Genomic DNA, 57246 nt, shown 5'->3' on the forward strand with positions numbered 1-57246 from the left:
ATTAAATTCCGAAACCCCTATCTGCGTATGCAGGTAGGGGTTTTGTCTTTCTGGCTGTTGCACAACACAGTCAGGCTCCCCGAGCATGATAAGGTTTCCCTCTGCCCGCACAGCCTCAAGGATGCCCAATGCCGCACGCAAACCCACTCATACCAGGTTTCATGGTGGTTCACGGCAATCGCCTGGATGAACTGCGCAGTCTGGTGGTGAGCTGGATGCGGCGTTACCCGCTGGCACCGCTGGAAAACGAAATCGCCCTGGTGCAGAGCAACGGCATCGCCCAGTGGCTGAAGCTGGCCCTAGCCGAAGATCCTGAAGACGACGATCAAGGTGGCTGTGGCATCGCCGCCGCAGTCGAGGTGCAACTACCCGGCAGTTTCATGTGGCAGCTGTACCGCAAGGTGCTGGGCCGCGAAGAAATCCCCGAGGTGTCGCTGCTCGACAAGGCGCCGCTGACCTGGCGTTTGATGCGCCTGCTGCCTGAAGTCATCGACAAACCGCACTTCGAGCCCTTGCAGCGCTTTCTCACCGACGACAGCGACCTGCGCAAGCGCTACCAGTTGGCCGAACGCCTTGCCGACCTGTTCGACCAGTATCAGGTGTATCGGGCCGACTGGCTCAAGGACTGGGCCGCCGGCCGCCATGTACTCAATACCGCCCGTGGCGAATCAAAGCCGCTGCCGGCCGCCAACTGCTGGCAGGCAGAGCTATGGCGCGCCCTGTTGCTGGATGTCGGTGAAGAGGGCATGGCCCAGAGCCGCGCCGGAGTCCATCAGCGCTTTATCGAGCGGATCAATAGCCTGCAGGAGGCGCCACCTGGCTTGCCATCCCGGGTTATCGTCTTCGGCATTTCGTCGCTGCCTGCCCAGGCGCTCGAAGCGCTCGCAGGGCTGGCTCGTTTCAGCCAGGTGCTGCTCTGCGTGCACAACCCCTGCCGTCACCACTGGGCCGACATCGTTGCCGACAAGGACCTGCTGCGCCATCAATACAAGCGCCAGCAACGCAAGCAGGGCATGCCCAGCCTGATCGATGCCGAAACCCTGCATCAACACGCACATCCGTTGCTCGCCGCCTGGGGCAAGCAAGGCCGCGACTATATCAACCTGCTCGACAGCTATGACGACCCTGGCAGCTACCGCGCAGCCTTCAGCGACGGGCGTATCGACCTGTTCAGCGACAGCGCCCCGACAACACTGCTCAACCAGTTGCAGGACGACATTCTTGAGTTGCGTCCGCTGGCCGAAACCCGTGAGCTTTGGCCTGACGTCGACCTGGCCAAAGATCGCTCGGTGCGCTTCCACATCGGCCACAGCCCGCAACGTGAAGTGGAAATCCTCCACGACCAGTTGCTCGCCCGCTTCAGTGCCGACCCGACGCTGCGCCCACGGGACATCATCGTCATGCTCCCGGACATCAACACCTATGCGCCGCACATCCGCGCGGTGTTCGGCCAACTGGACCGCAATGATCCGCGCTTCATCCCCTTCACCTTGACCGACCAGGGCCAGCGTGGCCGAGATCCGCTGCTGATTGCCCTGGAGCACTTGCTGAAGCTACCTGATAGCCGCTTCGCGGTGAGCGAGGTCCTTGACCTGCTCGATGTGCCAGCCTTGCGTTCGCGCTTCGCCATCAAGGAAAGCGACCTGCCGACCTTGCACCGCTGGATCGAAGGCGCCGGCATTCGCTGGGGCCTGAACGCCGAGCAACGCGCGGGCCTCGGCTTGCCGGCGGATCTCGAACAGAACAGCTGGCGATTTGGCTTGCGGCGCATGCTGCTGGGTTACGCCGTCGGTGTCGGCGAAGGCTGCGATGGTATCGAGCCGTTCGATGAAATCGGCGGCCTGGATGCCGCCTTGATCGGCCCGTTGGTGGCCCTGCTCGACGCCTTGGAAATCGCCCACGAGCAACTTTCCCAACCGGCAACTGCTGCCGAGTGGGGCGAGCGCCTGCATGCCTTGCTGCAAGTGTTCTTCCTCGCCGACACCGAGCATGACGACTATCTGCTGGTGCAACTGCAGACCCTGCGCGAAACCTGGTTGCAGACCTGTGAATCGGTTGGCCTGCAAGACTTGCTGCCGCTCACCGTGGTTCGCGAAGCCTGGCTGGCCGGGCTCGACCAAGGGCGCTTGTCCCAGCGTTTTCTTGCAGGTTCGGTAAATTTCTGCACCTTGATGCCCATGCGTGCGATCCCGTTCAAGGTGGTCTGCCTGCTGGGCATGAACGATGGCGACTACCCGCGTGCGCAACCGCCGCTGGACTTCGACCTGATGGGCAGCGACTACCGTCCGGGTGATCGCTCGCGCCGTGAAGACGACCGCTACCTGTTGCTCGAAGCGCTGCTTTCGGCCCGTGACCAGCTGTATATCAGCTGGGTCGGGCGCAGCATCCGCGATAACAGCGAACGCCCGGCCTCGGTGCTGATTGGCCAGTTACGCGACCATCTGGCTACGGGTTGGCGTCTGGCCGATGCCGAGATCGGTGGCAAGCTCAATGCAGGTGAGCAGTTGCTGCATGCCCTGACGGTGGAGCATCCGTTGCAGCCGTTCAGCGCCCGCTACTTCCACAAGGGCAGCAGCCTGTTCAGTTATGCACGGGAATGGCGGACGCTGCACCTCCCTGGCGAAGAGCAGATCAATGAGGACGAGCTGCCGCCATACAACAGCGATGAACCGCTGACGCTGAGCTTGTTGCAGGACTTTCTGCGCCATCCGGTGCGGCATTTCTTCAGTCAGCGGCTGAAGGTCTTTTTCGAGTCGGCGCAAGCGCCGCTGGCCGATGAGGAGCCCTTCGTCCTCGATGCCCTGCAGCGCTACAGCCTGAGCGAAAGCCTGCTGGCCGCAGCCCTGGCCGATCCGGATGACAGCGCCCGGGCGCTTACCACCCAGGCCCGCCGCCTGCAGGGTTACGGGCTGTTGCCACTGGCCGGCTTCGGCGAATGCCTGCAGGCCGAGTTGATCGAGCCATTGCCCGACCTGTTGCAGCGTTATCAACAGTTGCTGCAGCAATGGCCGATGCCTGTGGATAACGCCTTGCCGATCCGTTTCGAGTACCGCGAGCTCAAGCTCGAAGGCTGGTTGGGCCGGGTCTATCAGCGGGAGGATCAATCCCTGCTGAGCATCACTACCTTGCCCAACGGCATCAGCAGTGGCCGCACACTGAAATGGCACCGGCTGACTCCGACCTGGGTCATGCACCTGGCCGCCTGCGCGGTTGGTTTGCCATTGCACAGTGCAGTGGTCGCCACCGATGTCACCCTGTTGCTCGCCCCCCTGGAGCAGGCCCGCGCCGCTGAACTGCTGGGCGATCTGCTGCTGGCCCGCCAGGCGGGTATGAATGCGCCGCTCCCGGTAGCAGTCAAGACCGCCTTTGCCTGGTTGGCCCAGAGCGATGCCGACAAAGCCCTGGCTGCAGCCGCCAAGGCCTACGACGGCGATGGTCAGAACACCTTCGGCGAGCGCAGCGAAAGCACCGCGCTGGCCCGACAGTTCAGCGATTTCGCGGCACTCAGTGCCAGTGAAGAATTCGAAGGCTGGTGCGAGGCCCTGTACCGCCCGATATTCGAAGCGCCCTGGCAGACGCCGGGCAAAGAGGAGAGCGCTCGATGAGCCTTGGTGTTGCCCCAGCCCCCCTGGCACTAACCTTTCCCTTGCATGGCAGCCAGTTGATCGAGGCCAGTGCCGGTACCGGCAAGACCTTCACCATCTCGGCGTTGTACCTGCGCCTGGTGCTCGGCCATGGCGGTGAACAGGGCTTTGGCCGCGAGCTGTTGCCACCACAGATCCTGGTGGTGACCTTCACCGACGCCGCTACCAAGGAGCTGCGTGAACGCATCCGCACCCGCCTGGCAGAAGCCGCGCGCTACTTCCGTGGTGAGTTGAGCGAAGCCGATCCCTTGCTCCAGCAATTGCGCGATGACTATGAGCCGTCGCTGTGGGCGGCGTGCGCCAACCGCCTGGACGTGGCCGCACAGTGGATGGACGAAGCTGCGGTGTCGACCATCCACAGTTGGTGCCAACGCATGCTGCGCGAGCACGCCTTCGACAGCGGCAGCCTGTTTACCCAGACCCTGGAAACCGACCACAGTGACCTGCTTGGCCAGGTCATGCGCGATTACTGGCGACGCTTCTGCTACAGCATGCAGGGCGATGCGCTGGCCTGGGTTCGCGCCCATTGGGTCAGCCCCGAAGCCTTGCTGCCACGGGTCCGCGCGCTGTTCGGCCGGCAGCGCATCGAGAGCGATGAGGAAGAGCCTCAGGCGCTGATCGAAGCGGTGCTGCAGCAACGTACTGAACTGCTGCGCACGCTCAAGGCGCCCTGGGCGCAATGGTCCGGCGAGTTGCTGCAGATCTGCCGTGACGGCCTGGCCGCCAAGCAGGTTGACGGGCGCAAGATGCAGGCGCGCTACTTCGAGCCCTGGTGCGAAAAACTCAAGGCCTGGGCCGAGGACGACCAGGCGCTGGAGCTGGACCTGGGCACCGGCTTCAGCCGCTTTACCCGTGCCGGCATGACCGAAGCCTGGAAGGGCGAGCCGCCAGTCCACCCGGCACTCCAGGCGATGGAGGGTCTGCGCGACCAGCTTCAGGGCCTGCCCACGCCTGATGCCTGTCTGCTCGAGCACGCGGCTGCCTGGGTCGGCGCCCGCTTTGAACAGGAAAAACGCCGCCGCGCCGAGATGGGCTTCGACGACATGCTCCTGCGTCTCGACCACGCGTTGCACGGTGATGCCGGCGAGCGCCTCGCCGGGCTGATCCGTGAACAGTTCCCGGTGGCCCTGATCGACGAATTCCAGGACACCGACCCGGTGCAGTACCGGATCTTCCAGCGCATCTACCGGATTGAAGAGAACGCACGCGATACCGGCCTGTTCCTGATTGGCGACCCCAAGCAGGCAATCTATGCCTTCCGCGGCGCCGACATCTTCACCTACCTGGGGGCGCGACGGGCCACGGCCGGGCGCCTGCACAGCCTCGATACCAACTACCGTTCGAGCCAGGCCATGGTCACGGCGGTCAACCATGTGTTCATGCAGGCCGAAGTGCGCGAGCAGGGCCGTGGCGCCTTCCTGTTCCGCGACGGCAGCAACAACCCGGTGCCGTTTCTCGAGGTCAAGGCCAAGGGCCGCAGCGAGCAGCTGCAGGTCGATGGCTCGCCGGTACCCGCCCTCAACCTCTGGCAACTGAGCAGTGAAGAGCCGGTATCCGGCGCTGTTTATCGTCAGCAACTGGCCGCCAGCTGTGCCAGCCAGATCGTTGCCTTGCTCAATGGCGGGCAGCAGGGTCGCAGTGGTTTCGTGCAGGCCGATCAGTCGCTGCGTGGCTGCCTGCCTTCGGATATCGCCATTCTGGTGCGCGATGGCCGCGAGGCGCAGTTGATTCGTGCCGAATTGGCGGCCCGCGATGTGCGCAGCGTTTACCTGTCGGACAAGGACTCGGTGTTCGCCGCCCAGGAAGCCCATGACCTGCTGGCCTGGCTCAAAGCCTGCGCCGAGCCGGATGCCGAGCGCCTGCTCAAGGCGGCGCTGGCCAGCATTACCCTCAACCTGCCGCTCAGCGCCCTGGCACAATTGAACCAGGATGAGCGGGTGTGGGAGCGCTGGGTCATGCAGTTCCGCCAGTACCGGCTGATCTGGCGCAGCCAGGGTGTACTGCCGATGCTGCGGCGCCTGCTGCATGACTTCGATCTGCCCCAGGTATTGATGGCCCGCAGTGATGGCGAACGGGTGCTGACCAACCTGCTGCACCTGGCCGAGCTGCTGCAGCAGGCGGCTACCGAGCTGGATGGCGAGCAGGCGTTGATTCGTCACCTGGGCGAGCACCTGGCCAGTTCCGGCCAGGCCGGCGAGGAGCAGATCCTGCGCCTGGAAAGCGACGAGCAACTGGTCAAGGTGGTGACCATCCACAAGTCCAAGGGCCTGGAATATCCCTTGGTGTTCCTGCCCTTCATCTGCACCAGCAAGCCGGTGGATGGCTCGCGCTTGCCACTGGCCTGGCACGACAGCGAAGGCCAGGCGCACCTGACCCTGACCCCGGATGCCGAACAGATCGCCCTGGCCGACGATGAGCGCCTGGCCGAAGACCTGCGCCTGCTCTACGTGGCCCTGACCCGCGCCCAGCATGCCTGCTGGCTCGGCGTTGCCGACCTCAAGCGCGGCGCCGGCAAGACCTCGACCCTGCATCGTTCAGCCTTGGGTTACCTGTTGGGCGGCGGCAGCGCCCTGTCAGCCTCGACCCAGCTGGGCGATTGGCTGCAGGCCTTGCAGGCCGGTTGCCCGCCCATCGCCAGCATCGAGCTGCCAGCGCCTGATGAGCAGGCCTACAGCGCCCCGCTCAACCAGGCCGAACTGCTACCCGCGCGCCAGCCCAAACGCCGGGCTGCAGAAAACTGGTGGATCGCGTCCTACAGCGCCTTACGCATCGGCGAAGAGGCCATGACCCTGGCGGCCGACAGCTCCCAGGCGCAACAACTGCTCGATGACGAGCGCCCCGACCTGCAGCAGTTGCGTGAAGTCATGCCCGGTAGCGGCGACATTCACCGCTTCCCCCGCGGGCCGAACCCCGGCACCTTCCTCCACGGCCTGCTCGAATGGGCCGGGCATGAAGGTTTTGCCCAGGTCAGCGCCGATCCCGAGCAATTGACCCGCACCGTTGGCCAGCGCTGCAACCGCCGCGACTGGACCGGCTGGATCCCGACCCTCAGCCAGTGGTTGCAGCAATTGCTCGAGCAACCCATGGCCCTGGCGCCCGACAGTTCGCCGTTGTCCTTGAGCCAGCTACGCCAGTACCAGATCGAAATGGAATTCTGGTTTGCCAGCCACAAGGTCGATGTAGGTCGGCTCGATCAACTGGTGTGCGAATACACCCACCAGGGCGTTGCACGCCTGGCTGCGCAACCGGCGCTGCTCAATGGCATGTTCAAGGGTTTTATCGACCTGGCCTTCGAACACGACGGCCGCTATTACGTGGCGGACTACAAATCCAACTGGCTGGGTCCTGATGACCAGGCCTACAGCGAACTGGCCATGGAAGGGGCGATCCTCGGCCACCGCTACGACCTGCAATACGTGCTCTACCTGCTGGCCCTGCACCGCCAGTTGCGCGCGCGGCTGCCCGGTTATGACTACGACCAGCATGTCGGCGGGGCGCTGTTTGTCTTCTTGCGCGGTGTCGATTCGCCATCCCGCGGCCTGTATTTCGTCAAGCCCCCGCGCGAGCTGATCGAGCAGCTCGACGCCCTGTTCCGCGGTGTCAGCACCCCGCAACAACACGACCTGTTTCTCGGAGACGCACCATGAGCCGTAGCCTCGACGACCTGCTCCCTACGCCACTGGATGCCCGCCATCTGGCCGCGCTGGAGCCGCTGAGCAAAAGCGCAGACCTGCTTGCCTTGCTCGATCGCTGGGTCGAGCGTGGCTGGTTGCGTGCCCTGGACCGGGCCTTTGTGAGTTTTCTCGGTGAGCGCGACCCGGGCGGCGAACCCTTGGTGCTGCTGGCGGCGGCACTGGCCAGTCATCAGTTGGGCCACGGCCATGTCTGCCTGGATCTGGGTGAAACCCTGGCCGAGCCGGATTTCGCCCTGTCGCTGCCACCGGAAGGCGATGCCCTGGCCGGGCCGCTGCTGTTGCCGTCGCAGCTGCTTGAGCGCCTGGAGCTCGACACCTGGCTGCAGCAACTGAACCGCAGTCGGCTGGTGGCCCACGGCAGCAGTGGTGAAGACAGCGCGCGCCCGTTGGTGCTCAATGGCCGGCGCCTGTATCTGCGCCGTTACTGGGCCTACGAGCGGCGTATCGACAACGCTTTGCGCGAGCGCCTGCAGCAGGTCGAGCCGACCCCGGCGGATCTTTCGGCGCGGTTGGCGCAACTGTTCGACGGCGGCGCTCCCAGCGGTCAGGTGGATTGGCAAAAGCTGGCCTGCGCCCTGGCCACCCGCAGTGCCTTTAGCATCATTACCGGCGGCCCGGGTACCGGCAAAACCACCACGGTGGTGCGTTTGCTGGCCTTGCTGCAAGCGCCCGCCGTCGAGGCTGGCCGGCCACTGCGCATCCGCCTGGCGGCACCCACCGGCAAGGCCGCAGCGCGCCTGACCGAGTCCATCGGCCAGCAGGTCGAGCGCCTGGCGGTGGCCGCCGAGGTCCGTGAGAACATTCCCACCGACGTCTCCACCGTCCATCGCCTGCTCGGCAGTCGCCCGGGCTCGCGGCATTTCCGTCACCATGCCGGTAACCCGCTGCCGCTGGATGTGCTGGTCGTCGACGAAGCCTCGATGATCGACCTGGAAATGATGGCCAACCTGCTTGGCGCCCTGCCGCCCCATGCGCGTCTGGTGCTGCTGGGCGACAAGGACCAGCTCGCTTCGGTGGAGGCCGGCGCGGTACTCGGCGACCTGTGCCGCGATGCCGAAGCCGGGCGCTACAGCCCCGAGACGCAGGCCTGGCTGGAGCAGGTCAGTGGTGAGGCCCTGGCCGGCAGTGAGCTGCTGCCGGGCAGTGCCGGGCAGTATCCCCTGGCGCAGCAAGTGGTGATGCTGCGCTATTCGCGGCGCTTCGGCGAAGGCAGCGGCATCGGCCAGCTGGCGCGCCTGGTCAACCGCCAGGACGCCGAGCAGGCGCGGGCCTTGCTCAACCAGAAACTCAACGATGTGTTCGCCCTGAGCCTGCGCGGCGAACAGGACCGCAACTTCGATCGCTTGTTGCTCGACGGCCTGGGCCGCGGCAGCGACGGGCCACAGGGCTATCGCAGCTACCTGCAGGCCCTCCGTCAGCAGCGCCCGCCGCTCGGCACGCCGGTGGATGACCCGCGCTGGGAAAGCTGGGCCATGCAGGTGCTGCGGGGCTTCGAGACCTTCCAGCTGCTGTGCGCCGTACGCAAGGGCCCCTGGGGTGTCGAGGGTCTGAATCAACGGGTCAGCCGGGTGCTCGGTGCCGCCGGGCTGATCGACAGCGAACAGCCCTGGTACGAAGGCCGCCCGGTGCTGATGACCCGCAACGATTACGGCCTGGGCCTGATGAACGGCGATATCGGCATCGCCCTGCGCCTGCCGGATGAGCAGCATGAAGGGCAGCAGGTGCTGCGCGTGGCCTTCGCCCGCAACGACGGGCACGGCGGCGTGCGTTTCGTCCTGCCGAGCCGGCTCAACGAGGTCGAAACCGTGTTCGCCATGACCGTGCACAAGTCCCAGGGCTCGGAGTTCACCCATACTGCGCTGGTGCTGCCGGATGCCTTGAACCCGGTGTTGACCAAGGAATTGATCTACACCGGTATCACCCGGGCCAAGACCTGCTTTAGTTTGATCGAGCCGCGTCAGGGTGTGTTTGAGGACGCGGTGCGGCGCAAGGTCAAACGCATCTCGGGGCTGATGCTGGAGCAGGTATAACCACGGCGATTCGGCCTTTTACCGGATCGCCGGCAGGCTGCTCCCTCGCTGGAAAATCGGGCTCTGTGCTATCGTTGCGGCATCATCCTGCGTGGTTTTAAGAGATTTCCTTCATGAATGTGGCCGCCCCGATATCGGGACGTGTGACAAACCTGACGCGTTCGCTGCTGGGCGCGTTGCTGTTGCTGTTCGGCGCACAAGCCTGCGCCGAGGCACAGGCCACTTCGAACCTGGCCGAGCAGCGGGCCAAGGCAGTGACCCAGGTCGTGCTGGGTATCCTCAGTTATGCACGCTGGCCGGTTGAGCCGGCGCAACTTCGCCTGTGCCTGATCGGCCCGACCGAATACGCCGACGACCTGGTCAAGGGGACTACCCAGGCCACAGGCCGGCCGGTGCAGGTACGCCGGCTGTTGGCCGACGACCCGCGCATCGCCAGTGAATGCGATGCGATCTATATCGGCAAGCTCAGCCAGGACGAGCGCAGCCGACTGTTTACTGCGTTGAGCGGTCATCCGGTCCTGAGCATGAGCGAAGCTGACGACCCGTGTACGGTCGGCAGCCTGTTCTGCCTGCGGGTCAGTGATCGCCAGGTGGCCTTTGACGTCAACCTCGACTCGGTGGCGCGCAGCGGCGTGCGCATTCACCCCAGCGTGCTGCAGCTATCGCGGCGGCGGGCGGCGCAACCATGATCGGCTTTGGCAAGGGGCGCGAGCGCCCGACCCTGCGTGCCGTCCTCGGCCGCCGCCACCTGAGCGTCGCGCTGCTGGCTGTCGGCCTTGCCGGGGTCTCCCTGACCCTGCTCGGTGTATTGGCCCTGCGCGTGTACGCCAATCACAACCTGCATCTGATTGCTCGTTCGATCAATTACACCGTTGAAGCGGCGGTGGTGTTCAACGACGCTGGCGCGGCCAACGAGGCGCTGGCGCTGATCGCCGCCGCTGAAGAGGTGGCCGATGCCAAGGTCTTCGACGACAACGGCGAGCTGTTGGCCCGCTGGCAGCGCAGCGAAAGCGGCTTGCTGGCACAGGCCGAGCAACTGATAGTCCGCAGCCTGCTGGAAGAACCAATCATCCTGCCGGTGCTGCACCAGGGCCAGCAGGTCGGGCGCATCGAGCTGGTGGGGCAGGGCGGCAGCCTGGTGCGCTTCCTGCTCAGTGGCCTGGCCGGGATCCTGCTGTGCACGGCGCTCAGCGCCTTCAGCGCGCTGTACCTGTCGCGGCGAATGTTCGGCGATATCGTCGGGCCGCTGCGCAGCCTGGCCAATGTCGCCCATGCCGCACGCCGCGAGCGCAGCTTCGACCGCCGCGTGCCGCCGGCGCAGATCGCCGAGCTCAACGAACTGGGTAACGACTTCAACGCCTTGCTCGACGAGCTGGAGTCCTGGCAGAGCCACCTGCAGAGCGAGAATGAAAGCCTTGCCCACCAGGCCAGCCACGACAGCCTCACCGGCCTGCCCAACCGGGCGTTTTTCGAGGGCCGCCTGAGCCGCACCCTGCGCAATGCGGAAAAACACCAGGAGCACCTGGCGTTGCTGTTTCTCGACAGTGACAACTTCAAGGAGGTCAACGACAGCTTTGGTCACGCGGCTGGCGATGAGGTGTTGATCAGCGTCGCGACACGGGTGCGCGCGCAGCTGCGCGAAAATGACCTGGTGGCCCGCCTGGGGGGGGACGAGTTCGCCGTGCTGCTGGCGCCGCTGCACAAGCGCGACGATGCCCTGCGCATCGCCGAGAAGATTGCCGCCAGCATGAAACTGCCGATCCGCCTGGGCGAAGGGCAGATCATCGTCACCTCGCTGAGCATCGGCATTGCCTATTTCCCCGATGACGGCCTGACGCCGTCAGACCTGCTCAATGCCGCTGATGCGGCGATGTATCAGGCCAAGCGCAATCTGCGCGGCCAGGGGCAAATGGCAGAGACGGAGCGCTCTGCCCAACACGTAAAAAACAGGAGCTGAACCGTGATTCACCTGAGCCAACGTTTACGTTTTCACTTTATCTGCCTGGCCCTGGCGCTGTTCGCCCTGGGCGGCTGCCAGAGCGTGCCGCCCAAGGGCCTGACCGCCGAACAGATTGCCCTGCTCAAGCAAGAGGGCTTCCAGCTCACCGATGAAGGCTGGGAGTTCGGCCTGTCGAGCAAAGTGCTGTTCGGCAGCGATGTCGACACCCTCAACGCCCAGAGCAGGACTATCGTCGAGCGCATCGGCAAGTCGCTGCTGTCGGTGAACATCCAGCGCGTGCGGGTCGACGGACACACCGATGCCTCGGGCAAGGCTGCCTATAACCAGCAACTGTCCAAACGTCGGGCGCAGAGCGTAGCCAATGTCCTGGTGGGCATCGGCATGCGCCCCGAGAACGTCGAAACCCGCGGCCTCGGCAGCAGCGAGCCGGTGGCCAGCAACGACACACGCGCCGGGCGCCTGGAAAACCGCCGGGTGTCGATCGTGGTCGCCTCCGACTGATCAGTCGGCAAAGCTCATCGTGCGCGACTCGCCCATCAGCAGCGGGGTGTTGCGCTCGGTGACTTCGCGGATGTAATCCCACAACAGGGTAATCCGCTTCAACTTCCTCAAGTCCTCGCGGCAGTACATCCAGAACTGCCGGGTAATCGCCACTTCCTCGGGCAAAATCGCCACCAGGCGCGGGTCCTGCGCGGCCAGAAAACACGGCAGTATCGCCAGGCCACGACCCTGCTGGGCCGCCACGTACTGGGCGATCACGCTGGTGCTGCGCAGGTTGGCGCTGGCGGCCGGGATCAGGTTGGCCAGGTAAAGGAGCTCGGAGCTGAAGGCCAGGTCGTCGACATAGCTGATGAACTGATGCCGGGCCAGGTCGCTGCTGCGGGTGATCGGCTCGTGGCTGTCCAGGTACTCCTGGGTGGCGTACAGGCGCAGTCGGTAGTCGCACAGCTTGCAGCACACGTAAGGCCCGTGCTCCGGGCGCTCCAGGGCGATGACGATGTCGGCCTCGCGCTTGGACAGGCTGATGAAGTGCGGCAGCGGCAGGATGTCCACCGAGATCGCCGGGTAGGCGTCGACGAAATGGCTCAGCTGCGGGGTGACGAAGAAGCTGCCGAAGCCTTCGGTGCAGCCCATGCGCACATGCCCCGACAGCGCCACGCCGGAACCGGAGACCTGCTCGCAGGCCATGTGCAGGGTGCTTTCGATCGACTCGGCATAACTGAGCAGGCGCTGGCCTTCGGCAGTCAGGACAAAGCCGTTGGTCCGCGATTTTTCGAACAGCAAGGTGCCCAGCGCCACTTCCAGCGAACTGATCCGCCGCGACACCGTGGTGTAGTCGACGCCCAGGCGTTTGGCTGCGCTGCTGGCCTTGCGGGTGCGCGCCACTTCAAGAAAGAACTTCAGGTCATCCCAGTTCAACGACCCCAGGGAGGTGATGTTTTTTTGCATGTTGGTCCGGCTTTTATGTGCGTTCTTATTAGATGTTTGCACATCTATACTCCAAAAAAGCCCTGGACCCAAGCGCCCGCCGTGGCTGATCCGGTGGCGTCGATCTCTCCCTAACAACAATTTCAGGAGAACGCACATGAACGCATCCCTCACCCCCGGCCAGACCAAGGTCGAGCAGGTCAAGCTGCTGATCGACGGCCAATGGGTCGAATCGAAAACCAGCGAATGGCGCGACGTGGTCAACCCGGCCACCCAGCAAGTGCTGGCCCGCGTACCCTTCGCCACCGCCGAAGAAGTCGACGCCGCCATCGCCGCCGGCCAGCGTGCGTTCAAGACCTGGCGCGACACCCCGATCGGCGCGCGCATGCGCATCATGCTCAAGCTGCAGGCGCTGATTCGTGAACACTCCAAGCGCATCGCCGTGGTCCTCAGTGCCGAACAGGGCAAGACCATTGCCGACGCTGAAGGCGATATCTTCCGCGGCCTGGAAGTGGTCGAGCATACCTGCAGCATCGGCAGCCTGCAGATGGGCGAGTTCGCCGAGAACGTTGCCGGCGGCGTCGATACCTACACCCTGCGCCAGCCGATCGGCGTCTGCGCCGGGATCACCCCGTTCAACTTCCCGGCGATGATCCCGCTGTGGATGTTCCCGATGGCCATCGTCTGCGGCAACACCTTCGTGCTCAAGCCATCCGAGCAGGACCCGCTGTCGACCATGATGCTGGTGGAGCTGGCCATCGAAGCCGGTGTGCCGGCCGGCGTGCTCAACGTCGTCCATGGTGGCAAGCAGGTGGTCGATGCGCTGTGCACCCACAGCGACATCAAGGCGATCTCCTTCGTCGGCTCCACTGAGGTCGGCACTCACGTGTACAACCTGGCTGGTCAGCACGGCAAGCGCGTGCAGTCGATGATGGGCGCGAAGAACCACGCCGTGGTGCTGCCGGACGCCAACCGTACGCAAACCCTCAATGCCCTGGTCGGTGCCGGTTTCGGCGCGGCCGGTCAGCGCTGCATGGCCACCTCGGTCGCGGTGCTGGTGGGCAAGGCCCGCGAGTGGCTGCCGGAGCTCAAAGAGCTGGCCGCCAACCTCAAGGTCAACGCCGGCAGCGAGCCGGGTACCGATGTCGGCCCGCTGATTTCAAAGCGCGCCAAGGAGCGGGTGCTGGGCCTGATCGAAAGCGGCATCAAGGAAGGCGCCAAGCTTGAGCTCGATGGCCGCGAAGTCAGTGTGCCAGGCTACGAGCAAGGCAATTTCGTTGGCCCGACCCTGTTCTCCGGGGTGACCACCGACATGCAGATCTACACCCAGGAAATCTTCGGCCCGGTGCTGGTGGTGCTGGAAGTCGACACCCTCGACGAAGCTATCGCCTTGGTCAACCGCAACCCCTTCGGCAACGGCACCGGCTTGTTCACCCAGAGCGGTGCGGCGGCGCGCAAGTTCCAGAACGAAATCGACGTTGGCCAGGTCGGCATCAACATTCCGATTCCTGTACCGGTACCGTTCTTCAGCTTCACAGGCTCGCGCGGCTCCAAACTCGGCGACCTCGGCCCGTACGGCAAACAGGTGGTGCAGTTCTACACTCAGACCAAGACCGTCACCAGCCGCTGGTTCGATGATGACAGCGTCAACGATGGCGTGAACACCACCATCAGCCTGCGCTAAGGAGCTCATCATGCGTATCGCATTCATCGGCCTGGGCAACATGGGCGCACCCATGGCCCGCAACCTGATCAAGGCCGGGCATCAGCTGAACCTGTTCGACCTGAACAAGACCGTGCTGGCTGAACTTGCCGAGCTCGGTGGGCAGATCAGCAGCTCGCCGCGCGACGCCGCGCAGCAGAGCGAGCTGGTGATCACCATGCTGCCAGCTGCTGCCCACGTGCGCGGTGTGTACCTCAACGAAGACGGTGTGCTGGCCGGTGTCAAGGCCGGTACCCCGGTGGTTGACTGCAGCACCATCGACCCGCAGACGGCCCGCGATGTTGCGGCTGCTGCGGCCAAGCAGGGCGTCGACCTGGCTGATGCACCGGTGTCCGGTGGTACCGGTGGCGCTGCGGCCGGCACCCTGACCTTCATGGTTGGTGCCAGCGACGCGCTGTTCGCCACCCTGCAACCGGTGCTGGCGCAAATGGGCCGCAACATCGTCCACTGTGGTGAAGTCGGCACCGGGCAAATTGCCAAGATCTGCAACAACCTGCTGTTGGGCATCTCGATGATCGGCGTGTCCGAAGCCATGGCCCTGGGCAATGCGCTGGGGATCGACACCAAGGTATTGGCCGGGATCATCAACAGCTCAACCGGCCGCTGCTGGAGTTCGGACACCTACAACCCGTGGCCGGGCATTATCGAGACGGCCCCGGCATCGCGTGGCTATACCGGTGGCTTTGGTGCCGAGCTGATGCTCAAGGACCTGGGGCTGGCGACAGAAGCCGCACGTCAGGCGCACCAGCCGGTGATTCTCGGCGCGGTGGCCCAGCAGCTGTACCAGGCCATGAGTTTGCGCGGCGAGGGTGGCAAGGATTTCTCGGCGATTGTCGAAGGTTATCGCAAGCCCGAGTAAAAAGAGCATCGCCAGCAAGGCTGGCTCCCACAGATACTGCGCACACCTAACTCTGTGGGAGCTGGCCTTGCCAGCGATGGGCTGCCAAGGCAGCCCCGGCGGTCAGGCAAAAACGAAATACTTGCGTACCGTCTCCACCACTTCCCAGGTGCCTTTCATCCCCGGTTCGATGACGAACACATCACCGGCTTTCAGGTGCACCGGCTGCTCACCTTCCGGGGTGATCACGCAGTAGCCGTCCAGAAAATGGCAATACTCCCACTTCTCGTAATTGACCTGGAACTTGCCCGGCGTACAGATCCAGGTGCCCATGATCTTGCTGCCATCGGCCGACACATAGGCGTTGAGGTTGACGGTGTGCGGGTCGCCGCCGATGCGTTGCCACTTGGTCGCATCCAGCACGGGGGTAGGGCAGGTCTCGCGCAGCACGGTGATGAAATCGGACATTCCAGGCTCCAGAGGATGGCTCAAAGGTCCATCACCATAGGCGCTATCGGTGCCCGGCAAATGTCTGGTCTCGACCTTCAGGTGTCTGGGAGCGCAAATCCGTGCCTATCGATCAAGGCTGTCGCCAAAGCCGCGGATCACTTCCAGCAGCGCTTTGACCCGTTGCGGCAGCGTGCCGGCCGGGTACACCGCGTGCATTTGCGGACTGTCGCCGTTACTGGCGGTCAGCCGGTACTCGGCGCAGACCCGCTGCAGGCGCCCAGCCTGCACCTCGGGTTCGGCCAGCCAGTCGGCCAGGCGGGCGATGCCGACACCGGCCAGGGCGGCCTGGAATACGGCAACCCCGGAGCTGAAGCGAAACCTGGGGTGCACTCGCAGGCTGACGGCCTGATCGGCGCTGCGAAACTTCCACTCCTTGAGAATCCGCGGCGCGGTATGCAGGATCAGCGCATGCGCTTCCAGCGCCTCGATCGTCTCGGGTACGCCATGCCGGTGCAGGTAAGCGGGGCTGGCATACAGCGAGCGTGAGTAGCGCCACAGCGGGTAGCCGATCAGCTCGCTGTCCTGGGCGAAGGCGCCACGAATCGAGAAATCCAGTTTGCTTTTGGCCGGGTCGATCGGCTCGTCGCTGAAGATCACATCGACGTTCACCTGCGGGTAGCGCTCGCCGTACTGTGCAATCAGACCGGGCAATACCTGCGCCAGCGATTCGGGGGCGGAAAACCGCACCCAGCCGGAAGCCAGGCCGCTGAGCCCGGTCAGCTCCTCATCGGCCTCACGTTGCAGATCGAGCATTTTGTAGGCGTAGGGCAGCAAGCGTTCACCTGCCTCGGTCAGGCTTACGGCGTTGCTCGAGCGATTGAACAGCTTGGCCCCGGCGTTTTCTTCCAGGGCTTGCACGGCACGGGTCACAGCACTGGGCGAGCGTCCCAGGGCGCGTGCTGCGGCGACGAAGCTGCGCTTGCGGGCAACCATTGCGAAGGCTTCCAGCTCCGCGAGCATATCCAGGGCCATGTGTTACCTCGTTGCAGTTTTTGCAATATGGCATTGCAACACAAAACCCGGACGTTGGTTAACCTTGGCGCGCCCGTCCTTGACTGCCAGAGCCTGAAACCATGGTCGATATCGTCGTTCTTTGTGTGTTTGCCTTTGCCGCCGGGCTGATCGATGCGGCGGTGGGTGGTGGCGGGCTGATCCAGATTCCGGCGCTGTTCAACGTGCTGCCGGCATCGCCACCGGCCGCATTGCTGGGCACCAACAAGGTTGCCTCGGCGTGCGGTACGGCGTTTGCCGCACGCTCGTTCGTGCGCAAGGTGGTGATCGACTGGGGGCTGGTGATCCCGGCGGCCTGTGCAGCCTTTGCCATGGCCTTCGTCGGCGCCGCCACGGTGTCACTGGTGCCGCAGTCGCTGATGCGCCCGGCGGTGCTGGTGCTGATTGTGCTGATGGCGATCTACACCTTCTGGAAAAAGGACTTCGGTACCCTGCACAAGCCGATGCGCATCGGCACCCGCGAGAAGCTGCTGGCGGTCGTCATCGGTGGCGCCATCGGCTTTTACGACGGCCTGTTCGGACCCGGCACCGGCAGCTTTCTGATCTTCCTGTTCATTCGCTGCTTCGCCTTCGACTTCCTGCATGCCTCGGCGTCGGCGAAACTGGTGAACATCGCCACCAACGTCGCCGCACTGATGTTCTTCATCCCCACCGGCAACGTGCTCTACCTGATCGCCATCCCCATGGCCGCCTTCAACATCCTCGGCGCGTTGACCGGCACCTGGCTGGCGGTGCACAAGGGCGTGCCCTTTGTTCGCGCGCTGTTCCTGGTGTTGCTGCTGATCTTGATCGGCAAGCTGTCCTACGACCTGTTGGTCTGACGATCAGGCCCACCAGTAACGGACGAAGTGGAAGAACACCGGCGCGGCGAAGCATACCGAGTCCATGCGGTCGAGCATGCCGCCGTGGCCTTCGATCATATGGCCCCAGTCCTTCACGCCGCGGTCGCGCTTGATCGCCGACATCACCAGGCCGCCGGCAAAGCCCATGAGGTTGACGGTCAGGGCCATCAGCGCCGCCTGCCAGAAGCTGAACGGGGTGATCCAGCACAGGGTGGCGCCGATCAGAGTGGCCAGGGCCACGCCGCCGACCAGGCCTTCGACGGTCTTTGAGGGTGACAGCTTGGGCGCCACCTTGTGCTTGCCGAACAGCTTGCCGCAGACGTACTGCAGCACATCGGAAATCTGAACCACGAGGATCAGCCAGGCAATCAGCAGCAGGTTGCGGCCTTCGTATCCGGGGATATCCAGGGTCATCAAGGCCGGTACCGAGGACAGGCAGTAGACCGCGATCATCAACCCCCACTGCACCTTCGAGGCACGCTCCAAAAAGCGCGTGGTATCGCCGCCGAAGCTGGCCAGGATCGGCAGCAGCAGGAACAGATAGACCGGGATGAAAATGCTGAACAGCCCGTACCAGTCCATGGCAATCAACAGGTACTGCACCGGCAGGGCGACGTAGAACGCCGCGACCAGTGCCGGGTAGTCGCTGCGCCGGGTTGGCGTCAGGGTGAGGAACTCACGCAGGGCGTAGAACGACACGCAGTAGAACAGCAGGATCACCCCCAGCTTGCCGAACAGAAACGCCAGGCCGATGACCAGGACCATCACCCACCAGGCGTTGATCCGCGCGTTGAGGTTGTCGATTACCGCGTGGGGCGCCGGGCCGGCGCGCCATTTGAGCAGGCGGCCGATCAGGCTGGCGAGCAACAGCAGGCCGCCAATGCCGGCGAACAGCGAAAGGGTGTTGTTGTCCATCTCAGGATTCCTTCGGGGCCAGGGCCAACAGGGCCTGGCGGGCCCGGTCGAGAAACGCGTGCTTGCTTTCGTCCGCTTGCAGGTGCAGCGGCTCGCCAAAGCTCAGGGTGCACAGCAAGGGCAGCGGCAGGGCACGACCCTTGGGCATGACCCGGTTGAGGTTGGCGATCCATACCGGGATCACCTCGACCTGCGGGTGGGCGCTGGCCAGGTGGAACAGTCCGCTCTTGAACGCCAGCAACGGTTCGTCGCTGAGGTTGCGCGTGCCTTCGGGAAAGAAGATCAGCGAATCACCCTGGGCCAGCGCATCCTGGATCGGTTGCAAAGGGTTGCTTGTGGCGTCGCTGTGCTGGCGGTCGATCAGCACGCCATTGAACACCCGCTTGATCAGGAACTGGCGGATGCCGGGTTTTTGCCAGTAATCGGCACCGGCCACCGGTCGCGTGTGCTGGCGCAGGGGCTGGGGCAGCGAGGCCCAGATCAGCACGAAGTCGCCGTGGCTGCTGTGGTTGGCGTAGTACAGCCGTTGCACCGGTTGCGGCGTGCAGCCCAGCCACAGGGCGCGGGCGCCGGTGATCAGGCGGGCGACCGAGGTGATGGCAAAGGCGGTGAGGGCAGCAAGCATGGGCAAGGTCCTTATCCGGCGGAGTGAAACAAGGGCAAAAGCAGGATGCCGGCCAGCGCCAGCAGGGCCTGTACCGCAAAGCACAGGAGTTGTTTGCGCAGCAGGCCCATGGCTGCCAGGCCGCGTGACTGCCAGTCGCGGTTGTCGACCGGGTTGGCCTTCAGGCCCAGGGCGCACAACGACTGGTCCAGCGCCTGGGTGTGCTGCGCGAGCTGATCGCTGCGGGTGGCCAGGTGCGCAAACAGTTCGGCATCCAGTGCTACGCGTATGGCGAAAAACTTTTGCAGCAAGCCGGCCAACAGCAACACGCTGCACAGCACGCTGCTCAACCACGGGGCGGGCGTGCCGATCAGCAGCACCGCGAGGCCAAAAAACACCGCCAGCAAGCTGATGCCGTCGGCCAGGCGCTCGACCTGCCGCCCGCGCTTGAGCAGGCTGGCGACCAGGGCCAGGTGGATTTCGCCGCTCACAGGCAAGGCTCCGTTTGCAGGCGTTCAATCACCTGCAGGTGCTGCGGATGCAGGACCACCCCGGGGCGTGCCTGGCTGATGCGTTGCTGCGCTTGCCGGGCATCGCTGCAGCGCCCGCTGAGCACCAGCCAGGCGGCCACGGCGCTGGCGCTGCGGGAGTAACCGAGGGCGCAGCAGACCAGCACCGGGCCCTGCTGGCGCAGTTGCTCGATGGCCGCTGCCGCGTCCCGGCAGCGCTCGGCCGTGGGCACGACCAGATCGAGGCTGGGCAGGGCGCAGTAGGCCTGGCCCGGGGCAAGCGACGCTGGCAGTTCGGCGCACAGATCGACAATGGCGGCGAAGTGCGCGGCTTGACCCTTGCCCGGAATTCGCCCGAGGTACACGCCATCGCACACTTCATCCGCTTGAGGATGACGCCGCGTCCACCAGCGTGAGTTGAGCCAGGCACCAATCAGGTAGGGCGCCAGCAACCAGCGCGCGGCATACGAGAGCCGGCCATCGGACCCTTTCTGAAAGCCTTCGGCGCCCAGTTGCGCATAGTTGAGCGCCACCACCAGCAGCGCGACCGCCGGCCACATCAACCACAGGGCGACGCCGCCCAGGTACAGCGCCAGTCCCACCAGCACTGCCGCCCCGGCCCCATAGCGCAGCGCCAGGCGCCAGCGCTGCGGATCGCGGGCAAGTTGCAGATGGCGCAGCACCGGCCGGCCGTCAACCGGCCACAGCCAAACGCACAGCACCCCCACCAGCGCGCCGCTGGGCAGGTCGATAAAGTGGTGTTGCCAGGTGGTCAGCACCGACAGGCCGATCAGCGCCATCCAGCCATGTACCAGCAAGCGTGGCAGCCTGGCGTGGATATGCCGGGCAAACATCGCCCAGATGATCACCAGCAAGGCGATGTGCAGCGACGGCGCCTGGTTGAACGGTTTGTCGAAGCCCATCAGCACATCGAACAACCAGCCGAACAGGCCATCCAGCGCTGGCCGTTCGACGGTGAAACGCAGCGGCCAGAGCAGAAAACCGAGGATGCAGATGACCTGCGCGCTAAGCAGGCGCAGGGCATGGCGGTCCATCTCCCGACGGCTCAGCGGCAGCAGGAACGACAGGCCGTAGAGCAGGTCGATCGACCAGTACGGGATGATGGTCCAGGGCCACAGCGGGATGCTGCCTTCCCAGGCAAACACCAGGCTGCCGACGTCGCTGCGCCCGGCGGTGTAGGTGTTGGTCAGGCCGTAGCTGAGAAAGAACAGCGGGCCGAGCAACAGCAGCCAGAGCACCCCGCGCTTGATCAAGCCTGGCTCGCGCGCAGTGCTCATCAAGCGACCCGCTGGGCCAGGCTGACGCTGAAGATGCCCCACTCATCGATACGCTGGCAGACCTTGCGAAAGCCGGCCGCCTCGACCAGTTGATCCATCTCCACCTGGCTGCGCCGGCGCATCACCCAGGCCTGGCCGGCGCGGTGGCTGGTCAGGGCGCGGGCGATCATCTCCAGCTGCGGGTGCCAGGGTTGGCCGGTGTACACCAGGTAACCGCCGGGCTCCACAGCCTGGGCCAGGCCGCCCAGGGAGTCGCCAACCATCTGGTTGCTGGCGAACAGTTCATACAGGCCCGAGACCACTGCCAGGGTCGGGCGTGGGTCGAGGCTGGCCAGGCTTTGGGCATCGAAGGCATCGCCCTGGACGAAGCGGGCAATGTCGGCCAGGCCTTTTTCGGCGATCAGCGCGCTGCCCTGCTGGACGTTGAGCTCGCTGTAGTCGCGCAGCAGGATCGACTCCGGCTTGCGCTCCAGGCCCTGCAGCGCTTCGAGGATGTAGCGGCCATGGCCGGCGGCGATATCGACGATATCCACCGGCTTGCCCTGTTCGCGCAGGCGTTCGATGGCCAGGCGCAGCAGTTCCTCGACATGCAGCTTGCGCTGGCGGATGCCGCGCCAGCCGATGGCGTTGAGGTAGTTCTGGTCGATCATCCGCCCGATCGCGCCCTTGCCGGTGGGCTGGTTGCGGTAGACGTAGTCCAGGGTGCTGCCGGAGTCGAAGCCGGTGTCGAAGCCCAGCTTGACCCCGTCCGACAAGCCCTTGCCCAGCCGTAGGCTGGCGCGGGTGGCGCGCCAGTAGAGGTCGGCCGGCGAGTTGCGTGGCAGCGGCGCGGCCAGGCTTTCGGCCTCGGCGCAGCTGGCACCCAGCTGGTCGGCAGCGAGCAGGGAAGGGCGCTGCGGCGCCTGGCTGAAACAGTGCCCGATAAACCGGCGGATCCGCGCCAGGGCATGGCTGCGGTCACGTTCGCCAAGGGTGTCGTGGAAGAACCCGGGGAGGATGTGTTTTTCTTTGTGCACGCTGCCCAGGCGCTCGAAGAACTGCTCCTGGGGTTTGCGCTTGACCACGAAATCGGCGCCGGAAATCAACAGCTGGGTCGGCACCTGGATCGCCTGGGCATCGGCCACCACGCGGTCGGCGGCTTCATACAGGCCAAGCAGCATGGTCACCGAAATCGGCCGGCTGATCAGCGGGTCGCTTTCATACGAGGCGATGCGTTCGGGGTCGTGGCTGAGCAGGCGCGGCTTGACGTAGCTGTTGACGAAGAAGTTGCCGCGCCAGGCGCGCATCAGCTTCAGCCCCGGGCGGGCGAACGGCACGTACAGCTTGACCTTGAAGGCCGGCGAGGCCAGCACCAGGCAGCGCACCTTGGGCGCGTAGTCGTGGGCCCAGGTGGCGATCAGCACGGCACCGACGCTTTGCGCCAGTACCGCCATGTCCTCTTCGGCGATGCCGTGCTCGCGGGCGATATGTTCGATGAAGGTCTGCACGTCGCGCACACTGCAGGCGAAGCTCGGGCTGTCGCCACGGGCCCCGGGCGACTGGCCGTGGCCACGGGCGTCCCAGGCGAAAAAGTCGTGGTCGGGCAGCTGCAGCTCGTCGGCCAGATGGGCCATGCGCCCACCGTGTTCGTGGCCGCGGTGGAACAGCACCACGGCGCGGCGTGGCTGGCCGTCAGCGACGTTGGCGGGCCAGTGGCGGTAATGCAGTTCGACGCCGTCGTGGGTGGTGAAGTGCAGCGATTGCGCGTTGCGCATGGCAAATATCCTTATCTGGCACAAAGAGCTTCAGCGGGTTTGCGCCAGACCGCGGCTGACCCGGTTGTAGAGGGTATAGAGCGAGAGCAGCAAGATCACCAGCAGCACGCCGTTGATCCAGCTGGCAGGCAGCAGGCCTGCGGCGACGCCGGCACCGAGCACGCCGAAGACAAAAGCGCGATCGCTCTTGCCCATGGGACCGTCGTAGCGGCGCTCGGCGCCGACCAGCGGGCCCATGACCCCGGCGTATTCGCTGATCAGCGCCGCCAGCACGACGATCACCACCAGCGCCGATGAGACGCCCGGCAGCAAGGCAAGAGGCAGGTACAGGGCGCTGTCGGCGACCAGGTCGCAGAGTTCGTTGTAGTAGGCACCGAGCTTCGATTGCTGGCCGAATTCGCGGGCGAGCATGCCGTCGATGGCATTGAGGGCCATGCGCAGCAGCATCCACACCGGCACCAGGGCGAACAGCCAGGTGAGGTGTGGCAGCCAGGCCAGCAACAGGCCGAGCAACACGGAAACCACGGCGGCGCTCAGGGTCACCTGGTTGGCGGTGACGCCGCGTTGGTACAGGCGCTCGACCGTCGGGCGCAACAGCGCCTGAAAGCGGGGTTTGAGCTGGTAGATCGACGGCACGGTGAAACTCCCTTTACGACTCGGTTGGCGATCAGTGCAGCAACAACTAGGTCCGCGGGGGCGATTGTCGGTGGATTGCCCCTGCCGGAGCAATAGCGCCGGCACTCAGGCAGTCGAGCAAGGCCTGCGCATGCCCGGGCAGGCCGGCAAAATCCCGGCTGCACAGGCGCAACTGACGGTTGGCCCACGGCTCGTTTAGCGCCAGGCTGTGCAACGGCAACACGCCCTGCCAGCGCTGTACCGCTGCCAGTGGCACGATTCCCAAACCGGCGCCATGGGCGACCATGCGGATCACCCCGTCGAAGCCTTCGGCGCGCACCCGGACTTGCAGGCGCCGGCCCAGGTGCAGGGCCTGCTCTTCAAGGTGCAGGGCGAGGGCGCTGTCGGCCTGCAGGCCGACGTAGCCGTGGCCGAGGGTGTCGGCAAAGCGCAGGCTGGCGTCGACGGCCAGTGGGTGAGCGGGCGGCATGATCAGTACCAGCGGGTCGTCGCGAAACGCCAGGGTCTGCAGGTGTTCGCTGGCCACCGCGCTGGAAATGATGCCGATATCCGCCACGCCCTGGGTGATCGCCTGAACGATGCGCAGGCTCGGCAGTTCATGGATATCGAGGTCGATGGCCGGGTACTGCTGAAGAAACCCGGCAAGCAGCTCCGGCAGGTATTCGGTCAACGCTGCGGTGTTGCACAGCAGTCGCACCTGGCCCTGCAGGCCCTGGGCGTACTGCCCGAGGTCGAACTGCAGGCGTTCGACCTGCTGGGCGATCAGCCGGGCATGCTGCAGCAGCGCCTGTCCCGCAGGCGTGGCCTGCACGCCACGGCGGTTGCGTTCGAGCAGCGGTGTGCCCAACGAACTTTCCATGGCGCGGATGCGCGCGCTGGCGGCCGGCAGCGACAGGTGGCTGCGCTGGGCGCCAGCGGTGATGTTGCCGCACTCCAGGGTGTGCTGGAACAGTCGCAGGTCAATCAGATCGAAATGCATCAGCCTCTTCCTGGGCAATAGTCTGGCTGAGTATATGGCAGATTTTCAGTCTCAGTGGCGAGGTGCAGGATAGCGCCATGACTACCTTGTTCGGCTTCTATCAGGATATCGGTCCAGCGCTGACGCTGCTGGTTCTGGCGACCTTCGTGCTGGCCGGCGCGGTGAAGGGCGTGATTGGCCTGGGCCTGCCGACCATAGCCATGGGCCTGCTCGGTATGGCTATGTCCCCGGCGCAGGCAGCGGCCTTGCTGATCGTGCCCTCGACCCTGACCAACCTCTGGCAACTGGCCTTTGGTGGACACTTGCGGGCCCTGCTGAAAAGGCTGTGGCCGATGCTGGCGATGATTTTTGTCGGCACCTTGCTGGGCAGCGCCTGGCTGGGCATCAACAGTGGCGAGTGGGCGGCGCGTGCCTTGGGTGGGGCGTTACTGGCGTATGCGTTGTACGGCCTGTTCGGCCGAGCAGTGCGCCTGGCGGCTGCACATGAACCCTGGCTTGGGCCGCTCTGCGGGCTGAGCACCGGGGTGATCACCGCTGCCACCGGGGTGTTTGTGATTCCTGCGGTGCCTTACCTGCAGAGCCTGGGCCTGAGCCGCGACGAAATGGTCCAGGCCCTGGGCCTGTCGTTCAGCGTCTCGACCCTGGCCCTGGCGATCGGCCTGGCGGGCCAGGATGCGCTGGGTGCGCAGGCCCTGGGCGCGTCATTGCTGGTGCTGGCGCCGGCGCTGCTGGGCATGCTCGGCGGCCAGTGGCTGCGTCAGCGCATCAGCGCCGTGCTGTTCAAGCGCTGCTTCTTTACCGGCCTGGCCCTGCTCGGCGCGCACCTGTTGCTCAACGGCTAGCCGAAGAGGGGCTGAGCATGTCGATCAACTGGATATCGAAGTCACGCTCCAGGTAGTCCATGCGCTTCTCGAAAAACGCCGCCATGTGCGGCAGGGCCGAGTGCACATCCAGCGCCGCCTTGCTGGCCCAGATCTCGTAGAAGACGAACAGGCTTGGGTCTTGCTGGTCGCGCAGCATGTGGTATTCGACGCAGCCCGGTTCCTCTCGGCTTGGCTCGACGTAGGCGCGAAACAGCGCTTCGAAGGCTTCGGACATTTCCGGACGGGTCTTGGCTTTGAGGATGAAACCGTATTGCTCGCTCATGAAGAGGCCTCTGAAAGGAAGGGGTGAAACGATTCTAAGGCAACAATAAGCGTGCTATTCGTGCTTTTTGGTCAAATGTATTTTGCCCCGGCGCGGCTGTTTCCCCGCGAGGCCGACCCCTATTCTGCCGCCATCAAATTCACTCGGTCACAGGCTCCGTTGCCCCTGATCGAACACAGATGAGGCACCCCATGAAAAAAGTCCTGTTGCTCAACGGTGGTAAAAAATTCGCCCACTCCGATGGCCGCCTGAACGAAACCCTGCATGAAACCGCACTGGCATTCCTTGACCGCGCCGGTTTCGACGTCAAGACCACCTACATCGACGGCGGCTACGACAACGCCGAAGAGGTGCAGAAGTTCCTCTGGGCCGACGTCATCATCTATCAGATGCCTGGCTGGTGGATGGGCGCGCCGTGGACCGTCAAGCAGTACCTGGACGAAGTCTTCACCGCCGGCCACGGTAGCCTCTACGCCAGCGACGGCCGCACCCGATCCGATGCTTCGCAAAAGTACGGCAGCGGCGGCTTGATCCAGGGCAAGCAGTACATGCTGTCGCTGACCTGGAATGCACCGCAGCAAGCCTTCGACGACCCCAGCGACTTCTTCGAAGGCAAGGGCGTGGACGCGGTGTACTTCCCGTTCCACAAGGCCAACCAGTTCCTCGGCATGAGCGGCCTGCCGACCTACCTTGCCGAGGATGTGATGAAGCGCCCCAACGTCGAAGCCGCCGTGGCCGCCTACGAGCAGCACCTGGCCGAGGTTTTCCAGGCTCAAGCCTGATGAAGCCTTGCGCTGGCCGCGCCAAGCGGCTATCTATCACGGCTGTTGCCAACCCCGGGGTACAGCTGTGAAAGCCAGGTCCGATGAATTGCAGGTGTTCGTCTCGGTGATCGAGTGCGGCTCGATTTCCGCGGCTGCCGAGCAGGGTGGGCAGACGCCGTCGGCGATCAGCCGGACCCTGTCGCGCCTGGAAACCAAGCTCGGCACCACCCTGATCAACCGCACCACCCGGCGCATGGACCTGACCGAAGAAGGGCGGTTTTTCTTCGAGCGGGCCAAGTCGATCCTGCAGCAGATGGACGAGCTCGAAGAGCATCTGTCGGTGCACCACCAGACGCCGTCCGGGCGCTTGCGCATCAACGCCGCGCTGCCGTTCATGCTGCACGCCATCGTGCCCTGGGTCGGTGAGTTCCGCGCGCTGTACCCGCAGATCCAGCTGGAGCTCAACACCAGCGATTTGATCATCGACCTGATCGAACAGAGCACCGACGTTGCCATTCGCATCGGCGAGCTGGCCGACTCCAGCCTGCATGCCCGCGCGCTCGGTTGCAGCCCGTTGAACCTGCTGGCCAGCCCCGAGTACCTGGCCCGGCATGGCACGCCCGAGCAGGTTGAAGACCTGCAAGGCCATGCGCTGCTTGGCTTCACCCAGACCGAGACCCTCAACCACTGGCCACTGCGCCATGCCGAAGGCGATCGCCTGCTGATCCGCCCGGCGCTGTCGGCCTCCAGCGGTGAAACCCTGCGCGAACTGGCCCTGGCCGGTGAAGGCATCGTCTGCCTGTCGCACTTCATGACCCATGAAGACATCCGCAGCGGGCGCCTGCAGGTGCTCCTGCCCGAGCACAACAGTGGCTATCGCCAGCCGATCAATGCGGTGTACTACCGCAACACCCAGCTGGCGCTGCGCATCCAGTGCTTTCTCGATTTCATCCAGAACAAGCTGGCGATCTACGCCTGCTGAAGCATCCATCCGCGACAGCTTCTGCCTGTGAGCGGCGAAATTTCCTGCCGTGTTTGATAACTCGTCTGACATCAGCCTTAATGGCTGTTCAACGAAAACAACACTAAGGAAGCTCTCATGCGCGTTGTGATGTTCCGATCCCTGGCCCTCGGCGCCGCGATCCTCGCCAGTAACGCGGCTTACGCGGTTAGCCTGGAGGGCGGTGCGGTCGCTGCACCCGATCAATATGGTGCACAGGTCGCCGCCGATATCCTGAAAAAAGGCGGCAACGCGGTGGACGCGGCAGTGGCCACCGCCTTCACCCTGGCGGTCACCTACCCCGAGGCGGGCAACATCGGTGGCGGTGGTTTCATGACCCTCTATGTCGACGGCAAGGCCTACTTCCTCGACTACCGCGAAACCGCGCCGAAGGCCGCCAGTCGCAACATGTACCTGGACGACAAGGGCGAGATCATCGAGAACCTCAGCCTGGTCGGCTCCCGTGCCGCTGGCGTGCCTGGCACGGTGATGGGGCTGTGGGAGGCGCATCAGAAATTCGGCAAGCTGCCCTGGGCCGAGCTGCTGACCCCGGCGGTTGGCTATGCCAAGAATGGCTTCAAGGTCGCGTCCAAGCAGTACCAGTACCGCGAAGATGCCCTGGGCCTGTTCAAGGACAGCACCAACTTCAACGACTATTTCGGCAGCATGAAAGTCGGCGAGACCTTCAAGCAGCCGGAGCTGGCACAAACCCTGGAGCGCATTGCCGACAAGGGCGTCAGCGAGTTCTACCAGGGCAAGACCGCCGACCTGCTGGTGGCGCAGATGCAGGCCGACAAGGGCCTGATCAGCAAGGACGACCTCAAGGATTACAAAGCGGTGTGGCGTGAGCCGATGAAGATCGACTGGCGTGGCAACACCGTCTACACCGCGCCGCTGCCAAGCTCGGGCGGTATCGCCCTGGCCCAGCTGCTGGGCATCAAGGAAGCGCGCGCCGCTGACTTCAAGGGTGTCGAGCTGAACTCGGCGCGCTACATCCACCTGTTGGCCGAAATCGAAAAACGCGTGTTTGCCGACCGCGCCGACTACCTCGGCGACCCGGCGTTCTCCAAGGTGCCGGTCGAGCAACTGATCGCCAAGGACTACATTGCCAAGCGCGCCCAGGAGGTAAACCCGACGGCCATCTCGGAAACCGCGAAAGTCCGCCCGGGCCTCGAACCGCACCAGACCACGCACTTCTCCATCGTCGACAAGGACGGTAACGCGGTCAGCAACACCTACACCCTGAACTGGGACTACGGCAGCGGCGTGGTGGTCAAGGGCGCGGGCTTTTTGCTCAACGACGAAATGGACGACTTCAGTTCCAAGCCGGGTGTGGCCAACGCCTTTGGTGTGGTCGGTGGCGATGCCAACGCGATCGAGCCGGGCAAACGCATGCTCTCGTCGATGAGCCCGAGCCTGGTGACTCGCGATGGCAATGTCACCCTGGTGCTGGGTACCCCGGGTGGTTCGCGGATCTTCACCTCGATCTTCCAGGTGCTGAACAACCTCTATGACTACAACCTGCCGCTGGAAAAAGCCGTGGCTGCGCAGCGCGTGCATCACCAGTTGCTGCCCAAGGACACCATTTATTTCGATGCCTTTGCACCGCTTAACGGCAAGGTCGCTGAAGAGCTGAAGAAGATGGGCTACACCCTGGAAGATCAGGGTTGGGAGATGGGCGACATCCAGGCCATCCGGGTTAATGGCACGGCGCTGGAAACCGCTTCCGATCCGCGTGGGCGGGGAGTGGGGCAGATTGTTAAATAAGTGGTGAAGCTATCGCTGGCAAGCCAGCTCCCACAGGGTTCGGTGTAAACAGATCCATTGTGGGAGCCGGACTTGCCGGCGATGGGCTGCAAAGCAGCCCCGGCTTCAGCGGGTCAGACGCGGAAGTGGCTGACCATGGTTTGCAACTGGTTACCCAGGCGCGCCAGTTCAACACTCGACGCTGCGGTCTCATCGCTGGCCGCCGCCGTCTGTTCGGACACATCGCGCACATTGAGAATGCTGCGGCTGATCTGCTCGGCCACCGCGCTCTGCTGCTCCGCCGCTGCAGCAATCTGCTGGTTCATCGACTGAATGTTCGACACGGTGCGGGTGATGCTTTCCAGCGAGGCACCGGCCTTGCGGGTGAGCTCGACGCTGCTGTCGGTCAGGTTGCGGCTGCCGAGCATCACGTTGGCCACCTGCTGGGTACCGCTCTGCAGGCCAGCGACCAGCTCTTCGATCTCTTCGGTGGATTTCTGCGTGCGCTGGGCCAGGCCGCGAACCTCGTCGGCCACCACGGCAAAACCACGACCGGCTTCACCGGCGCGGGCCGCTTCGATGGCAGCGTTGAGCGCCAGCAGGTTGGTTTGCTCGGCCACCGACTTGATCACGTCCATGACGCTGCCGATCTTCTGGCTTTCCTGCTGCAGTTGGCCCATGGCCTCGGTGGAGCGGTGCACTTCTTCGGCCAGGCGTTCAATCTGCCTGATCGCTTCGGCGACTACCTGGTCACCGGCGCGAGCCTGGCCATCAGCTTCGGTGGCAGCCTCGGAAGCATGCTCGGCATTGCGCGCGACTTCCTGAACAGTGGCAGCCATTTCGTGCATGGCGGTGGCGACCTGGTCGGTTTCAACCTTCTGGCTGTTGACCCCGGCGCTGGTTTCTTCGGTGACGGCCGACAGCTCTTCGGCGGCGCTGGCGATCTGGGTGACGCCGTCGCGGATACCGGTGATCAGGTCGCGCAGGGTCGAGCCCATGCGCTGGATGCCTTGCTGCAGCACACCCAGTTCGTCGCGGCGGGTGACGCGCAGGTTGTGGGTCAGGTCGCCGGCGGCGATCTTCTCGACCACGGCCAGGGTCTCGCGCAGCGGACGGGTGATCTGCCGGGTGATGATCACGGCGGCCAGTACACCGACCAGCAGCGCCAGCAAGGTGGCGGTCAGCTGCAGGGTGCGGGCCTGAGCGCTTTCAATGTCGCGACGGTCGAGCTGGATCTGGTACAGGGCGTCGCTGGTCTTGACGATGTCGGCACCTTGAACGGTCATCTCCTGACGTGACACGGCGATATCAGCGGTGGCGTCGCGGAACTGGCGCACGGCGTCGCGGTAAGCCATGACGGCAGTCTCGAACTGCTTGATGCGCGCGGCTTCGCCAGGCAGCTGACGGTTCAGGCTGGCGATTTCGGCCAGGGCGGTGTCGAGCTGACGCAAGGCCAGTTGCTCGGTCTCGCTGCTGATGTCAGCGATGTAGCTGCGCACGGCCAGGCGTACCAGCAGCAGTTGTTCCTTGGCCTGGGTGGTGGTGCGGAACTGCTCCAGGCGGCTGGCGTCACCCTCGGGCAGGGCCAGCACGTCGCGGTTGATCGCTTCGATCAGCTCGATGGCGCGGGCCGCGGCCTGGTTCATCGAATCGCGAGCGGCCAGGCTGGTCTTGTAGCCGGCGCGCATCTTGTTGATCGACACCTGGTATTCGCTGATGGTCTGGCCCAGGTCCTGGAGCAGCTTGATGTTCTCGGGGCTCTTGAAGCTCTTCAGCAGTTTTTGCTGCTGTTCGCTGAAGGCATTGAGCTTGACCTGAACGTTACCGGCCGCCGCATCGTCGCCGTTGGTCAGCATGTACTGCAGGCGGGTGATGCGCAGGTTGGTCAAGTCGCTGTTGAGCTGGGTGATGTCACTCATCCAGTTACTGCGATTGATCAGACTGCCCAGGCTGTTCCAGCCGGTCAGGGCCAGCAGGCCGGTAAGCAACAGCACCAGGCCAAAGCCCAGGCCGAGTTTCAGGTTGACGCTGATGTTGGCAAACCAGCTATTCATGCAATCCCTCCAGGAACGTTGTGCTTCTTGATCCGAATCGGTGGAAGGTTGTTGTTATTGATGGCCAGCCGATGTTCTGAGCAGGGTTTATCGGCGGCTTGCGCCGGAGCTGAAACGCTTTTTCAGCAAAAATGATCAGCGGTAGGTAACAGGGCATTTCTGCGGCCAGCCTGAGACTTCAGGTGGCCGCGAAACGGTGGGGCAGGCGGGTCAGAGCGAGCGTGCGCTAAAGGTGTCGCACTGGTTGATATCGCCCTTGGCGAAGCCGGTCTTGAACCAGCGCTGGCGCTGTTGCGAGGTGCCGTGGGTGAACGAATCCGGGACCACCCGGCCTTGGCCCTGCTGCTGCAGACGGTCGTCGCCGATGGCGTTGGCGGCGTTCAGGGCCTCTTCGATATCGCCGGGCTCCAGCCAGTTCAAGCGTTTTTGCGCCTGGAAAGCCCAGACGCCGGCCAGGCAGTCGGCCTGCAGTTCCTGGCGCACCAGCAAGCCGTTGTCGCCTTCCATGCGCTCGCCACGCTGGCGCGCGGCCTGGACCTTGGCCGAGACGCCGAGCAGGGTTTGCACATGGTGGCCGACTTCGTGGGCGATCACGTAGGCCTGGGCGAAGTCGCCGGCGGCCGAGAAACGCTGCTCCATTTCGCGGAAGAAGCTCATGTCCAGGTAGACCTTCTGGTCGGCCGGGCAATAGAACGGGCCGACCGCCGAAGAGGCGAAGCCGCAGGCCGAGTTGATCTGGCCGCTGAACAGGATCAGGTTGGGGTCTTTGTACTGGCGGCCGGCCTGGGCGAAGATGGCCTTCCAGGTGTCTTCGGTGTCGCCCAGCACGGACCGTACGAATTCCGCCTGCTCGTCGTTGGCCGGCGGCGCCTTGCCGGTGCCAGGGCTGACCGGTGCGGTCTGTTCCTGGCCCATCTGCCCGGCCAGCTGGCCGAGGATCTGCAGCGGGTCCTGGCCGGTTATCCAGCCAATCCCGACAATCAACAGGATCGCGCCGATGCTCAGGCCTTTGCCACCGCCGAAGCGCATGCCGCCACCGCCCTCGCCACGGGCATCGACCACATTGTCGCTACGCCTGCCTTTTCGCCATTGCATGAGTGCTCTCCGGAGCTTGGAAACATGAGGACAAAGATTAGTTCACCGCGTGGGGCTCTGTCAGATTCCTGATCTATTCATAACCATTTGGTTATGTATGGTGTGGTTCTTTTCAGTATTCGCCGGGCCCCGCATACCGGAAACTGCATGCTCGCCTGCCACGCCCAGGCCCTCCAATAATTCCAAGACAGGAGAACGGCATGTCTGCGCAAGACAACAGTCGCTTCGCTATCCGTGATCGCAACTGGCACCCGAAAGCCTTCACCCCGGACTACAAGACTTCCGTCGCCCGTTCGCCGCGCCAGGCCCTGGTGAGCATCCCGCAGTCGGTCAGCGAAAGCACCGGCCCGGATTTCTCGCACCTCAAGTTCGGCCCGCACGACCACGACCTGCTGCTCAACTTCAACAACGGCGGCCTGCCGATCGGTGAGCGCATCGTCCTGGCCGGCCGCGTCTGCGACCAGCACGGCAAACCGATCCCGCACACCCTGGTCGAGATCTGGCAAGCCAACGCCGGTGGCCGCTACCGGCACAAGAACGACCGCTACCTGGCGCCGCTGGACCCCAACTTTGGTGGCGTCGGCCGGGCCCTGACCGACAGCCAAGGCTACTACAGCTTCCGCACCATCAAGCCGGGTCCGTACCCCTGGCGCAACGGCCCCAACGACTGGCGTCCGGCGCATATCCATGTGTCGATCAGCGGCCCGTCGATTGCCACGCGCTTGATCACCCAGCTGTATTTCGAAGGCGATCCGTTGATCCCGATGTGCCCGATCGTCAAGTCGATTGCCAACCCTGACGCGGTGCAGAGCCTGATCGCACGGCTGGACATGAGCAATGCCAACCCCATGGATTGCCTGGCCTACCGCTTTGACATCGTGTTGCGCGGGCAGCGCAAGACCCACTTCGAAAACTGCTGAGGAGGCGCCCCATGCCTATCGAACTGCTGCCGGAAACCCCTTCGCAGACCGCCGGCCCCTACGTGCACATCGGCCTGGCCCTGGAGGCCGCCGGCAACCCGACCCGCGACCAGGAGATCTGGAACCGCATGGCGCGGACTGACGCCCCGGGCGAGCACATCCTGGTGTTCGGCAATGTCTATGACGGCAACGGCCATCTGGTGCGCGACTCGTTCCTGGAGTTCTGGCAGGCCGACCACAATGGCGACTACCAGGGCGACTTCGATCCGGAAAAACCGTTCAACAGCTTCGGCCGCACGGCCACGACGTTCGATGCCGGTGAGTGGGCCTTGCACACCATCAAGCCGGGTGTGGCGAACAACGCCGCGGGCGTGCCGATGGCGCCGCACATCAACATCAGCCTGTTTGCCCGTGGCATCAACATCCACCTGCAGACCCGCCTGTACTTCGATGACGAAGCCGAGGCCAATGCCAAGTGCCCGGTGCTCAACCTGATCGAGCAGCCGCAGCGGCGCGAGACACTGGTGGCGACTCGTTGCGAAGTGGACGGCAAGCTGGCGTATCGGTTTGATATCCGCATTCAGGGTGAAGGCGAGACGGTATTCTTCGATTTTTGAATGTTGAAGCGAGTGACATGAGCAAAGCCCGCCATTGGCGGGCTTTTTGTTCTGATCAGCGTGGTGTCGTAACGCCGATGGATTCGGACTTCAACAGTTTCAAGCCTTCATCGGCGTTGTAGCCATGAATCTCTTTCACATCGAGCTTGCGCATGAACGAGAGCGTTTCAGCAGTGATCACCTGCCCCGGTACCAGGATTGGAAACCCCGGCGGATAGGGGATCACGAAGTTTGCCGAGATCAGCGGCGGGCCGTTTTCCAGGCGTTCGTCGATGGTTTTGTCGAACAGACGAATATGCTCGCACGCTGCGCTGTCGTAGGCTTTGTAGTAAGCACTGCGAATGTCTCCTTCTGCCGTACTGCTGTTCGCCGACTCACGAAAAGCGGGGTAGAAACAGCTGAAGTCGGGCAGGTCCGGCACATCTTCCATGAGTGACTGGACTCGGGCATTGAAGGTGTCCCGCAGTTTGCCATCACTGGTGCGCAGGCGATCCTCCAGTTCGCGGCTGATTCGTACCAGCACCCGGATCAGGTGTGCTACGTCACTGCGAGTGTTGTTGATGTTGGTTTGCAGCAGCACGCTGTTGCGAGAGGTCTTGTTCAACTGAACATCGTAGCGGTTGGTCAGCAAGTTCTTGAACGTGGTGCCGTCAAAGCCTGCATGGCCACAGACCAGCGTCAGGCGGGTAGGGTCCAGGGCGACTTCATCGGTGTTCAGGGCATCGACGACGGTGGACCACGCAGTACCCTTGGCCAGGTAATCCTGCAGCCCTGAAGCCCGATAGACCGTTGGCACCAGGTCCTCAATCGTGAGTATCTTGAAATACTTTGATATTAGCGGGTGGCGGCTGACCTCTCGACGGATGTCGAAGGCCAACTGGGTTGCCGACATCACCAGTTCATAGCCTTCCAGCTCCATTTGCCGACGGGCAACATCAAGGGAAGCAATGATTTGCTGATTGGGGGAGGTGGACGTGTGGGTAAATACCGCCTCGCGGAACGATGCTTCGACGTGATGGAAGTCCTGATCGTCGACCAGGATCATCGAGCCCTGGCGCAGCGCCGACATAGACTTATGGGTGGAGTTGGTCTGGTAGACGCGCACGCGGGTGGTGTCCGGGTCCATCAGCAGGTGCTCCTGCAGCAGCGCAGGGTCATCGGCAGCAAGCGCTTGCAGTCGTTCGCGCTGGCATTCGAAGGCGTGCCGGTACTGCGGGCAACTGAGCGCCTGCTTGAGTTGTGCGGCGGCGCCCATGCCGGTTCGACGACGCAGCAGGGGTGAAAAGCGTGCAAAGCCAAACCAGGCTTCATCCCAGAGAAAGGCCAGGTCCGGTTTGATCGCCAGACATTCTTCCATGACCCGGAAGGTGTTGTAGACATGACCATCGAAGGTGCAGTTGGTCAACACCAGCAGTTTGACCCGATGCAGCTTTCCTTCCTTTTTCAGGTCGAGTAGCGCTTGCTTGATAGCGCTCAGTGGCACTGCGCCGTACATCGAGTATCGGGGCAGCGGGTAGGCTTCGACATACAGCGGGTAGGCGCCGGTCAGAACCATGGCGTAGTGGTGTGACTTGTGGCAGTTGCGATCGACAATCACAATGTCACTGGGCGCAAGCAGGGCTTGTTCAACGATCTTGTTCGAGGTCGAGGTGCCATTGGTGACGAAAAACGCCTGCTGTGCGCCGAACGCATGGGCTGCCCGGTCCTGGGCCTTTTTGATGTTGCCGGTGGGCTCTAGCAGGCTGTCGAGCCCGCCCGTGGTGGCGGAGCTTTCGGCCAGAAACAGGTTGATGCCGTAGAACTCGCCCATGTCGCGGATCCAGTTCGACTTGAATATCGATTTTCCGCGGGCAATGGGCAGCGAATGGAAGGTGCCGATAGGACGTTGAGCATAGTGTTTCAGGTTGTTGAAAAACGGCGTTTCATAGCGTTTTGCAACGCCTTGCAGCAGGCTCAGGTGGATCTCCAGCGGCTCCTCGACTTCGTAGAACACCCGGCTGATGAACGCGTAGTCTTCATCACCGGCAATTCGCTCAACCTGACGATCGCTGAGCAGCAGGATATCGAGCTCCGGCCTGATGGACTTGATCGCTCGGGCCAGTGGCAAGGCCAGGTTCGTGGAGTCTTCGTCGTCCGGGCTGTTGCCCAGGTGTGGGGCCAGCAGCTCACGCACCCAGGCGGCGCGACAGCTCGATGTAAAAGCGAAACCTTCGTAGATCACGACCGCTTGCAGGTTGACGTTGAGTATCACCGCGAGCAACGCATCCTCAAAGGAGCCGGTCATGACGGGCTCGTAGATGAAGGGGTCCTGGTGGCGGCGCAACTGGCGAATGGCCTGAAGGTGCTGCGGCCATGTCGAGATTGGCGCGGGGCTGACAATCAGTGTTTCGAAATACGGACGATGTGCGGACGCAGCGGCGAAACTACGGGGCGCGGGTGCGTCGGGCAGGTCTTCGCTGGCCTCCCAGTCGTTTGCGTCTTGCTTGTAACTGCGGTCGAGCAGCGAACTGCTGATGCGCTGAGCCAGATGCAGGGCTCCGATGCCATTGCCCGCTGCTACGCGTTCGACCAGCAGGGCCAGCAGGCGAGGGCCCGGGTAGGCCTGGTAAGCCTCCAATTGCGCAAGCTGCTCGAGTTGGGCAAGGCATTGCTGCTGGACCTTCGCGCTAGCGGGCTGATCTTTGCAGTTGCGCCAGCGGCGACACAGGGCGTTGAGCTCACGCCACAAGTCAACGCGGGCAGTGGTACAGGAAAACAGTTGATCGATTGGCTTAGCGTCGCCATCGGGTAGGGTCAGGTTGTTCACGATTCAATTCCTTTTGAACGGTCGCCGGGGCCGTGAAGTATTGGCGTGGCGGATAATCGTGAGCAGCCTGTCTGCTTTCCCTGGGATGCCATGCTGCAAGGTACGCCTTACTCGTAATCTGTCACCCCGGCAATATGCCGCCCGGCGATATAGCCGAACGTCGCCGCCGGCCCCAGATTGATCCCGCCCGCCGGATAGTGCCCGGCCATGATGCTGGCCATGTCGGTGCCCACCGCATACAACCCGGCAATCACCTCTCGCTTTTCATCCAGCACCTGCGCATGGGCGTTGGTCCTGAGCCCGGCGAAGGTGCCGAAACAGCCCGGTTCGACCTTTACCGCATAGAACGGCCCGTTCTCGATCGGCGCCACGCACGGATTTGGCCCGTGCAAGGCATCGCCCTGCTTGCGGTTGTAGGGGGTGCAGCCGCGGCCGAAGTGCGGGTCTTCGCCGTTGCGGGCATGCCGGTTGTACTCGGCGACCGTTGCCACTAGGCCTTGAGGGTCAATGCCGCAGGCCCGCGCCAGGGCTTCGATACTGTCGCCGGTCTTCAGGTAGCCGGATTTGATCAACGGCTGCAGCGGCAACGGAAACGGCCGTGAAATGCCCAGGCCATAACGGCGCTGGAAGGCATGGCTGCAGATCAGCCACGATTCGACCTTGTCCCCCGGCGCCTTGGCGACCATGGCGCTGACATAGTCGTAGTAGCCGTCGGCCTCGTTGACGAAGCGTTTGCCGTCGGCGAGCACGCCGATGATGCCGGGCTTGGCCCGTTCGATGATGTGCGGGAAATGCCCGCTGCTGCCGTCCTTGTAAGGCACCCGCGATACCGGCGCCCAGGCCACCGGGCTGTGCAGGTCGTCAGCCACCTGGCCGCCAACGCTTTCGCCCAGGCGCAGGCCGTCACCATTGGCGCCCAGCGGCGGCAGAGCCAGGTGTTCGTGGCCGGTGGGGGTGCGCGGGAACAGCGCCTTGCGCCGCTCGATGTCGTTGGCAAAGCCGCCAGCGGCCAGCACCACGGCCTTGCGCGCATTTATTCGGATCGGCCCGCGCGCGCTTTCAATCAGCGCACCGCTGACCCGGCCATGTTCGCGGATCAACTGGCGAGCCGCTGCCGATTCCCAGAGCAACACGCCGAGGTCTTCAGCCGACTTGGCCAGCCGCGCGACCAGGGCTACGCCATTGACCAGTTGCAGGGCCCGGCCGTGGGTTGCCATATCGAGCAGGTGGCGACTGAAGCGCTTGCTCACATGCAGCAACGAGCGCCAGGAACGGGTGAGGCTGAGGAAGGCGCCGAGGTCTTTGCCGGCCATGATCGGCATGCCCATGAACGAGGTTTCGCGCATGGTTTTGCGCAGGCGCTTGAGCAGCTTTTTACCCAGTTGGCGACCATCGTAGGGAGCGGCAATTACCGAGCGCCCGCCGGTGCCGGCGCCAGGGGTATTGCCGTGAATGTCGGCGATGCCATTGCCGTCGGCAAATTGCAGGGCGGTATGGCGCTCGAAGAACGACACCATGTTGGGCGCCGCTTCGAGAAACGCATCGATCATCGGCCCATCGAAACGTTCGCCCAGTTCATGCTCCAGGTAAGTGCGCGGCTGCGAGCGCTGCTCGATGATCCCGGCGCGCTGCGCCAGCGGGTTGCACGGTACCCACATCCAGCCACCGGACCAGGCCGTGGCGCCGCCGAACACCGGGTCCTTTTCGACCACGATGACTTTTTCACCGTGCCAGGCGGCAGTCACCGCAGCGGCCAGTCCGGCGGCGCCGGAACCGATGACCAGTACATCGCATTCGACCAGCGGGGTGTCGACGGGCATGAGCAGTATCCTCCAACAAGTTTTGTTATATTTTGGAACTTGATTCCATATTTTATGGTTCGAGAGATCGCTCAGCCAAGGCGTGCCACGACAAAGTGGGCGAAGATCGGACAGTGATTTGCGCTTTCGCCGGGGCTCTTTAGAATCGGCACAAATTTCAGGGACCATGACCATGGCCGGCAGTCAGATCGAACGCGCGTTCAACCTTCTCGAACGCCTTACCAGCGCCCCGCGCGGGCTGCCCCTGCAGACCCTGGCCGAAGAGCTGGACATCCCCAAGAGCGCCACCCACCGCATGCTCGCCGAGCTGATGCGCCTGGGCTATGTGCGCCAGAATGCCGAGAGCAGCCGCTATCACCTGAGCACTCGCCTGGTGGCCATGGGCTTTCGCTACCTGGCCAGTAGTGGCGCCGATATTGTCCAGCCGATCCTCGAGCAACTGGCGCAGCAGACTGGCGAACTGGTGCGCCTGGGGGTGATCGACGGCGAGCGTCAGACCTGGATCGCCAAGGCCCAGGGCGCCCGTTCCGGCTTGCGTTACGACCCCGACATGGGCCGTGATGCGCCGTTGTTCTACACCGCCTCCGGGCATGCCTGGCTGTCCAGCCTGAGTGATGCCCAGGCTTTGTTGCTGGTGGAGCGCCAGGGGATTGCCGACCCGGCGGAGTTCGGCCCCAATGCGCCGAAATCCAATGCCGAGCTGCTCGAACGCCTGCGTATTGCCCGCGAGCATGGTTATGCCTGGGTGGTGGAAAGTTCGGCGGTGGGTACTTCGGCATTGGCGGCAGTAGTGCGTCACCCGCTCGACGGCCACGCGCTGGGGGTGCTCAGCGTCGCCGGTCCCAGTGCACGGATGAGCGAGGCGCGCATGCACGAACTGGCGCCGGTGTTGCTGGCGGCGGTAGCGGAGTTGTCGGCGGCGAGTCCTGCGTCCGAGTTGTTCGTTTAAAAGCATCGCTGGCAAGCCAGCTCCCACAGGTACTGCATACACCGAACCTGTGGGAGCTGGCTTGCCAGCGATGGGTGTCGTTTTTTTGCTTGCATTGAAATTGGAACTAAGTTCTAAATATTTCCAAATTCAACTCGCCGAGACAACAACAATGACTCAACGCGTGATGTCCCTCGCCGCCCTGACGGTACTCGAGCTGTCGCCGGTGGAAATGGTCGAGGTCGCCGCTAGCGCCGGTTACAGCCATGTCGGCTTGCGTCTGGAGCCGGCCACGGCCGAGGAGCATCACTTCCCGCTGGTGGCCGACGCCGGCCTGCGTCGGCAGACCGCTGCGCGCTTGCGTGACACCGGCATCAAGGTGCTGGATGTGGAGATCCTGCGGCTCAAGTCCGACACCCGCGTCGCCGACTTCGAAGCGCTGCTGGCAGTGGGCGCGGAATTCGGCGCCAGTGAGCTGCTGGTCGCCGGCAATGACCCCGACGAGCAGCGCCAGACCGACAACTTCGCCGCGCTGTGCGATTTGGCCGGGCAGTACGGCCTGCACCCGCACCTGGAATTCATGCCCTGGACCGATGCGAAGAACCTCACTCAGGCCAGGCGTATCGTCGAGCAAGCCGGACGCGACAATGGCGGGGTGCTGGTTGATGCCTTTCACTTCGACCGCTCGGCTTCATCGCTGGACGAGTTGCGCCAGGTGCCGCCCTCGCGGCTACGCTATGCACAGTTGTGTGACGTGGCCGGTCCGCGTCCGGACGACATGGCCGAGATCCTGCGCCAGGCGCGCAACGAGCGGCGCTTTCCCGGTGATGGCAATTGCGACTTGCCCGGCTTGTTGCGTAGCCTGCCGCAGAACATCGCGCTGAGCCTGGAAATCCCCGTCCGCGACCAGGGCCTGAGTGCCTTGCAGCGGGCGCAGGTGGCCCTGGACAAGACCTGTCAGCTGCTCCGTCAACTCTGAACCCGCGAGCCTTTACCGATGCCCCGTCCCACTGCGCTCGACGCTGTCAGCCAACCGCTCAAGGGCATTGCCCTGGTGGTGCTGGCGACCTTGCTGTTCGCCAGCCACGACGCCTTGTCCAAGTACCTGGCGGGGTTCTATCCGATTCTCTGGGTGGTGTGGGCGCGCTATCTGGTGCACACCCTGCTGATGATGGTGATCTTCCTGCCGCAGTCGGGCCTGCGCGTGCTGCGTACGCGAAGGCCGGGGCTGCAGACCTTGCGCGCGCTGTGCCTGCTGGGCACCAGCCTGTTGTTCACCACGGCCTTGCAGTACATACCGCTGGCCGAGGCGACTGCGGTCAACTTCCTTGCCCCCTTGCTGGTCACTGCGCTGTCGCTGCCGCTGCTGGGCGAGAAGGTCACGCGCGGGCAGTGGGTGGCGGTGCTGGTGAGTTTCGTCGGGGTGACGGTGATCATTCATCCAGGTGGGGCGTTGTTCACCCCGGCGGTGTTGTTGCCGTTCGGTTCGGCCTTGTGCTTTTGCTTCTACCAGTTGCTGACGCGCAAGCTCAGCGGCACCGACAGCCCGACGACCAGCAACTTCTTCACCGGCCTGCTCAACACCCTGGTGATGAGCGCCGTGGTGCCGATGTTCTGGCAGACTCCAAGTTTGATCCACGGCCTGATGGCAGTGGCCCTGGGCACCTGCGGGATGACCGCACACCTGTTCCTGACCCAGGCCTTCCGCCATGCGCCGCCGGCCATGCTGGCGCCGTTCAGTTACTGTCAGATCGTGTTCGCCGGGATTCTCGGCCTGGTGCTGTTCGGACACAGCCCGGACATGGCCGGGCTGGTGGGGATTGCCTTGATCTGCCTGAGCGGCCTGGGCGCCGCCTGGCTGCAGCGGCGTCGTTAGGCCTCGACTGTCGGCACCTTGCGCGGGGCCATGAAGTACATCCAGGTCAGGGCGATGAAGTACATGGCCGGGATCATGGTGAACAGCAGGGTGTAATTGTTGTTGGTGGTGGTGAGGATATAACCCACCAACTGGGTCATGAACATGCCGCCGATGGCCGCGCACATGCCGCCGAAACCGAACACCGTGCTCATCATGTGCTTGGGCGTGTAGTCCATCACCAGGCTCCAGATGTTGGCGGTCCAGGCCTGGTGCGCGGCGATCGCCAGGGAAATCGCCAGTACCGCGACCCACAGGCTGCTGGCGCCAGCGGCGAAGATCACGCCGATGATGGTGGTGGCAAACAACAGCATCGACAGCAGCCGCGCCTTGACCGGGGCCATGCCGCGGCCAATCAGGAACGACGAGAGAATGCCGCCGCCGACACTGCCGAAATCCGCACTCAGGTAGATGACGATCAGCGGGATGCCCATCTGCGTCACGCTGATGCCCAGGCTGTATTGCTGGTTGAGGAACGGCGGCAGCCAGTACAGGTAGAACCAGAACACCGGCGCGGTCACCGAGTAAGCCAGGGCGAAGGCCCAGGTGCCGCGCATGCGCAGGATGCGTGAGAACGGCACGCGAGCCTGATCCGCTTCTGCTTCGCCTTGCACGTAGGCCAGCTCTTCCTTGCTGACGGTCGGGTGGTCTTCCGGGTTGAAGTATTTCAGGCCCCAGAACACCACCCACACCAGGCCCAGCGCGCCCATGCCCATGAACGCCGCTTGCCAGCCCCACACGGTGAGGATCAACGGCAGCAGCATCGGTGTGAACATGGCGCCGACGTTGGTACCGGCGTTGAAGATGCCAGTGGCCACTGCCCGTTCACCGGCCGGGAACCACAAGCGGGTGGTCTTGACGCAGGCCGGGTAGTTGGCCGCTTCGGTCAGGCCAAGAATGAACCGGCAGACCATGAAGCCCACCGCCGAGGTGGCCAGGCCGTGAGCGCCGGTGGCCAGGCTCCAGAGCAGCACGGCGCAGAAGAACACGCGTTTGACCCCGACCCGGTCGATCAAGCGGCCCTGGAGCACGAAGCCGATGGCGTAGCCGACCTGGAACCAGAAGTTGATGTTGGCGTAATCCATCGCCGTCCAGCTCATTTCCTTGGCCAGGATCGGCTGCATCACCCCGAGGGCGGCGCGGTCGATGTAGTTCAAGGTGGTGGCGAAGAACACCAGGGCGAGCATGACCCAGCGGGTCTTGCCGACGGCCATGGCGCCACGCAACTTGTCGCCGATGCCGGCGTGCGGAGTACTGCCCAGGGGCTGGGCCATGCGGGTGGATTGAGTGTGGATCATCGCGGGTTACCCGTATTTTTATGTTTATGGGTCAAGCCTTGGTGTTGAAATGGTGCGCCCGTGGTCAAAAAAGGGTCAATTCGCTGAACGCTATTTTGGGCGATAATCGAACACAAAACTAACTAGTTCGTACCTTTTGCATTGAGCAAAAATTGGTCAACACCAATAATTCCTCCACCGGTTTTTGCCTGCCCATCGGAGCCAGAATAATGCAGCGTTCGATCGCCACCGTATCCTTGAGCGGTACTTTGCCAGAAAAACTCGAAGCCATCGCCGCCGCGGGCTTCGACGGGGTCGAGATCTTCGAGAATGACCTGCTGTACTACGCCGGCAGTCCGCGCGAAATTCGCCAGCGCTGCGCCGACCTGGGTCTGGCAATTACCCTGTTCCAGCCGTTTCGCGATTTCGAGGGCTGCCGCCGCGATCGCCTGGCGCGCAACCTGGAACGGGCCGAGCGCAAATTCGATCTGATGCAGGAGCTGGGCACCGATCTGGTGCTGGTGTGCAGCAACGTCGCCGCCGATTCCCTCGGTGAGCGCCAGCTGCTGGTGGACGACCTGCGCCTGCTGGCCGAGCGCGCCGGTGCCCGTGGCCTGCGCATCGGTTACGAAGCCCTGGCCTGGGGCCGCCATGTGAATACCTGGGAGCAGGTCTGGGACATTGTCAAAACCGCCGACCATGCCAGCCTCGGGATGATCCTCGACAGTTTCCACACCCTGTCGCTCAAGGGCGACCCACGGGCCATCGCCCAGGTGCCGGGGGACAAGATCTTCTTCGTGCAGATGGCCGACGCGCCGATCCTGGCCATGGACGTGCTGGAGTGGAGCCGGCATTTTCGCTGCTTCCCGGGGCAGGGCGAGTTTGACCTGCCGGGGTTTCTGGCGCCGATCCTGGCCAGCGGTTACAGCGGCCCGCTGTCGCTGGAAATCTTCAACGATGGCTTCCGCGCCGCGCCGCCACGGGCCAATGCCGCCGATGGATTGCGCTCGCTGTTGTACCTGGAAGAGAAGACCCGTCAGCGCCTGGAGCAAGACCGCGTAGCGCCGGCCAGCGACGACCTGTTGTTCGCCCCACCGCCTGCCAGTGCCTATGACGGTATCGAGTTCCTCGAATTTGCCGTCGACGACGCCCTGGGTGCCAAGCTGGGCAACTGGCTGGAGTGCCTGGGCTTTACCCGCGCCGGCGTGCATCGTTCGAAGAATGTCAGCCTGCTGCGTCAGGGCGACATCAACCTGATCCTCAACGCCGAACCCTATTCGTTCGCCCACAACTTTTTCGAAAGCCATGGCCCGTCGCTGTGCGCCACGGCGATCCGGGTCAAGGACAGCGCCCAGGCCCTGGCCCGTGCCGTGGCCTACCATGGCCAGCCCTACCGTGGCCTGGTCGGTCCCAACGAGCGCGAGCTGGCGGCGGTGCGCGCACCGGATGGCAGCCTGATCTACCTGGTGGATCAGGACGCCCAGGGCCGGACCATCTACGACACCGACTTCAGTGTGCAGCAGCAAGCGGGCAGCAGCATCGGTCTGACCCGCATCGATCATATGGCCCTGGCCTTGCCGGCCGACGGCCTGGACAGCTGGGCGCTGTTCTACAAGAGCGTGCTGGACTTCAGCGCCGATGACGAAGTGGTGTTGCCCGACCCCTACGGCCTGGTCAAGAGCCGCGCCTTGCGCAGCCGCTGCAGCACCATCCGCCTGCCGCTGAACATTTCGGAAAACCGCAACACGGCGATTGCCCATGCCTTGTCGCATTACCGCGGTTCGGGCGTGCACCACATCGCGTTTGATTGCGAGGATATTTTTACCGCGGTCAAACAGGCCAAGGAAGCTGGCGTGGCCTTGCTCGACATCCCGCTCAACTATTACGACGACCTTGCCGCGCGTTTTGATTTCGACGACGAGTTCCTCAGCGAGCTGGCCTACTACAACGTGCTTTACGACCGCGATGCCCAGGGCGGTGAGCTGTTTCATGTGTACACCGAGCCGTTCGAGGAGCGCTTCTTCTTCGAGGTACTGCAACGGCGTAACGGCTACAGTGGCTATGGCGCGGCCAACGTCGCCGTGCGGCTGGCCGCGATGGCCAAGGCGCGCGCCGGCTCGCCAGCGCAGGCCAAGTTGTAGGGCACAGGCTGCGAGGCTTCCTTACTCAGCACCCGGGGCTCATAATTGCCGGGTTAACCGATGGCCATGAGTCCCGTATGACGACTACCCCAGCACTCTGCGCAGCCCCTGAACCCGCGCCGCGCAAGGGCCGCAAGAACAACCCGGAAAAGACCCGCGAGAATATTCTCCAGGCGGCGATCAGCGAATTCGTCCAGCAGGGGCTGGCCGGCGCCCGGGTCGATGCGATCGCCGAGCGCACGCAAACCTCCAAGCGCATGATCTACTACTACTTCAACAGCAAGGAGCAGTTGTACGTCGAGGTGCTGGAGAAGCTCTACGGCGATATCCGCAGTACCGAAAGCAACCTGCACCTGGCCGAGCTCGAGCCGCGCCTGGGCATCCGCCGGCTGGTGGAGTTCACCTTTGATCACCATGATCGCAACGTCGACTTCGTGCGCATCGTCTGCAACGAGAACATGCACCACGGCGAGTACGTCAAGCGCTCGTCGGCCATTCGCTCGATGAACAAGACGGTGCTGACAGCGCTGGATGAAGTGCTCAAGCGCGGGGCTGCCGAGGGCGTCTTCCGCCAGGGGCTGGAGGCGCTGGATGTGCACCTGTTGATCAGCTCGTTCTGTTTCTACCGAGTGTCGAACCGGCATACCTTTGGCGAGATCTTCCAGGTGGATTTCGAGGACAAGGCGGTCAAGGAACGGCATCGGCAAATGATTTGCGAGGCGGTGCTGAGGTTCTTGCAGGCCTGAGGATCCGGGGCCGCTTTGCGGCCCATCGCTGGCAAGCCAGCTCCCACAGTTGCGGCGCATGCAGATCCATTGTGGGAGCCGGCGTTGCCGGCGATGCTTTTCAGCCACCCAGGCTGTTGAAGTGCTCGATCATCCGCGCCGCATCCGGCTTCACTCCGCTGAACAGTTCAAACGCCTTCACCGCCTGGAACACCGCCATGTTTGCCCCGCTCAGGGTGCGGCAACCCAGGGCCCGGGCTGCGCATAGCAGCTCGGTTTCCAGCGGGAAATAAACGATCTCCGCTACCCACAGATCCGTTCGCAGCAACGCCTTGGGCACCGGCATGCCCGGCAGCTTGGCCATGCCCATGGGCGTGGTGTTGACCAGGCCGTCGGCGCTGGCCATGGCGCTTCGCAGGTCATGGCCGACCCTGGCCCGGCTGCCTGGAAAGTGCTGGTTGAGGTTATCCACAAGGGCCTGGGCCCGGGCCAGCTCTACATCGAATACCGTCAGCTGTTCGACGCCTTCTTCCAGTAGCGCATGGGCCACTGCAGCCCCTGCGCCGCCAGCGCCCATCTGCACTACCTGACGGCGCGCCGCATCGGCCAGGCCACGGCGAAAGCCTTCGGCAAAGCCCAGGCAGTCAGTGTTGTGGCCGATGCGCTTGCCGTCCTTGAGCACCACGGTGTTGACCGCGCCGATGCCCTGGGCTTGCGGCGACAGCTCGTTGAGCAGCGGCAGGATCGCCTGTTTGCATGGGAAAGTGATGTTCAGGCCGGTGAAGCCCATGTACTCAGCCGCTGTCAGCAGCTCTTCGAGGGCGCTGCTGTCGAGCTTGAGCTGGTCCAGGTCGATCAGCCGGTACAGGTAATTCAGGCCTTGCGCGGCGCCTTCGCGCTCGTGCAGCGCCGGGGTGCGCGAGGCCTGGATGCCGGCGCCGATAAGGCCGGCGAGAATGCCGGAGGAGGGGGCCAAACTCATGCTGAAAACTCCATTGTTGTTCTTGGTGATGGGATGGGAGTGATTCAGTTAGAAAATGTACCGAATGGTTAATTTGGTCAATTGGCCGCAAGGTCGCAGGCGTGTTTTCTGTGCGCTGATCGCACAGCCTGTGCTACACCTGTTGCTTTGTACCTGACCACGGAGGGAGACATGGCAACGCCGATCAACGACCTGCAGTCGCTGGGTGAAACCTGGCCAGGCTTGGCCAACCTGACCCAGTCGATCTTCGCGGCCCTGGGTGGCCATGGTTTTCGCAATGCCTTTCGCCTTGATCATTCGCGCAGCACTTGCCTGATGCTGATCGATGGCCTGGGCTGGAACCTGCTGCAGGCCCATGCCCGGCATGCACCGTTTCTTGCCTCATTGATGCAGCCGGACAGCCACTTCAAGGTGGGTTTTCCGGCCACCACCGCGACCAGCCTGGCCTCGGTGACCTCAGGGCTGGGCAGCGGCGCCCACGGCATCGTTGGCTGCGGCTTCGCCCTGGATGAGCAGACCGAACTGTCGCCGCTGTCGTGGACCACGTCGCCTCTGCAGGTCGAGGCGCAGCCCAGCATCGCGCCGCTGCCGGAGAGCTTTATCGTGCCTGCCGATGCCTGGAGCCAGGCCGCCGCGCAGGGCATCGCCATCAGCACGGTGATGCTCGGGCGCTATGCCAGTTCCGACTTCACTCGGGCGATCTACAAGGCTGGCAGGATTCTCCCTGCGCCGGCCTATGACGCCTATCCGGAACTGGTCAATGCCGCCCTGGCGGTGCCGGAGCCGGCGTTCTGTTTTGCCTATTTCGGTGACCTGGACTTTGCCGGACACTTGTTCGGCCCCGGCTCCGAGGGCTGGCTCAAGCAACTGCAGATTGCCGACCAGCTGGCCCAGGCCATCGCCCGCCGTTTGCCCGAGCAGGCGCGGCTGATGGTGATTGCCGACCACGGCATGCTGGCGCTGGACAGCGAACAGGTGCGTGACTTTGACCAGGATCCGGTGCTGCAGGAGGGCGTGCGGGCGATGGCCGGAGATATCCGCGCGCGCTACCTGTACACCCATGAGCACCAGCAGGATCGTGTACACGAGCGTTGGCAGAATCGTCTCGGGGATCAGTACCGGATATTGAGCAAGGCCCAGGCAATTGCCAAGGGGCTGTTCGGCGATGTGTTGCTGAGCCAGGCTGAAGCGCGGATTGGCGATCTGATCGTGGTCCCGAGCGGGGCCGGCGGGATCATTCGCAGCGAGGTGGAGAAGCACGCCAGCCAGTGGCGGGGGCACCATGGGGCGTTGACCGATGAGGATCAGCTGGTGCCGTTGTTGATGTGTTCGGGGCAGGGCTGAAGGGCCCTATCGCTGGCAAGCCAGCTCCCACAGGGTGTGTGGGAGCTGGCTTGCCAGCGATGAAGCCGACGCCGACTAACGCCGAACCAGCAACACCCCACTCTCCATGTGATGGGTATACGGAAACTGGTCGAACAACGCGCAACGCTCGATGCGATGGGTGTCGTGCAACTGGGCGATATTCGCCGCCAGGGTTTCCGGGTTGCAGGAGATGTACAGGATATTGTCGAAGCGCCGGGTCAGTTCACAAGTGTCCGGGTCCATGCCGGCGCGCGGCGGGTCGACGAACACACTGCCGAACTGGTAGCTCTTCAGGTCGATACCTTCCAGGCGGCGGAACGGGCGCACTTCGTTCAGCGCTTCGGTCAGCTCTTCAGCCGACAGGCGCACCAGGCGCACGTTATCCACAGCGTTGTCGTCGAGGTTGTGCAGGGCGGCATTCACCGAAGTCTTGCTGATCTCGGTGGCCAGCACCTTGCGTACCCGGGTGGCCAGCGGCAGGGTGAAGTTGCCGTTGCCGCAGTACAGCTCGAGCAGGTCGTCCTGGCGCTCGCCCAGGGCCTCATAGGCCCAGTTGAGCATCTTCTGGTTGACCGCGCCGTTAGGCTGGGTGAAGGCGCCTTCAGGCTGGCGGTAGCGGAAGGTGCGTCCGGCAATCTGCAGTTCTTCGACCGCGTAATCGCGGCCGATCACCACGCGCTTGCCCTTGGAGCGGCCGATGATGCTCACGCCCAGGTCGCTGGCCAGTTGCTGCGCCGCGGCTTCCCAGTGCTCGTCCAGTGGACGGTGGTAGCACAGGGTGATCATCGCATCGCCTGCCAGGGTGGTGAGGAACTCCACCTGGAACAGCTTGAAACTCAGCGCCGAACTGGCCTGCCAGGCGGCCTTGAGCCGCGGCATCAGGTCGTTGATCTGCTGGCTGGCAATCGGGAAGTCTTCGATCAGGATCGGCGTGTACTTCTCGCCCGGGGCGAACATCGCGTAGAAGCGCTGCTCGTTTTCACGCCACAGGCGAAACTCTGCACGCAGGCGATAGTGCTCGCGCGGCGAGTCGAACACCGCAGGTTCGGGAGCCGCGAACGGCGCCAGCAGCTCGCGCAGGCGCGCGACCTTGGCGTCGAGCTGTTGGGTGTAGGTCGAAGGATCGAAGACAGCACTCATGCGTTGAACCAGCCCAGCTTGATGACGAACAGGATCGAGAGAATCACCAGCGCCGCGTTGAGGTCACGGGCACGGCCAGAGAGCAGCTTGATCGCGGTCCAGGCAATGAAACCGAAGGCGATGCCGTTGGCGATCGAGTAGGTCAGCGGCATGGCCAGGGCGGTAACCACCACCGGCGCGGCTTCGGTAATGTCGTCCCAGTTTATTTCAGCCAGGCCCGAAGCCATCAACACGGCGACGAACAACAGCGCAGGTGCCGTGGCGAAGGCTGGCACGCTGCCGGCCAGCGGCGCGAAGAACAGCGCCAGCAGGAACAGGATGGCCACCACGATGGCGGTCAGGCCGGTGCGGCCACCGGCGCTCACGCCCGCGGCGGATTCGATGTAGCTGGTGGTGGTCGAGGTGCCCAGCAGGGAACCGGCCATGGCCGCAGTACTGTCGGCGATCAGCGCACGTCCCATCTTCGGCATGTGGCCGTCCTTGCGCATCAGGCCGGCGCGCTTGGCGACGCCGATCAGGGTGCCGGAGTTGTCGAACAGGTCGACGAACAGGAACGCGAAGATCACGCTGATCAGGCCGACGTCCAGCGCGCCCTTGATGTCCAGCTGCAGGAAGGTCGGCGCCAGCGACGGCGGCATCGACACTACGCCGTTGAACGGGGTGACGCCCAGGGCGATCGAGGCCACGGTCACCGCCAGGATGCCGATCAGCACCGCGCCACGGACCTTCATGGCCTCCAGCGCGACGATCAGGAAGAAGCCCAGGGTGGCAAGGATCGGCGCTGGCTTCTTGAGGTCGCCGAGGCCCACCAGGGTGGCCTGGTTATCGACCACAATGCCGGCGTTGTGCAGGGCGATCAGCGCCAGGAACAGGCCGATACCGGCGGCGATTGCCGAACGCAGCGGCAACGGGATGCTGTTGACGATCCATTCACGGATGCGAAAGATCGACAGCAGGAAGAAGCACACCGCCGAGATGAACACCGCGCCCAATGCCACCTGCCAGGTGTGGCCCATGTGCAGGACCACGGTGTAGGTGAAGAAGGCGTTCAGGCCCATGCCCGGTGCCAGGGCGATCGGGTAGTTGGCGATCAGGCCCATGGTGGTCGAGCCGATGGCTGCGGCCAGGCAGGTGGCGACGAACAGCGCACCCTTGTCCATGCCGGTCTCGCCGAGGATGCTCGGGTTGACGAACAGGATGTAGGCCATGGCCAGGAAGGTGGTCACGCCCGCGAGAATCTCGGTGCGGACATTGGTGTCGTGTGCTTTTAGTTGAAACAGCCTTTCCAGCATGCCTGCTCCCCGTGGCGCTCCCGGCGCCGTGAATGTATCGACCCAGTTAGCAAAGCACAGACTGTACCGGGAGACTGTGGTTTTTCCCTGGGTCGGAAAAAAGCCGCGCATCATACCAGCATGCTTGGGCAGCGGTAATTAATGTCGCGATACACTGCAGATATCTGCAGGTTCTGCGCCGTTCCCCCCATCCCGAGTTGACCATGCTGTGCAACTGACCGACTACCGCGACCTCACCCCGGCCCAGCGCGAGCAACTGATCGACATCCAGGTGCGGCCCGAACAACAGCACTTTGCCGGCGATATGGCCAGCGCGCTGTACATCCTGCTGAGTACCGACAGCCCTGATCTGCGCGGCGTGGCGCTGCTGGTGAATAATGTGCCGAGCGCCTTCCTGCTGCTCCAGCGTGGGGCGTTCCTGGCGCCCTGGGCCCGGCCCGATGCCGCGACAATCAATGCCTTGCAGGTGGATCGGCGCCTGCAGGGCCGCGGCTTGGGGCGATTTTTCATGCAGGCGCTGCCGGGCCTGGTGCGCGATTTGTGGCCCGACGTGCGCTGTTTGCAACTGTCGGTGGACCCGGGCAACCACACCGCCCTGGCGTTTTACCGGGCCACCGGCTGGGTCGACAGCGGTGACGGCTACCGCGCGCGCAAGGGCCATGAGTGTCAACTGACCCTGCTGCTATGAGCGACTAAGCTTGTTAGATACCCCGGCGGAGAGCAGTTGATGACCCACAGAGCCCTGATCGTAGTCGCCGAAGGCGTGGATGATCTGCAAAGCGTGACCTTGATCGACGTGCTGCGTCGGGCCAAGGTGGAAGTGGTGGTGGCCAGTATCGAAGGCCGGCGGATGCTCACCTGTGCCCGTGGCACGCGCTTGACCGCCGACGGCATGCTGGTGGATCTGCTGGCCCAGCCGTTTGATCTAATCGTGTTGCCCGGGAGCGAAAAAGGCGCGCAGCACATGGCTGCGCACCAACCGCTGGCGCAGCAGGTGAAGGACCAGGCCAAGACTGGGAAGTTTTTTGCCGCCATCGGCGAAGGGCCCTTGGCGTTGCAGGCCTTCGGGGTGTTGCGCCAGCGGCGCATGACCTGTGATCCGGCTGTCAGCCAGGGATTGTCCGGGTGCAGTTTTGTCGATCAGCCGGTGGTGGTGGATGGTAATTGCATCACCGCGCAGGGCTCGGCGGCGGCGCTGGAGTTTGCCTTGGTATTGGTCGAGCAACTGGCGGGCAGGGTGGTGCGCAAGCGGGTGGCAACTGAGCTGCGGGTGTGACTATCGCGGGGCAAGCCCGCTCCCACAGGTTTTGCATGCACCGGACTTGTGGGAGCTGGCTTGCCAGCGATGAGGCCCCTGAGGTCAATCCTCGGGCCTGTTCTGCATATGATCGCGTCCAGCCAAGGTCGGGAACAGCTTGATCCACACCCCGGTCACCACCAGGGTACCGACCCCGCCCAGCACCACCGCCGGCACCGTGCCGAACCAGTGCGCCGTCACCCCCGACTCGAACTCACCGAGCTGGTTCGACGCACCGATGAACAATCCGTTCACCGCACTCACCCGGCCACGCATCTCATCCGGTGTCTCCAGTTGCACGAAGGCGCCGCGAATCACCATGCTGATCATGTCGGCGGCACCCAGCACCGCCAGCACGGCCAGGGAAAACCAGAACGAAGTGGACAGGCCAAAGGCGATGGTCGCCACACCAAACACCCCCACGGCGGTGAACATCACCCGCCCGACCTTGCGCTCCACCGGGAAGCGCGCCAGCCACAGCGACATCAGCAAAGCGCCCACCGCTGGCGCCGAACGCAGCAGGCCCAGGCCCCAGGGGCCGGTCAGCAGGATGTCCTTGGCGAACACCGGCAGCAATGCAGTGGCTCCGCCCAGCAGCACGGCAAACAGGTCCAGGGAAATGGCGCCGAGAATGTCCGGGCGGCTGCGGATAAAGCGAATTCCGGCCATCAGTGATTCAAGACTGGCACGGCCCTGGTTGCTCGGCTGCTGACGCGAGACCAGGCCCAGGGTCAGTACACAGGCAATCAGGTACAGCGCCACCGTCGGGCCATAGACCCAGACGCTGCCAAAGGCATAGAGAAAACCGCCCGCCGCCGGCGCGACGATGGTTGCCGCCTGCATGGCCGAAGCCGATGCCGCCACCGCGCGCGGGAACAGCTCGGAAGGCACCACATTGGGCAGCAGCGCTTGAGTCGCCGGCATCTCGAAGGAGCGTGCGCTGCCGAGCAAAAACGCCAACAGGAAGATCAGCTCGCGGCTGACACTGTTGGTGCTGCTGGCAAGTACCAGTACCAGGGCGATCATGGCCTGGGCGCTCTGGCACAGGGCGGCTACCCGACGCCGGTCATAACGGTCGGCGACGTGCCCGGTGTGCAGCATGAACAGCACCCGCGGGGCGAACTCCACCAGCCCCACCAGGCCCAGGTCGAGGACATTGCCGGTCAACTGATAGAGGTGCCAGCCGATCGCCACGGTGAGCATCTGGAAGCCGCTGGCGGTAAATACCCGGGCCAGCCAGAAAGCCAGGAAGGGACGGTGATGACGCAGCAGCAGAACAGGGTCTGACATCGGCGAAACAGAGCCTCGGCGAACGGATCGGCGGTGCAGATTAGCATCACTTTGTAACAGCGGGTTGCGAGGAATACCGCGTTTGTGCGGTAAGCGCACTGTTTTGGGGCGCGGTAAAGGGGGTGAGACAACCGGTCACGCGGCAATCAACCACACAAGCGAGCAGCCCGTTCAGGACTATCCTTTCAGGCAACCGTTGATCTGGATCAATTGTTTCATTTGCAACGGTAGGGCCAGACGGCCGAATTCCCTGCGATGTGATGTTTACAGAACAATTCCAACTTGCCGCACTCAACTACCGTGGGGGCAGTTGGCGCCAAGGCCTCCGCCTGACGCCGGATTACCTGACAGAGGAAGCACTATGTTCGGATTAGAGGCTCTAGATCTCGCCCGAATTCAGTTCGCGTTTACCGTGTCCTTTCACATCCTGTTCCCGGCCATCACCATCGGCCTGGCGAGCTACCTGGCTGTTCTCGAAGGCTTGTGGCTGAAGACCAACAACAGCGTCTACCGTGACCTTTACCATTTCTGGTCGAAAATCTTTGCCGTCAACTTCGGCATGGGGGTGGTCTCCGGCCTGGTCATGGCCTACCAGTTCGGTACCAACTGGAGCAAGTTTTCCGATTTCGCCGGCTCCGTCACCGGGCCGCTGCTCACCTATGAAGTACTCACGGCCTTCTTCCTCGAGGCCGGTTTCCTTGGCGTCATGCTCTTTGGCTGGAACCGTGTCGGCCGTGGCCTGCACTTCTTTGCCACAGTGATGGTGGCCATCGGCACCTTGATCTCGACCTTCTGGATCCTCGCCTCCAACAGCTGGATGCAGACCCCGCAGGGCTACGAAATCGTCAACGGCGTGGTTGTGCCGGTGGACTGGTTCGCGGTGATCTTCAACCCGTCGTTCCCCTACCGCCTGGCACACATGGCTACTGCCGCCTTTGTTGCTACCGCGTTCTTCGTCGGCGCTTCGGCCGCCTGGCACCTGTTGCGCGGCCGCGATAATCCGGCGATCCGCAAGATGCTGTCGATGGCCATGTGGATGGCCCTGATCGTAGCGCCGGTGCAGGCAGTGATCGGCGACTTCCACGGCCTCAACACTCTTAAGCACCAGCCGGTGAAAATCGCCGCGATCGAAGGCCACTGGGAAAACGTGCCGGGCGAACCGACCCCGTTGATCCTCTTCGGCATCCCCGACATGGAAGCCGAGACCACCCGCTTCAAAGTGGAAATCCCGGCGCTGGGCAGCCTGATCCTGACCCACAGCCTGGACAAGCAAGTGCCAGCGATGAAGGAGTTTCCGAAAGAAGACCGGCCTAACTCGACCATCGTCTTCTGGTCGTTCCGGGTCATGGTCGGCCTTGGCATGTTGATGATCTTCGTCGGCCTCTGGAGCCTGTGGCTGCGCAAGAGCGACAAGCTCTACAGCTCGCGGCCGTTCCTCTACCTGACCCTGTGGATGGGCCCGTCCGGCCTGATCGCGATTCTTGCCGGCTGGTTCACCACCGAGATCGGTCGTCAGCCCTGGGTGGTCTACGGCCTGATGCGTACCGCCGATGGTGCCTCGAACCACAGCTACGGCCAGCTCGGCCTGACCCTGGTGATGTTCGTGGTGGTCTACTTCGCGCTGTTCGGCACCGGCCTTGGCTACATGATGCGCCTGGTGCGCAAAGGGCCGAAAACCGGTGAAGGCGACGAGACCAACCCGGGTGGCCCCGGCCAGCAACGCACCCCGGCACGGCCGCTGTCTGCCGCCGATGACGATCATGACAATGGCGAGCACGCCAGCCTGAACAAGGGGAACTGAATCATGGGTGTTGATCTTCCGCTTATCTGGGCCATCATCATCATCTTCGGCATCATGATGTACGTGGTCATGGACGGCTTCGACCTCGGCATCGGCATCCTCTTCCCCTTCGTCAAGGGTGAGCAGGACCGCGATGTGATGATGAACTCCGTCGCCCCGGTCTGGGACGGTAACGAAACCTGGTTGGTACTCGGTGGTGCGGCGCTGTTCGGCGCCTTCCCGCTGGCCTACGCCGTGGTGCTTTCGGCGCTGTACCTGCCGTTGATGCTGATGCTGATCGGGCTGATCTTCCGTGGCGTGGCCTTCGAGTTCCGCTTCAAGGCCACTGCGGCCAAGCGTCACCTGTGGGATAAGGCGTTCATCGGCGGCTCGCTCGCGGCGACTTTCTTCCAGGGCGTGGCCCTGGGTGCCTTCATCGAAGGCTTCAAGGTGGTCGATCGCAGCTACGCCGGCGGCAGCCTCGACTGGCTGACCCCGTTCAGCCTGTTCTGCGGCCTGGGCCTGATCGTTGCCTACGCCTTGCTCGGCTGCACCTGGCTGATCATGAAGACCGAAGGCAAGCTGCAACTGCAGATGCACGACCTGGCGCGTCCGCTGGCCCTGGTGCTGCTGGCGGTGACCGGTATCGTCAGTATCTGGACGCCGCTGGCCCACCCGGACATTGCCGAGCGCTGGTTCAGCCTGCCCAACCTGTTCTGGTTCCTGCCGGTGCCGATCCTGGTGCTGGTGACCCTTTACGGTTTGCTCCGGGCGGTGGCGCGTAACGCTCACTACACCCCGTTCCTGCTGACCCTGGTGTTGATCTTCCTTGGCTACAGCGGCCTGGGCATCAGCCTGTGGCCGAACATCATCCCGCCGTCGATCTCGATCTGGGACGCTGCCGCGCCGCCGCAAAGCCAGGGCTTCATGCTGGTCGGGACCTTGTTCATCATCCCGTTCATCCTCGGTTACACCTTCTGGAGCTACTACGTGTTCCGCGGCAAGGTGACCCACGAAGATGGCTACCACTAGGGGAGCATGGCAATGACTGGCAAAGGCACGATTGACGAAGAGAAAAAACCGCTCTGGCAGCGCCTGGGCTGGTTGGCGCTGATCTGGGTGGGCAGCGTGGTGAGCCTGGCGATTGTTGCCTGGCTGATGCGCCTGTTCATGAGTGCGGCCGGACTGAGCACGCACTGAAACGCTATTTCCCATCCCGCCTTGCGGCGGATTTACAGCCCTTCGCAGCGTCAGCTGCGGAGGGTTTTTTTTAGGGCCTCATCGCTGGCAAGCCAGCTCCCACATGGCCAGTGGACACCGGTCTATTGTGGGAGCTGGCTTGCCAGCGATGCAGGCGACGCAGTGCTGGTTTATTTACGCGCCTTGAGCACCACGAACTTCGGCGTCGCCGCCACCTGTTCGACCCCGCGGAACAACCGCGCCAGCTTGCTGTGATAACCCAGATGACGGTTGCCGACGATATACAGCGCGCCACCGACCACCAGCGCCTCCCGAGCCTGCTGGAACATCCGCCAGGCGAGGAAGTCACCGACCACCTGCTGCTGGTGGAACGGCGGGTTGCACAGCACCACATCCAGCGACTGCGGCGCTTGCCCGGCCAGGCCGTCGTCGGCGCGTACAGTGACTTCCCGCTGGCCCAGTGCGGCCTGCCAGTTCTCCAGCGCCGACTGCACGGCCATGTACGACTCGTCGACCAGGGTGTACTGCGCCTGCGGGTTGGCCAGGGCGCTGGCAATGGCCAGCACACCATTGCCGCAACCCAGGTCCGCGACTCGGGCGTTGCCGAGGTCTTTGGGCAGGTGTGGCAGGAACGCCCGGGTGCCGATATCCAGGCCTTCGCGGCAAAACACGTTGGCGTGGTTGAGCAGCTCAAGGCGTGGCGCATCGAGTTGATAGCGGGTCGGGTAGGGCGAGACAAATGGCGACTTTGGCTCGAAGGTGGCAATCAACAACCGGGCCTTTTTCTTCGCCAGCGATGCCTGCACCGGGCCGATATACTTCTCCAGCAGATCGCCGGCAGCCCGTGGCAGGTGCTTGATCATGGCCCCGGCAACCACTTGCGCGCCGGGCGCCAGCTGGCCCTGCAGGCGGATCAACTGCTCTTCGAGCAAGGCCAGGGTCTTCGGCACGCGTACCAGCACGCGGTCGAACGGGCCTTGCCAGGGGCTGCTGGCCGCCACGAACGGCACTGCGTCGAAGGCCAGGCCGTTGCGTACCAGGTTCTTTTCCAGGGCCAGATGAGCCAGGTGCGAATCGCCGCTGCTGAGCACCGATACATTCGGTGCCAGGCTGATGGCCAGGGCACCGAAACTGTCATTGAGCACCAGCACCCGGGTAATTGCCGTAGGGGACTGCTCGGCCATGTGCTCCAGCAAATACTCGTCGGCAGCATCGAAGGCTTGCAGGGGGTCGTTGGCTTGCTCGGGCTGGCGAAGCAGGTCGAGTTCGGCGAAGGGGCTGGTCAGCAGGGGCATGGTGTAAGGCTCTGGGGCATTGATGTGCGTGCGCGCGGCGCGCTCTACAGGGCCGTGATTCTACCGTGCTTTGAAAGAGTGCGGGGTTGTTGCCTCAGATCAGGCCGCGCATCGCTGCAATGGCGATTGCGCCGGCTTTGTTGCTCGCGTTGGTTTTAGTGATGATGCTGCGGATGTGAAAGTTCACCGTGCTCTGCGACAGCGAAAGGATGCAGGCGATATCGGCGGCGGTCTTGCCGGCGGCAGACCATTTCAGCACTTCGGTCTCCCGCGCG

Annotated in this window: 48 protein-coding genes and 1 pseudogene (1 of these 49 only partly in view); 26 read left to right on the plus strand and 23 right to left on the minus strand. The window is 63.7% G+C overall.

Going from position 1 to position 57246, the window contains the following annotated elements; translation table 11 throughout:
- Window positions 1-128 precede the first annotated feature (128 nt).
- The 6 genes from recC (at window position 129) to ABM562_RS15240 (ending at window position 11830) form a co-directional block, all read left to right on the plus strand.
- On the plus strand, window positions 129-3605 hold the full coding sequence (recC, locus tag ABM562_RS15215; protein ID WP_460422506.1) for an exodeoxyribonuclease V subunit gamma: 3477 nt from the start codon (window positions 129-131) through the stop codon (window positions 3603-3605).
- Entirely contained in the window at window positions 3602-7291 is a 3690-nt protein-coding gene (gene recB, locus ABM562_RS15220; RefSeq protein ID WP_460422508.1) for an exodeoxyribonuclease V subunit beta, read from the plus strand. The genes recC and recB overlap by 4 nt, the downstream gene beginning before the upstream one ends.
- Entirely contained in the window at window positions 7288-9369 is a 2082-nt protein-coding gene (gene recD, locus ABM562_RS15225) for an exodeoxyribonuclease V subunit alpha (protein ID WP_460422510.1), read from the plus strand. Before recB ends, recD begins: the two co-directional genes overlap by 4 nt.
- A gap of 113 nt (window positions 9370-9482) precedes the next feature.
- Window positions 9483-10058: a YfiR family protein gene (locus ABM562_RS15230; protein ID WP_258578730.1), complete on the plus strand. Its 576-nt coding sequence runs from the start codon at window positions 9483-9485 to the stop codon at window positions 10056-10058.
- Window positions 10055-11326 carry a diguanylate cyclase domain-containing protein gene (locus ABM562_RS15235; protein WP_115088869.1) on the plus strand — a complete coding sequence of 424 codons (1272 nt, stop codon included), beginning with the start codon at window positions 10055-10057 and terminating at the stop codon, window positions 11324-11326. Before ABM562_RS15230 ends, ABM562_RS15235 begins: the two co-directional genes overlap by 4 nt.
- Before the next feature lie 12 nt (window positions 11327-11338).
- Window positions 11339-11830: an OmpA family protein gene (locus ABM562_RS15240; protein ID WP_267954413.1), complete on the plus strand. Its 492-nt coding sequence runs from the start codon at window positions 11339-11341 to the stop codon at window positions 11828-11830.
- Here ABM562_RS15240 and ABM562_RS15245 read toward each other — a convergent pair whose 3' ends face one another.
- Entirely contained in the window at window positions 11831-12778 is a 948-nt protein-coding gene (locus tag ABM562_RS15245; protein WP_115088864.1) for a LysR family transcriptional regulator, read from the minus strand.
- A 136-nt stretch (window positions 12779-12914) separates the two neighbouring features.
- On the opposite strand from ABM562_RS15245, the gene ABM562_RS15250 reads away from it, so the two are divergent.
- Both ABM562_RS15250 and mmsB read left to right on the plus strand, forming a co-directional pair.
- Window positions 12915-14441 (plus strand): CoA-acylating methylmalonate-semialdehyde dehydrogenase, encoded by a 1527-nt coding sequence (locus ABM562_RS15250; RefSeq protein WP_115088863.1) that lies wholly within the window; start codon window positions 12915-12917, stop codon window positions 14439-14441.
- Window positions 14442-14451: 10 nt separating this feature from the next.
- Window positions 14452-15339, plus strand: a complete 888-nt coding sequence (gene mmsB / locus ABM562_RS15255) for a 3-hydroxyisobutyrate dehydrogenase (RefSeq protein WP_346617723.1) — start codon at window positions 14452-14454, stop codon at window positions 15337-15339.
- 102 nt (window positions 15340-15441) lie between these two features.
- On the opposite strand, the gene ABM562_RS15260 is transcribed toward mmsB, so the two are convergent.
- On the minus strand, window positions 15442-15786 hold the full coding sequence (locus ABM562_RS15260) for a cupin domain-containing protein (protein WP_010226921.1): 345 nt from the start codon (window positions 15784-15786) through the stop codon (window positions 15442-15444).
- Window positions 15787-15891: 105 nt separating this feature from the next.
- Window positions 15892-16800 carry a LysR family transcriptional regulator gene (locus tag ABM562_RS15265; protein WP_134064399.1) on the minus strand — a complete coding sequence of 303 codons (909 nt, stop codon included), beginning with the start codon at window positions 16798-16800 and terminating at the stop codon, window positions 15892-15894.
- 101 nt (window positions 16801-16901) lie between these two features.
- On the opposite strand from ABM562_RS15265, the gene ABM562_RS15270 reads away from it, so the two are divergent.
- Window positions 16902-17660, plus strand: coding sequence for a sulfite exporter TauE/SafE family protein (locus ABM562_RS15270; protein WP_115088857.1), 759 nt, complete (start codon window positions 16902-16904; stop codon window positions 17658-17660).
- Window positions 17661-17663: 3 nt separating this feature from the next.
- On the opposite strand, the gene ABM562_RS15275 is transcribed toward ABM562_RS15270, so the two are convergent.
- From ABM562_RS15275 to ABM562_RS15305, 7 genes are read right to left on the minus strand one after another with little or no spacing between them, the layout of a single operon-like run.
- Window positions 17664-18596, minus strand: coding sequence for a phosphatidate cytidylyltransferase (locus ABM562_RS15275; protein WP_045195828.1), 933 nt, complete (start codon window positions 18594-18596; stop codon window positions 17664-17666).
- Between the two features lies 1 nt (window position 18597).
- On the minus strand, window positions 18598-19221 hold the full coding sequence (locus ABM562_RS15280; protein WP_115088855.1) for a lysophospholipid acyltransferase family protein: 624 nt from the start codon (window positions 19219-19221) through the stop codon (window positions 18598-18600).
- Window positions 19222-19232: 11 nt separating this feature from the next.
- Entirely contained in the window at window positions 19233-19691 is a 459-nt protein-coding gene (locus ABM562_RS15285; RefSeq protein WP_460422515.1) for a hypothetical protein, read from the minus strand.
- Window positions 19688-21007, minus strand: a complete 1320-nt coding sequence (locus ABM562_RS15290; protein WP_115088850.1) for a phosphatase PAP2/dual specificity phosphatase family protein — start codon at window positions 21005-21007, stop codon at window positions 19688-19690. Before ABM562_RS15290 ends, ABM562_RS15285 begins: the two co-directional genes overlap by 4 nt.
- A complete protein-coding gene (locus ABM562_RS15295; RefSeq protein ID WP_115088848.1) occupies window positions 21007-22761 on the minus strand; it encodes a bifunctional alpha/beta hydrolase/class I SAM-dependent methyltransferase in 1755 nt (584 codons plus the stop codon). Before ABM562_RS15295 ends, ABM562_RS15290 begins: the two co-directional genes overlap by 1 nt.
- A gap of 30 nt (window positions 22762-22791) precedes the next feature.
- Window positions 22792-23397 (minus strand): CDP-alcohol phosphatidyltransferase family protein, encoded by a 606-nt coding sequence (locus ABM562_RS15300; RefSeq protein ID WP_115088847.1) that lies wholly within the window; start codon window positions 23395-23397, stop codon window positions 22792-22794.
- 46 nt (window positions 23398-23443) lie between these two features.
- Window positions 23444-24376 (minus strand): LysR substrate-binding domain-containing protein, encoded by a 933-nt coding sequence (locus tag ABM562_RS15305; RefSeq protein ID WP_115088845.1) that lies wholly within the window; start codon window positions 24374-24376, stop codon window positions 23444-23446.
- A gap of 77 nt (window positions 24377-24453) precedes the next feature.
- Here ABM562_RS15305 and ABM562_RS15310 point away from each other — a divergent pair, with 77 nt between their 5' ends.
- Window positions 24454-25218 (plus strand): sulfite exporter TauE/SafE family protein, encoded by a 765-nt coding sequence (locus ABM562_RS15310; protein WP_115088843.1) that lies wholly within the window; start codon window positions 24454-24456, stop codon window positions 25216-25218.
- Here the strand turns inward: ABM562_RS15310 and ABM562_RS15315 are convergent.
- Window positions 25208-25522, minus strand: coding sequence for a putative quinol monooxygenase (locus ABM562_RS15315; RefSeq protein WP_115088840.1), 315 nt, complete (start codon window positions 25520-25522; stop codon window positions 25208-25210). The genes ABM562_RS15310 and ABM562_RS15315 overlap by 11 nt on opposite strands.
- Window positions 25523-25713: 191 nt before the next feature.
- Here ABM562_RS15315 and ABM562_RS15320 point away from each other — a divergent pair, with 191 nt between their 5' ends.
- The 3 genes from ABM562_RS15320 to ggt all read left to right on the plus strand — a co-directional run bounded on the left by ABM562_RS15320 (window position 25714) and on the right by ggt (window position 29053).
- Entirely contained in the window at window positions 25714-26304 is a 591-nt protein-coding gene (locus ABM562_RS15320; RefSeq protein WP_115088839.1) for an NADPH:quinone oxidoreductase MdaB, read from the plus strand.
- A 67-nt stretch (window positions 26305-26371) separates the two neighbouring features.
- Window positions 26372-27268 carry a LysR family transcriptional regulator gene (locus ABM562_RS15325; RefSeq protein WP_115088837.1) on the plus strand — a complete coding sequence of 299 codons (897 nt, stop codon included), beginning with the start codon at window positions 26372-26374 and terminating at the stop codon, window positions 27266-27268.
- A 117-nt stretch (window positions 27269-27385) separates the two neighbouring features.
- Window positions 27386-29053, plus strand: a complete 1668-nt coding sequence (gene ggt / locus ABM562_RS15330) for a gamma-glutamyltransferase (protein ID WP_115088835.1) — start codon at window positions 27386-27388, stop codon at window positions 29051-29053.
- A 113-nt stretch (window positions 29054-29166) separates the two neighbouring features.
- Here ggt and ABM562_RS15335 read toward each other — a convergent pair whose 3' ends face one another.
- The 3 genes and pseudogenes from ABM562_RS15335 to ypfJ all read right to left on the minus strand — a co-directional run bounded on the left by ABM562_RS15335 (window position 29167) and on the right by ypfJ (window position 32181).
- Complete coding sequence (locus tag ABM562_RS15335; RefSeq protein ID WP_415842470.1) at window positions 29167-30030, minus strand: methyl-accepting chemotaxis protein; 864 nt, start codon at window positions 30028-30030, stop codon at window positions 29167-29169.
- A pseudogene (locus ABM562_RS15340) lies at window positions 30022-31086 on the minus strand (methyl-accepting chemotaxis protein); the annotation flags it as partial. The pseudogene ABM562_RS15340 and the gene ABM562_RS15335, both read right to left, overlap by 9 nt.
- Before the next feature lie 210 nt (window positions 31087-31296).
- Window positions 31297-32181: a KPN_02809 family neutral zinc metallopeptidase gene (gene ypfJ, locus ABM562_RS15345; RefSeq protein ID WP_115088832.1), complete on the minus strand. Its 885-nt coding sequence runs from the start codon at window positions 32179-32181 to the stop codon at window positions 31297-31299.
- Window positions 32182-32381: 200 nt separating this feature from the next.
- On the opposite strand from ypfJ, the gene pcaH reads away from it, so the two are divergent.
- Both pcaH and pcaG read left to right on the plus strand, forming a co-directional pair.
- A complete protein-coding gene (gene pcaH, locus ABM562_RS15350; protein ID WP_115088830.1) occupies window positions 32382-33101 on the plus strand; it encodes a protocatechuate 3,4-dioxygenase subunit beta in 720 nt (239 codons plus the stop codon).
- Window positions 33102-33112: 11 nt separating this feature from the next.
- Complete coding sequence (gene pcaG, locus ABM562_RS15355) at window positions 33113-33718, plus strand: protocatechuate 3,4-dioxygenase subunit alpha (protein WP_115088828.1); 606 nt, start codon at window positions 33113-33115, stop codon at window positions 33716-33718.
- 55 nt (window positions 33719-33773) lie between these two features.
- Here the strand turns inward: pcaG and ABM562_RS15360 are convergent, their stop codons facing one another.
- Window positions 33774-36524: a hypothetical protein gene (locus ABM562_RS15360; protein WP_460422519.1), complete on the minus strand. Its 2751-nt coding sequence runs from the start codon at window positions 36522-36524 to the stop codon at window positions 33774-33776.
- A 107-nt stretch (window positions 36525-36631) separates the two neighbouring features.
- On the minus strand, window positions 36632-38344 hold the full coding sequence (locus tag ABM562_RS15365) for an FAD-dependent oxidoreductase (protein WP_346617720.1): 1713 nt from the start codon (window positions 38342-38344) through the stop codon (window positions 36632-36634).
- A 172-nt stretch (window positions 38345-38516) separates the two neighbouring features.
- Between ABM562_RS15365 and ABM562_RS15370 the strand changes: the two genes are divergently transcribed.
- The 3 genes from ABM562_RS15370 (at window position 38517) to ABM562_RS15380 (ending at window position 41148) form a co-directional block, all read left to right on the plus strand.
- Entirely contained in the window at window positions 38517-39293 is a 777-nt protein-coding gene (locus tag ABM562_RS15370; RefSeq protein WP_115088824.1) for an IclR family transcriptional regulator, read from the plus strand.
- A 151-nt stretch (window positions 39294-39444) separates the two neighbouring features.
- A complete protein-coding gene (locus ABM562_RS15375) occupies window positions 39445-40251 on the plus strand; it encodes a sugar phosphate isomerase/epimerase family protein (RefSeq protein WP_460422522.1) in 807 nt (268 codons plus the stop codon).
- Between the two features lie 18 nt (window positions 40252-40269).
- Window positions 40270-41148 carry a DMT family transporter gene (locus ABM562_RS15380; RefSeq protein WP_115088820.1) on the plus strand — a complete coding sequence of 293 codons (879 nt, stop codon included), beginning with the start codon at window positions 40270-40272 and terminating at the stop codon, window positions 41146-41148.
- Here ABM562_RS15380 and ABM562_RS15385 read toward each other — a convergent pair.
- On the minus strand, window positions 41145-42485 hold the full coding sequence (locus ABM562_RS15385; RefSeq protein ID WP_134064378.1) for an MFS transporter: 1341 nt from the start codon (window positions 42483-42485) through the stop codon (window positions 41145-41147). The genes ABM562_RS15380 and ABM562_RS15385 overlap by 4 nt on opposite strands.
- A gap of 209 nt (window positions 42486-42694) precedes the next feature.
- Between ABM562_RS15385 and quiC the strand changes: the two genes are divergently transcribed.
- Both quiC and ABM562_RS15395 read left to right on the plus strand, forming a co-directional pair.
- Complete coding sequence (gene quiC, locus ABM562_RS15390) at window positions 42695-44605, plus strand: 3-dehydroshikimate dehydratase QuiC (RefSeq protein ID WP_233674529.1); 1911 nt, start codon at window positions 42695-42697, stop codon at window positions 44603-44605.
- A gap of 77 nt (window positions 44606-44682) precedes the next feature.
- Window positions 44683-45351 (plus strand): TetR/AcrR family transcriptional regulator, encoded by a 669-nt coding sequence (locus ABM562_RS15395; protein WP_115088815.1) that lies wholly within the window; start codon window positions 44683-44685, stop codon window positions 45349-45351.
- Between the two features lie 100 nt (window positions 45352-45451).
- Here ABM562_RS15395 and ABM562_RS15400 read toward each other — a convergent pair whose 3' ends face one another.
- The gene (locus ABM562_RS15400) at window positions 45452-46312 is read right to left on the minus strand and encodes a shikimate dehydrogenase (protein ID WP_258578746.1); all 861 of its coding nucleotides are present in this window, start codon (window positions 46310-46312) and stop codon (window positions 45452-45454) included.
- Window positions 46313-46483: 171 nt separating this feature from the next.
- On the opposite strand from ABM562_RS15400, the gene ABM562_RS15405 reads away from it, so the two are divergent.
- On the plus strand, window positions 46484-47656 hold the full coding sequence (locus ABM562_RS15405; RefSeq protein WP_115088813.1) for an alkaline phosphatase family protein: 1173 nt from the start codon (window positions 46484-46486) through the stop codon (window positions 47654-47656).
- A gap of 75 nt (window positions 47657-47731) precedes the next feature.
- Here the strand turns inward: ABM562_RS15405 and trmA are convergent, their stop codons facing one another.
- Window positions 47732-48817: a tRNA (uridine(54)-C5)-methyltransferase TrmA gene (gene trmA, locus ABM562_RS15410; RefSeq protein WP_115088811.1), complete on the minus strand. Its 1086-nt coding sequence runs from the start codon at window positions 48815-48817 to the stop codon at window positions 47732-47734.
- Window positions 48814-50109 (minus strand): NCS2 family permease, encoded by a 1296-nt coding sequence (locus ABM562_RS15415; protein WP_115088809.1) that lies wholly within the window; start codon window positions 50107-50109, stop codon window positions 48814-48816. The genes trmA and ABM562_RS15415 overlap by 4 nt, the downstream gene beginning before the upstream one ends.
- Before the next feature lie 208 nt (window positions 50110-50317).
- Here ABM562_RS15415 and ABM562_RS15420 point away from each other — a divergent pair, with 208 nt between their 5' ends.
- Both ABM562_RS15420 and ABM562_RS15425 read left to right on the plus strand, forming a co-directional pair.
- Entirely contained in the window at window positions 50318-50797 is a 480-nt protein-coding gene (locus ABM562_RS15420; protein WP_134064370.1) for a GNAT family N-acetyltransferase, read from the plus strand.
- 39 nt (window positions 50798-50836) lie between these two features.
- Window positions 50837-51385: a DJ-1 family glyoxalase III gene (locus tag ABM562_RS15425; RefSeq protein ID WP_460422525.1), complete on the plus strand. Its 549-nt coding sequence runs from the start codon at window positions 50837-50839 to the stop codon at window positions 51383-51385.
- Window positions 51386-51469: 84 nt separating this feature from the next.
- Here the strand turns inward: ABM562_RS15425 and ABM562_RS15430 are convergent, their stop codons facing one another.
- On the minus strand, window positions 51470-52696 hold the full coding sequence (locus tag ABM562_RS15430) for an MFS transporter (RefSeq protein WP_346617715.1): 1227 nt from the start codon (window positions 52694-52696) through the stop codon (window positions 51470-51472).
- A gap of 361 nt (window positions 52697-53057) precedes the next feature.
- Here ABM562_RS15430 and ABM562_RS15435 point away from each other — a divergent pair, with 361 nt between their 5' ends.
- From ABM562_RS15435 to ABM562_RS15445, 3 genes are read left to right on the plus strand one after another with little or no spacing between them, the layout of a single operon-like run.
- Window positions 53058-54497 (plus strand): cytochrome ubiquinol oxidase subunit I, encoded by a 1440-nt coding sequence (locus tag ABM562_RS15435; RefSeq protein ID WP_115088804.1) that lies wholly within the window; start codon window positions 53058-53060, stop codon window positions 54495-54497.
- Between the two features lie 3 nt (window positions 54498-54500).
- Entirely contained in the window at window positions 54501-55508 is a 1008-nt protein-coding gene (gene cydB / locus ABM562_RS15440) for a cytochrome d ubiquinol oxidase subunit II (RefSeq protein ID WP_460422528.1), read from the plus strand.
- 12 nt (window positions 55509-55520) lie between these two features.
- Complete coding sequence (locus ABM562_RS15445) at window positions 55521-55676, plus strand: DUF2474 domain-containing protein (RefSeq protein WP_115088802.1); 156 nt, start codon at window positions 55521-55523, stop codon at window positions 55674-55676.
- 170 nt (window positions 55677-55846) lie between these two features.
- Here ABM562_RS15445 and ABM562_RS15450 read toward each other — a convergent pair whose 3' ends face one another.
- Window positions 55847-56971 carry a methyltransferase gene (locus ABM562_RS15450; protein ID WP_460422530.1) on the minus strand — a complete coding sequence of 375 codons (1125 nt, stop codon included), beginning with the start codon at window positions 56969-56971 and terminating at the stop codon, window positions 55847-55849.
- 94 nt (window positions 56972-57065) lie between these two features.
- Window positions 57066-57246: the end of an autoinducer binding domain-containing protein gene (locus tag ABM562_RS15455; RefSeq protein ID WP_115088800.1), read on the minus strand. It continues 524 nt past the right edge of the window; only the last 181 of its 705 coding nucleotides appear in the window; the start codon falls outside the window, past its right edge; its stop codon occupies window positions 57066-57068.

The sequence above is a fragment of the Pseudomonas sp. ZL2 genome, assembly GCF_054788455.1.

Excerpts from the sequence above, each read along its gene's own strand:
- ABM562_RS15250 (WP_115088863.1), top strand. The coding sequence starts at position 12,915 with ATGAACGCATCCCTCACCCCCGGCCAGACCAAGGTCGAGCAGGTCAAG.
- trmA (WP_115088811.1), bottom strand. The coding sequence starts at position 48,817 with ATGAGTGCTGTCTTCGATCCTTCGACCTACACCCAACAGCTCGACGCC.
- cydB (WP_460422528.1), top strand. The coding sequence starts at position 54,501 with ATGGGTGTTGATCTTCCGCTTATCTGGGCCATCATCATCATCTTCGGC.
- ABM562_RS15395 (WP_115088815.1), top strand. The coding sequence starts at position 44,683 with ATGACGACTACCCCAGCACTCTGCGCAGCCCCTGAACCCGCGCCGCGC.
- ABM562_RS15335 (WP_415842470.1), bottom strand. The coding sequence starts at position 30,030 with ATGGGCTCGACCCTGCGCGACCTGATCACCGGTATCCGCGACGGCGTC.
- ABM562_RS15260 (WP_010226921.1), bottom strand. The coding sequence starts at position 15,786 with ATGTCCGATTTCATCACCGTGCTGCGCGAGACCTGCCCTACCCCCGTG.
- recB (WP_460422508.1), top strand. The coding sequence starts at position 3,602 with ATGAGCCTTGGTGTTGCCCCAGCCCCCCTGGCACTAACCTTTCCCTTG.
- quiC (WP_233674529.1), top strand. The coding sequence starts at position 42,695 with ATGCAGCGTTCGATCGCCACCGTATCCTTGAGCGGTACTTTGCCAGAA.
- ABM562_RS15295 (WP_115088848.1), bottom strand. The coding sequence starts at position 22,761 with ATGCGCAACGCGCAATCGCTGCACTTCACCACCCACGACGGCGTCGAA.
- ABM562_RS15365 (WP_346617720.1), bottom strand. The coding sequence starts at position 38,344 with ATGCCCGTCGACACCCCGCTGGTCGAATGCGATGTACTGGTCATCGGT.
- ABM562_RS15425 (WP_460422525.1), top strand. The coding sequence starts at position 50,837 with ATGACCCACAGAGCCCTGATCGTAGTCGCCGAAGGCGTGGATGATCTG.
- ABM562_RS15375 (WP_460422522.1), top strand. The coding sequence starts at position 39,445 with ATGACTCAACGCGTGATGTCCCTCGCCGCCCTGACGGTACTCGAGCTG.
- ABM562_RS15235 (WP_115088869.1), top strand. The coding sequence starts at position 10,055 with ATGATCGGCTTTGGCAAGGGGCGCGAGCGCCCGACCCTGCGTGCCGTC.
- ypfJ (WP_115088832.1), bottom strand. The coding sequence starts at position 32,181 with ATGCAATGGCGAAAAGGCAGGCGTAGCGACAATGTGGTCGATGCCCGT.
- ABM562_RS15230 (WP_258578730.1), top strand. The coding sequence starts at position 9,483 with ATGAATGTGGCCGCCCCGATATCGGGACGTGTGACAAACCTGACGCGT.
- ABM562_RS15270 (WP_115088857.1), top strand. The coding sequence starts at position 16,902 with ATGGTCGATATCGTCGTTCTTTGTGTGTTTGCCTTTGCCGCCGGGCTG.
- ABM562_RS15275 (WP_045195828.1), bottom strand. The coding sequence starts at position 18,596 with ATGGACAACAACACCCTTTCGCTGTTCGCCGGCATTGGCGGCCTGCTG.
- ABM562_RS15310 (WP_115088843.1), top strand. The coding sequence starts at position 24,454 with ATGACTACCTTGTTCGGCTTCTATCAGGATATCGGTCCAGCGCTGACG.
- ABM562_RS15445 (WP_115088802.1), top strand. The coding sequence starts at position 55,521 with ATGACTGGCAAAGGCACGATTGACGAAGAGAAAAAACCGCTCTGGCAG.
- ABM562_RS15320 (WP_115088839.1), top strand. The coding sequence starts at position 25,714 with ATGAAAAAAGTCCTGTTGCTCAACGGTGGTAAAAAATTCGCCCACTCC.
- pcaH (WP_115088830.1), top strand. The coding sequence starts at position 32,382 with ATGTCTGCGCAAGACAACAGTCGCTTCGCTATCCGTGATCGCAACTGG.
- ABM562_RS15435 (WP_115088804.1), top strand. The coding sequence starts at position 53,058 with ATGTTCGGATTAGAGGCTCTAGATCTCGCCCGAATTCAGTTCGCGTTT.
- ABM562_RS15305 (WP_115088845.1), bottom strand. The coding sequence starts at position 24,376 with ATGCATTTCGATCTGATTGACCTGCGACTGTTCCAGCACACCCTGGAG.
- ABM562_RS15245 (WP_115088864.1), bottom strand. The coding sequence starts at position 12,778 with ATGCAAAAAAACATCACCTCCCTGGGGTCGTTGAACTGGGATGACCTG.
- pcaG (WP_115088828.1), top strand. The coding sequence starts at position 33,113 with ATGCCTATCGAACTGCTGCCGGAAACCCCTTCGCAGACCGCCGGCCCC.
- ABM562_RS15400 (WP_258578746.1), bottom strand. The coding sequence starts at position 46,312 with ATGAGTTTGGCCCCCTCCTCCGGCATTCTCGCCGGCCTTATCGGCGCC.
- ABM562_RS15380 (WP_115088820.1), top strand. The coding sequence starts at position 40,270 with ATGCCCCGTCCCACTGCGCTCGACGCTGTCAGCCAACCGCTCAAGGGC.
- ABM562_RS15315 (WP_115088840.1), bottom strand. The coding sequence starts at position 25,522 with ATGAGCGAGCAATACGGTTTCATCCTCAAAGCCAAGACCCGTCCGGAA.
- ABM562_RS15430 (WP_346617715.1), bottom strand. The coding sequence starts at position 52,696 with ATGTCAGACCCTGTTCTGCTGCTGCGTCATCACCGTCCCTTCCTGGCT.
- ggt (WP_115088835.1), top strand. The coding sequence starts at position 27,386 with ATGCGCGTTGTGATGTTCCGATCCCTGGCCCTCGGCGCCGCGATCCTC.
- ABM562_RS15415 (WP_115088809.1), bottom strand. The coding sequence starts at position 50,109 with ATGCTGGAAAGGCTGTTTCAACTAAAAGCACACGACACCAATGTCCGC.
- recC (WP_460422506.1), top strand. The coding sequence starts at position 129 with ATGCCGCACGCAAACCCACTCATACCAGGTTTCATGGTGGTTCACGGC.
- recD (WP_460422510.1), top strand. The coding sequence starts at position 7,288 with ATGAGCCGTAGCCTCGACGACCTGCTCCCTACGCCACTGGATGCCCGC.
- ABM562_RS15265 (WP_134064399.1), bottom strand. The coding sequence starts at position 16,800 with ATGGCCCTGGATATGCTCGCGGAGCTGGAAGCCTTCGCAATGGTTGCC.
- ABM562_RS15385 (WP_134064378.1), bottom strand. The coding sequence starts at position 42,485 with ATGATCCACACTCAATCCACCCGCATGGCCCAGCCCCTGGGCAGTACT.
- ABM562_RS15290 (WP_115088850.1), bottom strand. The coding sequence starts at position 21,007 with ATGAGCACTGCGCGCGAGCCAGGCTTGATCAAGCGCGGGGTGCTCTGG.
- ABM562_RS15280 (WP_115088855.1), bottom strand. The coding sequence starts at position 19,221 with ATGCTTGCTGCCCTCACCGCCTTTGCCATCACCTCGGTCGCCCGCCTG.
- ABM562_RS15370 (WP_115088824.1), top strand. The coding sequence starts at position 38,517 with ATGGCCGGCAGTCAGATCGAACGCGCGTTCAACCTTCTCGAACGCCTT.
- ABM562_RS15405 (WP_115088813.1), top strand. The coding sequence starts at position 46,484 with ATGGCAACGCCGATCAACGACCTGCAGTCGCTGGGTGAAACCTGGCCA.
- mmsB (WP_346617723.1), top strand. The coding sequence starts at position 14,452 with ATGCGTATCGCATTCATCGGCCTGGGCAACATGGGCGCACCCATGGCC.
- ABM562_RS15450 (WP_460422530.1), bottom strand. The coding sequence starts at position 56,971 with ATGCCCCTGCTGACCAGCCCCTTCGCCGAACTCGACCTGCTTCGCCAG.